Origin of the sequence: Sinomonas sp. ASV322 (assembly GCF_030908245.1) — a bacterium.
In the GTDB taxonomy this organism is placed as follows: Bacteria; Actinomycetota; Actinomycetes; order Actinomycetales; family Micrococcaceae; genus Sinomonas.
On sequence record NZ_JAVFJJ010000019.1, the window covers coordinates 1 to 57,671 of the forward strand.

Consider the following 57,671-nt stretch of genomic DNA (forward strand, 5'->3'; position numbering starts at 1 on the left):
GCAGAGTCCCCTGCCCGGCCTATCCGACATGCGTGGGAGGCCCCGGTGTTCATTGAGCGTACGAGTGTTGGGCTGGATGTGCACGCCCGTTCGGTTGCCGCGGCGGCGATCGACGGCGTGACCGGCGAGCTGGTGCAGGCCAGGCTTGCCCCGTCGGAGCAGGCGATCAGGTCATGGCTGGCCTGCTTGCCAGGCCCGGTCGCCGTGGTCTATGAGGCCGGCCCGACGGGGTTCGGGCTTTGGCGGGCCTTGACCTCACGGGGGGTCAGGTGCGTGGTTGCGGCCCCGTCCCGGCTCCAGCGCCCGTCGGGGGACCGGGTGAAGACCGATGCCCGGGACGCGGTGCACCTGGCGAGGCTGCTGCGCCTGGACGAGGTCACCCCGGTGGCGGTCCCGACCGTGGAGCAGGAGTCCGCGCGTGACCTGGTGCGGGCGCGGGAGGACTGCCGCGGGGACCTGATGCGGGCCCGGCACCGGCTCTCGAAGCTGCTGCTGCGGCACGGGATCGTCTACGACGGAGGCGATGCCTGGACCGGGGCCCATGACACGTGGCTGCGCAGGGACGCGGCCCCGGCGCTGGGCTCGAGGGCGACCCGGATGGCGTTCGACTCCGACTACGAGGCCGTGCTGACGGTCAAAGCCCGCCGCGACCGGCTCGACCGCGCGATCGAGGAGCTCGCTGCGGGCAGCGAGTTCGCCCCGGCCGTACACCGCCTGGGCTGCCTGCGCGGGGTCAGCACGCTGACCGGGTTCGCCCTCGCGGTAGAGATCGGAGACTGGCACCGGTTCACCGGGGCCACCATCGGCTCCTTCGTCGGGCTGACCCCGTCCGAGCATTCCTCGGGCGCGTCCCGGGCGCAGGGGCCGATCACCAAGACCGGCAACGCCCACGTCCGCCGCCTCCTGGTCGAGGCCGCCTGGCACCACCGTGCCCGCTACGCGGTCGGGAAGACCCTTCGGGACCGGTGGGAGCTCGCCCCGGCCGCGGCACGGGCCCGCGGCGACGAGGGCAACCAGCGCCTGCACGCCCGGTGGGTGCGGTTCCTCGAGCGGCGCAAGCGCCCGACCGTGGCCAACGTCGCCGTCGCCCGCGAGCTGGCCGGCTGGTGCTGGTCCCTGGCAGTCATGGACGACGACTGACTCCCGAAGGCCGCTTCGCCACGGCGCAAGGTGCCGGCGGCAGCGCGTGGAGCCACCCGCGGCGCAACTATGAACAGACCCCCTCCTGGGGCCAACGTTCGCTCCTAGACACGCGGACCGACTCCAGCCGAACCACCGCCCTGCGGTAGCCAACCCGCGCATATCAGCCTGACCGCGCGTCGCCCAACGACACGCTCGCCGGCGCCCGCCACGCGAAGCACAGAGGCGCCGCCAGGACTCCCTCCCGGCGGCGCCTCGCCATGCCCACTTGACAGCGGACTACTCCATATCAGCTGCCCGAGCTAGCTGCCAGCGCGTAGACCGTCGCGCCGCCGATCGTCTGGGACGGGAAGTTCGCCTCGACCCACGCCGCGATCTGCTGGGCGTCGTTCGAGCCCGAGCTTCCCTGCATGAGGCTCGCGGCGATGAAGTAGTGGACCTTCCCCTCCTTCACGAGCTGCTGGAACTGCGCGAGCGTTGGCGCCGGATCCGTGCCGTTGAAGCCGCCGATGGCCATGACCGGGAGCTGCGTGGCGAGCTGATACCCCGCGGCGTTGTTCGACCCGACGACGGCGGCCGCCCACGTGAACTTCGAGGCGTCCGTCTGCAGCGCGGTCACGAGGGCGGACGACGGCGTCGTGGCGCCCAAGAGGCCACCCGCACCTCCGCGCCCACCGCCGAAGCCGCCGGCCTGTCCGCCCGTGTCGCCCGCTGACGGGGCCGTCAGGCCGCCCTGGGTACCGGACTGGGTGCCGCCTGGGCCGAAGCCCTGAGCCGTGCCGCTCTGCGAGAAGCCGAGGAAGCCCTGGCCGTTGCGCTGGCCGCCCGGACCGCCGAAGCCGCCGCGTCCGCCGAAGCCGGAGGACGGGCCAGCCGCGACGATTGCGCCCGAGTGAGCGGTCGAGACCGTGTCGAGCGTGAACGCGAACGGGCCGGCGAGGGCTGCGACGAGGGCGAGCGCCGCCGTCGTCGGTCCCGCGAGCTTTGGGAGCCGGATCCCGAAGCCGCCCGCGACGATCGCCGCGGCCGCCACGAGCGCGGCGGTGGCCACGAGCCACGCGAGCCACGGGACGAACCCGGAGGCGCGGTTGAGCAGGACCACGCCCATGATTCCCGCGGCCGCGACCGCCGCGGCGAGCGCGGAGGCCTCGACCGGGTACTTCCGCCGGTGCCACAGGATCCCGCCGCCGAGGCCCGCGAGGGCCGCGATGCCGGGGGCGAGGGCCACCGAGTAGTACTCGTGGATGATGCCGTTCATGAGGCTGAACGTCAGCCCCGTGACGAGCACCCACCCGCCCCACGCCACCACGGAGGCCCGGACGGCGTCCGTGCGCGGCGCGCGTCGGCCGACCCAGAGCAGGGCGATGCCGAGGAGGAGCGCCGAGGGGAGGAGCCACGCGATCTGGCCCCCGAATGACGCGGAGAACAAGCGGAACAGGCCCGGCTGGCCCCAGCCGTTGCCGCCGCCCACGGAGCCCACCTCATCCCCGCTGAGCCGGCCGAAGCCGTTGTAGCCGAACGTGAGCTCGAGGATCGAGTTGGTCTGCGAGCCGCCGATGAACGGCCTCGCGCTCGCGGGCGTGAGCATGACGGCGACGATCCACCAGCCGGCGCCCGCGACCATGGCCCCGAGCGCGGCTAGGAGGTGCATGAGTCGCTTGCCGAGGCCGTGCGGCGCGGCCCACCCGTACGCGACGGCGAAGCCCGGGACGACGAGAAGGACTTGGAGCTGCTTCGTGAGGAAGCCGAAGCCGAGCAGGATTCCCGCGACGACGAGCCAGCGGGCCTTGCCGTCCTGGACAGAGCGGACGACGGCGTAGCCCGCCGCGGTCATGAGCAGCGTCAGGAGCGCGTCGGGGTTGTTGAACCGGAACATGAGCGCCGCGACCGGTGTGAGGGCGAGCGCCGCGGCCGCGACGAGGCCCGCGCCGTGGGCCGTGCGCTCGCTTCCGGTTGCCGGGCGCACCGCCCGGCGCACCGCGAGGTAGAGGATCCACGACGTCGCGACGCCCATGAGGGCTTCGGGGACGAGGATCGACCACGAGCTCAGCCCGAAGATCCGGACCGAGAGGTCCATGATCCAGAGCGCGGCCGGGGGTTTGTCGACCGTGATCGCGTTCGCGGCGTCCGAGGAGCCGAAGAAGAACGCCTCCCAGTTCTGGCTCCCGGCCTGGGCCGCGGCACTGTAGAACGCGTTGGCCCATCCGCTCGCCGCGAGGTTCCACAGGTAGAGGATTCCTATCCCAACCAACAGCAAGGCCAGCTCGAGTCCGTTGCGCAGACCCCTGGTCCCCGCGCTGCCGCGGCCCGCGAGGCGGCGGAGCAGGGGATAGCGGAGAGCCGCGTCAGAGGGAGACGAAGGAGCCCAGCGGCCGAAGCTGTCGCCTGTGGAGCCGCCGGAGGCGACTGAGGAAGCGGTAGGGGAGTCGGGGTCAGCGAGAGGCTCAGACTGCGTCGCCGTCATCACTTCACCAGCTTGTAGACGGTCGTGTTGCCGACGGTCGTAGCCTGGAAGGTCGACTCGACCCACTGGGTGATCGCCGAGCTGTCGCTCCCGCCGCGGCCTCCGAATCCACCGCCGCCCATGCCGCCGCCGGCGATGTAGTACGAGATTTCCCCGTTGGCCACGAGGGCCTTGAACTCGTCGAGGCTTGGGTAGGGGTCGCTGCCCGTGAAGCCGCCCATCGCGATGACGTTCGTGTTCGAGGCCAGTTCGAGGCTCGCCGCGGAGTTCGAGCCGTTGGTGGCTGCCGACCACTTCGTGGTGGTCTGCGTGAGCAGCGCCACGAGTTCGCTCGATGCGCTCACCTCGCCGCCGGGGCCGCCGAAGCCGCCCTGCTGGCCGTTCGCGCCGTCCTGCGTCGAACCTGCGGCGCCGTTCGCGGAGCTGCTTCCCGAGGAGCCGAGGCGCTCGCGGAGGCCGCCGAAGGATGCACGGTTGCCGAAGCCCCCACCGAACCCGTCCTGACCCGAGGGACCCGACGTCGGGATCGCGCCCGTGTGCCCCACGGACGCGGTGGCGATCGTGAACGCCGTCGAGCCGAGGCCGCCCGCGAGAAGCGCTGCAACCGCGACCGCGACGGCGCCCATCCGCAGCCGATCGAAGCGCACAAGGAGCCCGAGGGCCGCAAGGACGCCGAGCGTCACGATCACGAACTTGAGCCACGGGAGCCACGAGGCGTCGCGGCCCAGGAGCACTGCGGTCCAGATGCTCGCGGCCAGGACCGTCACGGCCAACACGATGCGCGAGGGCCAATACGCCCGCCCGCGCCACAGCTCGGCCCCTCCGATGCCGATCACCCCTGCGATGCCGGGAGCGAGCGCGATCGCGTAGTACGGGTGGACGGTGCCGGTCATGAAGCTGAACACGAGGGCCGTGGAGACCATCCAGCCGCCCCACACGATGAGCGAGGCGCGAACGCGGTCGGTCCGTACCGCGCGGCGCGTGAACCAGAAGCCGGCCACGAGGAGGATGAGTGCGGCCGGGAGCAGCCACGAGATCTCCGCGCCGAAGCTCGAGCCGAACATGCGCAGCAGGCCGGCGGAGCCGCCGAAGCTTCCCCCTCCCGGGCCGCCGTTGCCGGCTCCGCCCGGGAATCCGCCCGCAAGGTCGCCGCCCGGGAACCCGCTGATCGCGCCCGAGCCGGCGGCAGCACCGACGTCGGCCGCGCTGCCCGGGGCGCCACTCGAGAGGCGCGCGCCACCACCGCGGTTGCCTCCTAGGTTGCCGAAGATGCGGGCGAGGCCGTTGTACCCGAACGTGAGCTCGAGGAAGCTGTTGGTCTGCGAACCGGCCATGTATGGTCGGACGCTCGTCGGGGTGAGCGTGAACGCGAGGATGTATGCACCGGACACCGCGACGAGGCCTCCGAGTGCCCCGAGAACGTGCAGGATGCGTCGGCGCAGCGGCGTGGGCGCCGCCCACACGTAGGCGAGGGCGAGGGCCGGGACGATGATGAGGCCCGCGAGCATCTTGGTCAGGAACGCGAGGCCGAGGATGGCGCCCGCGGCGACGAGCCATTTCCACCCGGCCTTCTCGATCGCGCGCACGATCATGTAGGCGGCCAGGACGAGGCAGAACGTGAGCATCGCGTCCGGGTTGTTGAACCGGAACATGAGGGCTGCGACGGGCGTCGCAGCGAGCGCGCCGCCCGCGAGGAGGCCTGCGGCTGGGCCGCTCACGCGCTTGACCGCGGCGTACATGAGCGCGACGGACGCAACGCCCATGAGCGCCTCGGGGAGAAGCATCGTGAACGAGTTGAAGCCGAAGATCCGGCCCAGGAGCCCCGGGATCCACAGGGCGGCGGGGGGCTTGTCGACAGTGATGGCGTTGCCCGCGTCGAGCGAGCCGAAGAACCAGGCGACCCAGTTCTTGCTGCCGGCCTGGATAGCGGCAGCGTAGAACGAGTTCGCGTACCCCGAGTTCGTGAGGTTCCACAGGTAGAGGAACGCGCTCACGACCACGAGCCCGAATGCGGACGGGCGGACCCAGTGCGGCTGGTCCGCGCCGAAGGCGAGACGCTGCCAGCGGCCGGGCGAGGACGAGCCGGAGGAGAGCGGACGACGGCGCGTGGCCGGGGCGGGCGGCGGGGCGCCCGTCTCGGTGGCGTCGGGGGCGAGGGAGGTTGTCATGGGACTGGCCTTTCGGTCGGAAGGAATCGTCGGGGGCGCGCGCCGGTCAAGCTCGACGGCGGAACACCCACAGGCGGAAGAGCAGGAACTTGACGGCCGTCGCGGCGAGGTTCGCGAGGGTCAGGACGGTGAGCTCGATCCATTGCCCCGGGTTCGGTATCGACGTCATCCAGAAGAGCGCGCCGGCGGTCAGGGCCCAGCCGATCCCGAAGACGACGAGCCCCTCGAGGTGGTGCCGCGTGAGCCGCTCGGACCCGAGCACGCCGAACGTGAAGCGGCGGTTCGCGGCCGTGTTGGCGACCGCGGCGAGGAGGAGCGCCATGAAGTTCGCGGTCTGCGCGTCCATGAACACCCGGCCAAGGAGGAACAGTGCCGCGTAGGCGAGGGTCGACGCGACGCCGATGGCCCCGAAGCGGACGAGTTGGCCGAAGAGGCTCTGGCGGCGCCCCGCCTCGGCTCCGCGCTCGCCCGCGGGCAGCGGGCCGCGCGCGAGGGCCGCCTGGAGCTGCGTGAGCGGGATGCGGCCGCGGGCGATGTCGCCCGTGAGGCGGTACATGCCGCGCAGGTCTTCGAAGGCTGTGCGGACGATGTCGACCTTCGAGTTCGGGTCGTCGGTCCAATCGACCGGGACCTCGGCGCAGCGCAGCCCGCACCGCTCGGCGAGGACGAGGAGCTCGGTGTCGAAGAACCACGCCTTGTCGAGCGTGTGCGGGAGGAGCTGCCGGGCGACGTCCGCGCGGATCGCCTTGAACCCGCACTGGGCGTCGCTGAACCTCGCCCCCATGAGCGAGTGGAGAAGGAGGTTGTACGAACGGGAGACGAACTCTCGCTTGGGCCCGCGGACCACGCGCGACGAGCGTGAGAGCCGCGTGCCGATCGCAAGGTCAGAGTGGCCCGAGACGAGCGGTGCGACAAGCGGCGCGAGGGCGTTGAGATCCGTTGAGAGGTCCACGTCCATGTACGCGAGAACCGGGGCGTCTGAGGCGAGCCACACGCGCCGGAGTGCGTTCCCGCGGCCCTTTTCGTCGAGGTGGACAACCCGCACGTTCTTGAGTTCGCGGGCGAGGCGCTCCGCGACGCGGAGCGTCGAATCCGTCGATGCGTTGTCCGCGATCGTGATCCGGTACGTGTGCGGGAACTGGACCGCGAGGTAGGTGTCGAGGCGCCGCACGCACGTCTCGAGGTCCTTCTCCTCGTTGTAGACGGGAACCGTCACGTCGAGAACGGGGACTCCGGCGCGGTTGAGGGCGGCGAGATCGAGCGCGATGCCCGGGCGGTGCGCGGGCGCGTCGCGGGTCGGGTCCGGGTGGGGGCCGGTGCGTTCCGTGAGGGTCATGCTTCGACTTTCGCGGGACGCGATGTGATCGGATTAGCGCGAAGCTGTGCCGCCCCTGTGACCTCGCGCGGGTTCCCACGGACCAAGCACACGACAGAGCACGGACGCCCCGCGGCCTCCCTGAGGAGTCCGCGGGGCGCCCGGTTCATGGGGTGCGGAGAGCGATCAGCCGTCGCTGTCTTGTTCGAGGCTGTTCGAGAACGCATGCACGGGGGCAGGCATCTCGTCGTCCGCGCCGCGCAGGGCCTTCCAGATCTCGCGGTTGAGCTCGTCGGCATCGGCCCGGTCGGGGTTGCCCCAGGTGTCCGAGTCCTTCATGACGAGCGAGTGGCTCACCGCCGGCGTGAGCGTCGGGCTCGTCGCGGTCGCGGGGGCCGCGACGGCCGCGGGCTGGGCGGCGGCGCTCGGGGCAGCCGACGACGGCGAAGCGCTCGCCGTCGTCGTGGGCGCCGCGGCGTGGGGTGCCGTGCCCACGGGCAGGGCGAAGGCGACCGAGATCGGGTACTGGCCGACCTTGATCGGCGCGCCGGCCGCACCCGTCGCCGTGCTGAGCGGGATGAGCTGGCCGGTGCCGGCCGCGGTCGCGTAGACGGTCGCGTTGTCCGCGCCGAGGGCAACCGCGGTGATGTTCTGGGCCACCGTCCACGGAGCCTTCGCGGTCTCGGTCGCGACGTCGATCGGCGTCACGGAGTTGGCACCGGTGTCCGCGACGTAGAGCGTGGTTCCGTCCCGCGAGAGCAGGACGTTGAACGGCGTCTGTCCGGCCGGGATGGCCTTGCGGGCTGTGGCCGTCGCGATGTCGATCGGCGTGACGTCGTTCGAGCCCATGTCGGAGACGAACGCCGTCTTGCCGTCACCGGTCACTGCCACGCCGAACGGCTGCTGCCCGGTCTGGACCGTGGCCTTGGCCGTCTTCGAGGACGTGTCGACGAGCGTAACGGTGTTGCCGTTCTTGTTCGCGGCGACGAGGGTCGTGCCGTCCGGTGTGAGCGCGAGGTTCTCGGGACCCGCGCCGACGGTGACCTTGGCGCCGGCCGCGCCCGTTGCGGCGTCGAACGCCTGGACCGCGTTCTCGCCGTATTCGGCGACCCAGAGCGTCTTGCTGTCCGGGCTGACGGCGAGGCCCGCGGGGACCTTGCCCGTCGGGATCGTCGCGACGACGGCGTCGGCCGCGATGTCGATGACGCTCACGGAGCCGGAGTTCTGGTTCGCGACGAAGGCCTTCGTGTGGTCGGGGCTCGTCACGACCGTGCCCGGACCGGAGCCCACGGGGATCTCGGCGAGGGACTTGCCCGTGCTGAGGTCGACCGCCGAGACAGTGCCGCTCGAGAAGTTGGCGACGAAGGCCTGCGGGATCGTCGCGACGCGGGGGTCGGGGACGACGGCGGCGAGGGTCGCCTTCTGGGTGCCCGTGAGGCGCCCGTCGATCGGGTAGGTGGCCGAGACGGTGAACAGCTGCTGCCCGGGGGTGGCCGTTGCCGGCACCGAGACCTTCCAGGCGAGGTCGGCGCTCGCTCCCGGCGCAAGCGATCCGAGGGACTGCGTCGCGGACGGATCGACCGGCCAGCCGTTCGGGGACGTGAGCGTGACGGTCGAGCCGTCGAGGGCGGTGCTCCCCGAGTTCGTGACCTTTCCGTGGACGGTCGTCTGGGAGCCCGGGGCGAGGATCGTGCTGTCCATCGTCACGGAGACGCCGGGCGCCGCGACGGCGTTGTACGGGGTCGTGTTCGCCTTCTCGCCGAACGAGTAGATCATCGGGAGCGCCGCTGCGTCGTACTGGGACATCGGCTTGACGCCGAGGAACAGCTCCATCGTGCGGAGCATCGAGACCTGGCTGTAGAAGTGCGAGTCCACGGAGCCGGTCTGGGTGTACGGGCTGATGACGAGGCCCGTCGTGCGGTGCGCGTCCACGTGGTCGGCGCCGCCCTGCGAGTCGTCCTCGACGACGAAGATCGCGGTGTTCTTCCAGTACTGCGAGTGCGAAACCTCGTCGACGATCTTCCCGAGCGCGAGATCGTTGTCGGCCACGAGCTGCGCCGCGGTCCCGCCGCCGGCCGTGTGGTCGCGCGGGAGGTCGATGAACTGCATCGAGGGGAGGTTCCCGTTCGACTTGTACTGCTGGAACTCCTTGTCCCACAGGTCGAAGCGATGCTGATCGCTCACGCCCATGTCGAACCACGGGTACTCGTGGTCCGAGTTCGCGTCGAGCACGGGGTCATGGGCGCAGAACGCGCCGGCCGCGCACTTGACCGGTTCCTGCGCGCTCATCCACGACGACGGGACAACGAACTGGCCGTAGTTGCGGAACGAGATCTTGTTCTGGTCGAGCTTGTCCCACAGATACGCATGGGCGGGGTCCGGGCCGGCAGCGGCGACGCCCGGGTGGTAGCCCTCGGAGTCGTAGTCGGAGCCATTCCCGGCGTAGCCCTGGGCGGTCGCCTCCTCGTTGTATCCGTTGGAGCTCGCCTGGGTGGCCCACTGCCAGCCGTTCTGGCTGACCTCGCCGTCGGCGTACAGGTTGTCCAGGGTCACGAACTGGTCGGCGAGCTTGTGGTGGTTCGGCGTGACGTCCTTGCCGAAGATGGCAAGCGAGGGATCGCCGTTGCCCTTGCCGAGGTCGCCGAACACCTGGTCGTACGTCCGGTTCTCCTTGACGACGTAGATCACGTGTTGGATCGGCGAGTCCTCGCCGGGCTGGCGCGGGACGCTCGTCTTCTGGTCGGCACGCTCGGTGCGGCCGCCGGCGTCGCCCGCCTTGTCGAAGCCGTTGTTCGCGCGCACCTGCTTCGTGTACTTCGCGAGTTCGTCGCTCGTCGGGGTCTTGACGAGGGAGAGGTAGCCTTTGAGCTGCCGCTCGATGTACGGGTGGTCATTCGGGTTCGTCGGGTTCGAGCCCTTGTTCGGACCCGTGCCGAGCCCCTTCGCGCTCGTGATGAGGAGGGACGTGCCGTCCTTCGTGGGCTGCACGGCGGTCGGGTACCAGCCCGTCGGGATGAGGCCCTTGATCTTCCCGAAGCTGTCCCGCTCGGAGACGTCGACGACCGAGACGTCGTTGTTGCCGCCGCCCGTCACGTAGAGCGTGGCCGCGTCGGGGGAGAGCGAGAGGTTGGTCGGCTGCGTGCCGCCGGGGGCGTTCTCATACGGGGCGAGCGAGATGGTCGCGGTCACCGCGTTCGTGGCAGGGTCGACGACGGAGACCGTGTCGCTGTCGCCGTTCGAGACGAAAATTCGGTGCTTCGTCCGGTCCACGAGCAGCGAGTTGGGATGGTTGCCCACCGTGACGCTCTGTCCCGCGGTGATCGTGAGCCCGTCGACGGCGAAGGTCGAGAGCGTGTTGCCGCCCTGGTTGCTCACGTACGCCGTGCGGCCGTCTTCGGAGAGCGCCACGCCGTACGGGTAGTCGCCAGTGGCGGCCTGCGCCGTCGTGCCGGTCGCAACGTCGACGGCGAGGAGGCGGCGGGAGAGCTGCCCGGCGGTGTACACCGTCTTGCCGTCAGGGGCGACGGCGACTGTCTCGGGGTAGCTTCCCGACGGCAGCTTGATCGAGCGGTTGACGGAGAGCTTCTTCGTGGCGGCGTCCCAGTCGAGCACGAGGATCGAGTTCTTGCCCGCGGTCGCGAGGAACACCTGCTTGCCGTCGGGGCTGAACGCGATGCCAGGGGCCACGCCTTGGGGGACGTTGCGGTTCGACGTATCGAGTTCGAGCTCCTGCAGGACGTCGCCGTCCTTGGCCTCGAGCACCTGGACGGTCTGCTTGCCATTCGCATTGCGCACGATGTTCGGCACGAGGACGGCCTCGCCGTCGGGGGAGAGGACGGCGTTGGCCGGGAAGAAGCCGGCGGTCTTCTGGACGCCCGCCGGGGTGACGGCCCAGCCGGATGGGGTAATGCCGGTGCCGTCGCCCTGCGGGCCCGCGTGCTGGGTGAGGGCCAGGCCGGCGAAGGCGGCCGTTCCGCCCACCGCGAGGCACGCGGCCGTGGCGATGGCCACGGCCGGGCGTTTCCACAACGGTCTCTGTCTGGGGAAAGACATAGTTGGTCCTTACGCTCGGGCTGGCCGCGCGAGGGTTCTGCCCGGGCCAGCCGCTGGGGAGTGATGGAAAGTCGGAAGGCAGCCACGAGTCGGCGGCGCCCTTCGCACGACGACTCTGCGCCCCCGGCATACCAAATCTCAAGCCAGATCCGCCGTTGTATATACAAATTCACCCAACGTTCGCGCCGTTCATCGAGGATTCATCGAGGATTCGCCTGCGGCGCGAACTCGTTTCAATGGTCGCTCGATGACTTGTATAGGCATGTTAGTGAAAATGGTTCACCTGAAAGGATTCGGCTATGGCCGAATGGTTAAGACTGTCGGGGGCTGGTCTTAGAGTTGTCGGGTGATCGATCTCACTTCCTCCGTCCCCGGCCTCGGAGCGCGCTCATGACGCGGCGCACGTGGCTCCTCTTCATCGCGATGTGCCTCATCTGGGGCGTCCCGTATCTCCTCATCAGCGAGGCCGTCGCCCAGGTGAGTCCCGCGATGGTCGTGTTCTCGCGTACGGCCATCGGCGCCGTCGTCCTCATGCCGTTCGCGTGGCGACAGCTCCGCTCGGTGTGGGAGCACCGGTGGCCCGTCCTCGCATTCGCCCTCCTCGAGATGGTCGGGCCATGGTTCCTCTTGAGTGATGCCGAGCGGCACATCTCGAGCTCGCTCGCGGGGCTCCTCATCGCGTTCGCGCCGGTCCTCGCGCTCGTCGTCGCGCGCCTCATCGGCCTCGAGCGCCGCATTGGCGGCCTGCGGATCCTCGGGCTCGTGCTCGCCGTCGGCGGTGTCGCCGTGCTCGGGGGCGGAGGCATGGAGGCTTCCGGGGCGTGGCCCGTCGTCGAGATGCTCTTCGTGGCCGCGGGCTACGCGATCGCTCCGCAGGTCGCGGCGGTCAAGCTGGGCGGCGTCCCGGCCCTCCCGATGACGGCGGTGTGCCTCACGATCGCCGCGGTCATCTCCGCCCCGTTCGCGATCGTGACGTGGCCGGCCACCGCGCCGACGCCCACCGCGACGGGCTCGCTCGTGCTGCTCGGGCTCCTGTGCACGGCGCTCGCGTTCCTGCTCTTCTTCCGGCTCATCGCGGAGGCCGGCCCCGCCCGGGCGACCGCGATCGCGTACGTGAACCCCGTCGTCGCCCTCGCGCTCGGCGTGACTCTCCACGGCGACCCGCTCACGCCCCTCATCGGCGCCGGTGCCGTCCTCGTCCTCGCGGGCACGTTCCTCGCGACCCGCCGCACGCGCCACGACGCCGAGCCCGGGGGAGCAGGAACAGAGGCGAAGCCGACCCCGGAGGGCGCCTCGGCGGCCTGACCCTTTCGCCGCACGACCGTCCCTTTCTCCGCACCACCGTCCCTGAGCGTCACGACCGTCCCTGAGCGTCACGACCGTCCCTGAGATCGCGCTCCAAGGGACGGTTATGCCGCCGAGGGACGGTTATGTGGGCGCGATGCGCACTAACGCCGCGACGAGGTGCTCCTCACGCCGGGAGGTACACCGCGAACTCGGTCCGCCCGGGCCGCGAGCTGAGCTCGACCGAGCCGCCGTGCGCCTCGACGATCGCCTGGACAATCGAGAGGCCGAGGCCGGTCGAGCCCTCCGTCCCCGTGCGCGCCTTGTCCGCCCGCGTGAAGCGCGAGAAGACCTTCTTCTGCAGCTCGGCAGGCACGCCGGGGCCGTTGTCCGTGACGGTGATGACGGCGTCGCCCGCCGCGGACCGTGCGACCCCCGCCGTCACGACAGTTCCGGCCTCAGTATGTTTGCGCGCATTCGAGAGCAGGTTGACCATGACCTGGTGCAGGCGCGCGCCGTCGGCCCTGACCTCGACGGGCTCGGCGGGCAGCGCAAGGCGCCACTGGTGATCCGGCGCGATGACCTTCTGGTCGGTCACGGTCTCCACGACGAGCTGCGTGAGGTCCACCGGACCGAGCTTGAGCGGCTGGCCCTCGTCGAGCCGGGCGAGCGTGAGGAGATCCTCGACGAGACGGCTCATGCGGAGCGACTGCGTCTCGACCCGCCCGAGCGATTCGCTGCCCTGCGGCGAGAGCGACTCGGTCATCTTGAGCATGTCCGTGTAGCCCCGGATGGCGGTGAGCGGCGTCCGCAGCTCGTGCGACGCGTCAGCCACAAACTGCCGCACCCTCTTCTCCGACTCCTGCCGCGCCTGGAGCGCGCCGGCCACGTTGTCGAGCATGCGATTGAGCGCGTGCCCCACGTTGCCCACCTCGGTGCCAGGATGAGCGGCCGACGGCGGAACCCGCATCGCGAGCGCGACCTCACCGGCGTCGAGCGGGAGTTGGGCGACCTTCGCCGCGACCGACGAGACCTGGGCGAGCGGCTTGAGCGTCCTGCGGATGACGTAGGTGCCGACGAGGCCGATGAGTACGAGTCCGCCGCCCGAGACGATGATCGTCGTGAGCACGAGCTGGGCCAGCGCACTGTCCTTTGCCGCGAGCGGGAGGCCTGTGACGATGACGTCCCCGGTCGGAGACTTGGCGGCCACGAGCCGGTAATGGCCCACGCTGAGATCCCGGTCGATCGGAGAAGGGTCGGGCCGTTCGGATTGGGTGGCCTGCGAGCGCGCGATCGAGAAGATCACGGCAAGATCGGACGATGGAAGGCCGACGCGCTGCCCTTCGGCGTTGATGAGGCCCTGGAAGTCGAGGACATCGCCGTGCAGGCGCGCGTTGAGCGTGCCCGCGCCCTGCCCGCGTGCTCCGAGCGGGTCCGGATGGCTTGTGGGCGTGCTTTGATCGGTTCCGGCTGAAGCCTGCTGCGGGCTCAGGCTTCCGAACTGAACCGCCCGGCGGCTCGCCTGGAGAAGCTGGGTGTCGAGCTGCTGCGTGAGGAAGTTGTCCATCGACGCGTACAGGAGCGAGCCGACCACGGAGCAGATCGCGACGAGCAGGAGCATCGTGGCGAGGACGAGTTTCGTGCGGAGGCGCCACGAGTTGGGGTCGGTCCAGCGGCGGCCCGGCTCGCCGCCGTCGACCGTCGAACGCCGCTCGGCACCTGAAAGCTGGTTCATCCGTCAGCGGGCTTGATGACGTAGCCCGCGCCGCGGACGGTGTGGATCATCGGCGCGCGATTGGCGTCGATCTTCTTGCGCAGATAGGAGATGTAGAGCTCGACGATGTTGGCCTGCCCGCCGAAGTCGTACTGCCACACGCGGTCGAGGATCTGCGACTTGCTGATGACGCGCTTCGGGTTCTCCATGAGATAGCGGAGCAGCTCGAACTGCGTCGCCGTGAGCTGGACGTCCTCGCCGCCGCGCGTGACCTCGCGCGTGTCGGTGTTGAGCACGAGGTCGCCGACGACGAGCTCGGCGTCGTCCTGCGCCGCAACGCCGGAGCGCTGTACGAGGCGGTGGAGGCGCAGCATGACCTCCTCCATGCTGAACGGCTTCGTCACGTAGTCGTCGCCGCCCGCGGCGAGGCCCGTGATGCGGTCCTCGAGGGCGTCCTTCGCGGTGAGGAACAGGGCGGGCACCTCGGGGATGAACTGGCGCACGCGCTTGAGGACTTCGACGCCGTCGAATCCGGGAATCATGACATCGAGCACGAGGACGTCGGGCCGGAAGTCGCGCGCGGCCTTGACCGCGGCGGGCCCGTCGGCGGCGACCTGCACGCTCCAGCCCGTCATCCGCAGGCCCATGCTCATGAGCTCGGAGAGGCTCGGCTCGTCGTCGACCACGAGGGCGCGAATCGGGGAGCCGTCCGGGTGGGTGAGGGACGGCAGGTTGTTGGTCGTGTAGGGGCTTGCCATGATTCCAGCCTCCTGTGGATGGATAGTCCGAGCCTGAGTTCTTCCTGTGTGCACCCTGTGGAGCCCAGCGTAGACCCGGGGCCGAATATCGGTGCTCGTGCGCGGCCCCGAAGCACAGCCAGTCCAGCCGAACGGCACAGCGGCGGCACAGGATGCGCGGTGACTCTGATTGCAGCCGACAGACGACTCACGGAGGAACACCATGTCGCCCGAACCGCAGAACCCCACCCAGCACGACCCGACTTCGCAGGACCCAACCCCGCCGGTCCCAACCCCGCCGGTCGCAACCCCGCAGGACCCGCACGCCGGCGGGGCGCAGGCCACGCCGCAGCAGCCCGTTCCCCAGCAGCCTGCCCCCCAGCAGTCGGCGCGGCCCATCGACCCTGCCGCGCAGCCGACCGAGATGCTCTACCCGAGTCAGCCGCCCACCGCAGCTCAGCCCGGCATCCCGCCCGCGCAGGGCTGGGGCGGGCCCCAGTCCACTCCGGCACCGTCCACCCCTGCGCCCGGGTGGGGTGCGCCGTCGTCGTCTGCTCAGCCCCAGAGCCCCGGCTTCGGGCCGGGCTATGGGTCGCCGACGCCGGGCCAGAGTTGGGGGGCTCCGGGCGCGCCCGCTTCGGGCCAAGGCTGGGGACAGGGCGCGCCGAGCACGCCGCGCAAGAACCTGATCGCGCGGCTCACGCCCGTCCAGAAGGGGCTCGCCGCGGCGGGGGTCGCCGTCGTCGTCGTGGGCGGTGCCGGGGCCGCGGTGTATGCCGCGACGACCGCGAGCAACAACACCGGGAACGACAACGCGGGAGCCCCAGGCCTGGGCGGGCCGGGAGCCGGACCCGGCCAGAACGGCTCGGGTCAGAACGGGCAGAACGGCCCGGGCCAGAACGGCCTGCGCCAGAACGGCTTTGGTCCGGGGAACCTCGGCCTCGGCGCGGCGGGGCAGGCGGTGCACGGCGAGTATGTTGTGCTGCGCAACGGCCAGTACGTGACCGAGCTCGAGCAGACCGGCACGATCACGGCCGTGTCCGATACGCAGGTCACCGTCAAGAGCGCCGACGGCTACGTCCAGACATACGCCATCTCGTCACAGACCACGATCGCGAGCTTCGGGGCGCGCGGCTCGCGCCAGCAGTCGCCGTCGCCGTCGCAGGGCCAGGGCTCGGTGACGGCCTCGAGCCTGAAGAACGGCGAGACCGTGCGCGTGACCGCGCTCAAGGACGGCAACGCCGCACTCACGATCGTCGCGATGTCGGCCTCGACGAACTGACCGTTCGAAGCGTGAGCTCTTGGCGGAATAACTCGTCCGCCGCGACAAGAGCTCACCTTTCGGCGCGCGCAGGCAACGGACGACGACGGCGCCGCTCCCCACCGTGGCTTGAATCCACGTGGGGAGCGGCGCCGTCGTTCGCCGTGCCGTCCTGTACACGTACGCGAAGGGACGCGCCCTTCTCACGGCGTGTTGCGCGGAATGCACCGGCGCGTCGGCCGTTACGGCCCCGAATCCGTCGTGTACGCGTACACGACGGGACACGCGGGACGCTGCCGATCAGTACCAGGTGGGCGATCGGCGGCGTGCCGATCAGTACCAGTTGTGCGTGTAATGAAAGGCGAGGGCGTTCGCGGGGGAGCCGTAGCGGTCCTTGATGTAGCCGAGGCCCCAGTCGATCTGCGTGCGGTAGTTGGTCTGCCAGTCGCTGCCCGCGGAGGCCATCTTGCCGCCCGGGAGCGACTGTGCGATGCCGTAGGCGCCGCTGCTGGCGTTGGTGGCCGTGGTCGTCCAGTTGGACTCACGGTTCCACAGCGTGATGAGGGCCTGCATCTGGTCCTGCCCCCAGCCGAACTTGGCGAGCTGGCTCGAGGCGTAGGCCTGCGCACCGGCCGGGTCGTTGACCGGCTGGGTCTTGAGGAGCTCGGCCTTCGCCGCGTCGGCCGCAGCCTGGGCCTGCTGGTCGGACTGGGCCTTCGAGACGGAGCCGACGCTCGGGCGGATGAAGTCGAGCTTTGCGTCGGAAGCGGCGCTGATTTGGGGCGAGGTGGAGGCCGCCGGGGCGATGGAGCCGGCGGCAGCGATGTCCCCGCCATTGGCTGCGGCGCCACCGCTCACGGCGGCGGCAAGGCCGACAGAGGCGGCGACGACGGCGTTGCGGTAGCGCCCGCCGGTTGCCGTGTTGAGTCCAGCGGTGATGCGGGCGAGGCCGCGCGGCGGGGTCTCCGCCCGGTGGCGGCCCCGATGGCGCACAGGCGTACCCAGGGACTTGGTGTTGCTCACGCGAGGAACCTCTCGTTAGCGCCTGCGAAGTTAGCTGCCGGGTTCGGATGCGAGTCATCCGGCCCCGCCGTGTGGCGTGGGCTTCACCCCTGGCCGCGGCCCCGCACTTGGCGGGTCCTTCGGCGACCGATTGGGTCCTCCGTCTCTGCCTTGGTGTCACCCTGAGCTGTCGGCAGAGTTCGGCGAACGGGGCTCAGGGTTGCGCGGGGTCTCCCGTGCACTTGTTCCACCGTACGGGACGACGCGAGTCTTTGTCACATTTGGATAACAGCGGATAGGTGGAGGTGCGCGAGGGGCCGGTATTCTGCAGAGAGGGGAGTGTGCTGTCCAGTTCGCAAGCACATCGGCAGGAGTGATTTCTACAACTGTCCGCATGGTGAGACGGCCGCAAAGTCGCGGAGCGGCTCCGCGACGCGCCGATGGCGTCGAACAATATTCGATCGGAGCCGGATTTCGTGCCGTAGATGTGAAAAAACAAGTTCACATATGGCCCTCGCCGAATTGTGAGATATGTCACAATCTATTCATTCGTCTCACGATGTGAGACGCTGCACCCATTGTTACTTGCTTGTAGCTATTGTTACGGGGCACACTCGAAGTGTGAACAAGAACTCAACGGCACCTGCACTGGCAGACATCCGCAACGGCTCACCTGCCGCTCGGACGATGTGCCGCTGTCGAATGCATAGCTGACTGCGCCACCCCAGCATTTAGCTCTTCGCTCCCCTGTTCAGCATTCGAAGCCGTACAAGGCTAGTCACATTAGAGGTCAGCACTTCATGTCGGTTGCATCCGGATACGTCCACATCTCTGTCCGCAATGCGCAGCGCGCGCAGGCCGCTGCCACCCGTCAGCCCTTCGGGGCCCGCACGACGGGTCAGCCCGAGCCCTACGGGGCATCCCGACCCCTCCGTCCCGTCGAGGACTACTCGCCTATGACGGCGCCGACGCCCGTGATCGCGCCGGGCGTCGAGCCTGTCCGCTCCGTCTCGTCGGACACCGTGGCCCACGGCTTCGTCCTGTATGTCGGCATCTCCGAGGAGCAGGCCGCGGCGGCTGGATCCTCGATCGCCCGCATCGCCCAGGAGATCCGCGCCTACGCCCAGAACCTCGTTCCCGGCGTCGAGAGCTACGCTGCCGTCGCCGTCGCCCCCGCCGCCGCGCAGGGGAGCCCGCTCGACGTCGTCCGTTCGACGTTCGGCGACCCGACCATCGGGAACCGCCCCCGGCCGGAGCCGCGCGCGGCCCAGTCGAACGACAACCGCCCGAGCGGCGTCCTCATTGACCTCGCCCGCCGCGAGGTCCACCTCGACGGGCTAACGCTCAACCTCACGTTCAAGGAGTTCGAACTCCTCAACTATCTCGTCGAGAACGGCACGCGCACCGTGAGCCGCGACGAGCTCCTGGAGAATCTCTGGAAGAACGCCGAAGAGGTGCCGAACGAGCGCACGATCGACGTCCACATCCGCCGCCTCCGCTCGAAGCTCGGCCGCCTCGCGAACACCGTCCGCACGGTGCGCGGGCAGGGCTACCGCTTCTACGAGCACCCCGAGGTCGTCGTGTGGGCTGCGCCGGAGTACTCAATCTAGCGAGTCCGGCACCTAGGCTTGCTCCATGAGCAAGCACCACGTCAAGAGGCTCGTCGTCGTGCGCCATGCGAAGGCTGCGTGGCCGGATGGTGTGCCCGACCTCGAGCGCCCGCTCGCCGAGCGAGGCCACGCCGACGCTCCCGAGGTCGGCAAGTGGCTCCTCGAACACCAGGTGGTGCCCGACTTCATCCTGTGCTCGGTCGCGCTGCGCACGCGTCAGACGTGCACGTGGGTCTGCCGCGAACTGGGCGATCTCGCGCCCACGCCCAAGCTCGAGACCGGGCTGTATGCGGCGGGCGCGGCGCGCATGCTCGCCGTCGTCAATCACGTGCCGGAAACGGTGCGCACGCTGCTCCTCATCGCGCACATGCCGGGCGTCCAGGACCTCGTCCTCCGCCTCGCCTCGCGCGATTCGGATCAGGACGCCTATCTCGACGCCGCGAACCACTTCCCGACCTCGGGCCTCGCCGTGCTTGAGATCGACAAGCCGTGGGCCGAGCTCGACGGGCAGGATGCGCGGCTCACCGATTTCGCGGTGCCGCGGGCCGAGGGACGGAAGCACGGGCACCGGCAGTAGGCTTCGTGGCCACGGGGCGGGGCGGGGTCCGGCGCGTGCTCGGTGACGTCGGGCGCGAGGGCCTCGAGGGGTTCGGTCGGCGCGGGGCCTGCCGCTGTCGTGGCCACACCGCGCCCGCGAACAGGGTGGCGAGCGTCGCGACGAGGGCGACGGCGGCTCCCGCGAAATAGGGGTCCGCGTCGCGGCTCGACACGCTCGTGACGGCGGTGGGGTCGTCGTCCCACGCGACGCCGAGCACCCTGAGGAACGCCAGCGTGCATCCGATCGTGAGAGCCGCGCTGAGCGCCGCCGCGGCGGCCACCCAGTACCGGTTCATGGCGAGGATCGCGTAGAGCGCGCAGAGGACGAAGGCCGTCAGGGCGACGAGGGCGAGGGCCCCGAGCCATTCCTCGAGGGTCCACGCCGTGAGGGCGAGGAGAATCGCGGTCGCGAGCGTGCACCAGAGCGTCGCGCGGGCGCTGCGGCGCAACGGAACGAATCGCGAGGGTGCCACGGGGCTAGTCTGTCATCCGCGGGCCGGCCCGGGGCGCTACGCCTCTCCGGTCGGCTCGAGGGCTCCGCGGACAATGCAGAGCACCGCCTCGCCCGCTTCGTCGAGGCTGCGTTCGGGGTGGAACGCGGCCCTGTCCATGCCGGTCACAAACGCGGCCCCGAATAGCGCGACCGCGACCCCTCCCGGCGTGAGACCCTCCCGCAGCGGACGCACCTCCGCGACGTGGCGCACGGACGCCTCGATGACCTCGAGCACGTCGCCCCGCATGTCCGTGAGCAGGCCCTGCCAGGCGCCGTCGGCCCTCCACTGCTCGCCGAGCCACAGCCGCACGAACGCGGGGTAATCGGCGATGAACCCGAGCGCGCGCCGAATCTTCCGGCCCACCTCGTCGAGGGGGTCGAACGACGACGGCGCCGCGGACGAATCGGGCGCGTGGCCAGATCGAGCCCGTCGCGTGGCCGAATCCTCAGGCGCTTCCTCCGGGCCATCCCCGAGCCGGTCCATGAGGAGGCCCATCCCGTGCCGCAGGAGCTGCTCGACGAGCTCGTTCTTGCTGCCGAAGTTGTAGTAGACCGTGCCCTTCGCGACGCCGGCCGCGAGTGCGATCTCCTCGACCGTCACGCCGTCGGTGCCCCGCTGCCCGATGAGTTCCATCGCAGCCTCGAAGAGCCGCTGCTTGGTCACCGCTGTCCTTGCTGCGCCGCGTGACGCCGGGCTGCGGCCCGCACCGCCCGCGCCGCGGGCTGCACTCTGGCCTCCTGCCGGGCTCATATCGAGATCTCCGGCTGGAGGGTCTTGAGCCGCCAGGTCATGTTCCTCCGCGTCCCGAGGATGTTGAGTGCGGCCCCGACGAGCGTGTATCCCACAAGGCCCGCGACGAGCGGGAGGATCCCGGACAGGTCCCCGCCGTAGATGAGGTGCCGCATGCCCGTGACGACGTACCCCATCGGCAGAATCGCGTGCGCGACCTGGAACGGCGCGGGCGCCATCTCCCATGGGAACGTTCCGCCGGAGGAGACGAGCTGCAGGATGAGCAGGATGAGCACCACGAACTTCCCGACCGAGCCGAGCAGCGAGACGATGCCCTGGATGAGCGCGCTGAACGCGATGCCGCCGAGCATGATGAACAGCCACATGAGCCACGGGTGCACGGGTTCGAGCCCGAGCCCGAAGTCGACGACGGCGGTGAGCACCGTCGCCTGGGCCGCGGCGACGGCGGCGAAGGGGAGCCATCCGCCGATCGCGATCTTCCACGCGGGGGCGTTCGACGCGAGTGCGCGCTTCGTCACGGGGCGCATGGCCTGCGTCAGCATGAAGATGCCGACCCACATCGCGAGCGAGAGGAAGAAGGGTGCGAGGCCGGCCCCGTAGGTCGCCGCCTTCGCCTGCGAGACGCTGTTCACCGCGACGGGGTCCGCGATGACCTGGGAGAGGTTCGATTTCTGGGCGTCGTTGGGGTTCGGGACCTTGCCCGAGCCCGCGGTGAGGGCGTCCGCGAGCTGGGTGGCGCCGTCGTGCGCCTTCGCGGCGCCCGCCTTGAGGGCCTGCGCGCCGTCGTTCGCTTGCGCCGCGCCGTCGGCGAGCTGCCGTGAGCCGGCGACGGCGGTCTGCTCGCCGTCCGCGAGCTGGGAGGCGCCGGCCGAGACCTGGTGGGCGCCGGCGTCGGCCTGGGCAATGCCCTGCGCGAGGGCCGGCATGCCGTTCGCGAGCTGCCGCGCGCCGTCGGCCACTTGCTGCGAGCCCGCGGCGAGCTGCGGGACCTGCCCCGCGGCTGCGTGGAGCTGGGCGGCGGTGCTCTGCGCCGTCGGGTTCTGCGTCGCGGCGCTCAGGCGCGCTCCGATCTGCTGCGCCTGGGCCGGGGTGATCGTGCCGTCAGCGACGAGCGCCGCGAGCGAGTCGCTCACCTGCTGCTGGAGCTGCTTTTGGGCCGAATCGGCGGCGGCAGCCGCACCCTGCATCTTCTCGTTGAGGAGCGCGTTCCCCGCCGCGACCCGCGCCGCGCCGTCGGCGAGCTTCTGCGTGTCCGCGGGGAGCGACGCCGTCTTCCCCTGGAGCGTGTCGAGGCCGCCGGCGAGCTGGCCCGCGCCGTCGCGCAGCGCGAGCGAGCCGTTGAGGAGCTGCTGCTGCCCGTCGGCGAGTTGCGCCGCGCCCGTGCGGAGCTGGGACGTCCCGTCCGCGAGGCGGGTCGCGCCGTCGGCGAGCTGGCCGACGCCGTCGCGGAGCTGCCCCGCGGCGTCCGCGGCCTGGACCATCTGCGTGTGGATCGTTCCGTAGCCCGTGAGGAGCTTGTTCGCGGTCTCGGTTCCGACCTCCTTCGCGACGGAGTCGTGGACGGCCCTCGTGACCTTGTCCACGATGGTCGAGAGGAGGTAGTTGTTCGCGTCGTTCGTCGTGACGTCGAGCATGGCCTGCTTCGCGGCGTCGAAGCTCGCGGGCGAGGCGAGGTTGGCGGAGAAGTCCGCGGGGATGCGCAGCGCGAACGAATAGGTGCCGTTCCGCACGCCCGCCTCGGCGGTCTGAGCGTCGGGGACGCGCTGCCAGTCGAACACGTGCCCATCGACGAGGCTGTCCGCAACCTTGGGGCCCGCGTCGAGGCGCGAGCCGTCGGCGACGGTCGCGCCCTTGTCCTCGACGACGAGCGCGGCCTTGATGTGCCCCATGTTCGAGTACGGATCCCAGTTGGCATAGAGGTACACGGCGCCGTAGAGGAGCGGGACCATCGTGAGCGCGAGGATCGCGAGTTTGGGGAGGAGGCCCGAGGTCATGCGCTGGAGCTCGGAGCGGGCGAGTCGGATGACGGTCACGCGAGGACCTCCTCTTCTTCCGCGGCTTCCGCTTCGGGAGCCTCGAGCGCATTGCCGACGACGGCGACGCGCCCCTCCCAGCCGAACGGCGCCTCGCCGACGATCGCGACGACGGCGAGCTCGCGCCCGGGGTTCGTCGCGAGGGCGTCGAGGCGGGGGAGCCAGTCCTCGGTGCGGTCCGAGTGGCGGTCGGGGGAGTCGACCACGAGCAGGCGGACCTCGGGATCGGCGAGCGCGAGCTCGGTCAAGAGCTCGACGCGACGGTGCGGGGCGAGCTCGTGTGCCCAGTCTTTCGCGATGTCCTCGAAGGCGTGGACCGTGAGCCAGGCATCCGCGTCGTGTTCGCGGCGGCGACGAGGGAGGAGGGCGAGGTCTTCGGCGACGAGGCCGCGCACGCTCAGGTGGCGCTCGGCCTCGTTGATGCTCGGCGAGTCCACGAGGGCGGTCGCGCGGCGGAGGGCCTTGAGGTTCTTCTTCGGCGTGCTCGTCTCTCCCCACACGGCGCTGCCGGCGTCGGGGGCGTACCGACCGCTCGCGGCGAGGGCCAGCGCGGTGCGGGTCTCTTCGCCGTTGGCCTGGACGAGGGTGAGCGCGCCGGCTGGAGCGTCGAACGAGGTGGGGGCGACGAGGTCGCCGCGGCGCCCGGCGATGCGGAGCTCACGAACTGAAAGCATGCTCTCAGTTTAGTCAAACTGACTGGTCAGTACAAATTAGGTCGGGCGAGCCACCACGGGTCGGGGTGTGCGGATGCCTAGGTCCGGTCGTCGACCGCGGGAGGGGCCGTCTCCCGACTTCCTCGAGGGGAAGGGGACTCCGCGCCGTAGCTGCCCAGGAGCGCGAGCGAATCCGCGGACGCCGAGCCCGGCTTGGCCGTGAAGACGCGCAGCGTTTGGTCGGGATCGTGCCTGAGGGCGAGGTCTTCGAAGTCGAGCTCGAGATTCCCGACGATCGGGTGGCGCATCCGCAGGATCCCCGCGTACTCGGTCACGACCCGGTGGCCGGCCCACCAGAGCCGGAACTGCTCGCTGTGCACGGCGAGCTCGCCGACGAGCTGATTGGCCTGCGGGTCGTTCGGGTGGCGCCCGACGTCGACGCGCAGCGCGCCGGCCGCCTCGGCCGCGACGACCTGCCAGTCGGAGAACAGTTCGCGCGCTCGCGGATCGAGGATGATCCACCGCGTGAGGTTGCGTTCTTGCGGGGGCATGGCCGGGAAGTCCGCGAAGAGAAGGTACGCGAGGCGGTTTCCCGCGAGGACGTCGGTCCGACGGCCCAGCAGGAGGGCGGGCACGCTGCCGACGGCGTCGAGGAGCTGCGCGAGTGCGGGCCGCACGTGCTGCGCGGGCGCGGGACGGCGCTGGGATTTCGCGCAGTTCTCGAGGAGATCGATCATGTGCGCGTGCTCGCTCTCGTCCAGGCGCAGCGCCCTCGCGACCGAGTCGAGCACCGACCGGGACGGGTGGATGTTCCGCCCCTGCTCGAGCCGCGTGTAGTAGTCCGTGCTCACGCCCGCCAGCCGGGCGATCTCCTCGCGCCGCAGGCCGGGGACGCGCCGTCCACGGTCGACGGCGGAGATCCCCAGCTGCTCGGGCGAGAGCCGCGAGCGCATGGCTTTGAGGAAGCGGCCGAATTCTGCGCTTTGACCCATGGCTCCCATTCTCGTCTCGACCCCGCCGCCGTTCTACGGCGAGGGTAGGACTTCGCGTCCTAGGCGGCAGGCTGCGACGATTCCTCGGCCGCCGTCTCGGCCCGTTCGCCGCTGCGGGTACGGTCCGCGGGCATGGCGAGGACGGCGACGACGGTCAGCGCGGTGCCGATGAACACGGCGAGGAAGACCGCGGCCGAGGCGGGAACAATCGGCAGCGGGTGCGAGCCGCCGGTCGGTGCCGCGCTGGACGCTCCTGTGTAAATAGCGTTCGCGACGGCGCCGAAGACGGCGACGCCGAGCGCACTGCCGATCGAACGCGCGAACAGATTCGTCCCCGTGACGACGCCCCGCTCGTTCCATTCGACGCTCGACTGGGCCACGATGAGCGTCGGGGTCGCGACGAGGCCCATCCCGAGGCCGACGACGAAGCAGCTCGCCGCGACGAGCACGATGTTGGGCGTGTAGGCCGTGAACGCGAGCGCGGCGGCGCCGACCACCGCAACGAGGATGCCGATCGTGGCCGTGCTGCGGAAGCCGATCCGCAGGTACAGACGGCCGGACTGCGACGCGCTGATGGGCCAGCCGATGGTCAGGGCGGCGAGGGCGAGCCCCGCGAGGATCGGGGAGACCGACTGAGCGCTCTCGAGGAACGTCGGGACGTAGGACGTGAGGCCGAGGATGACGGCGCCGACGCCGAACGAGACGAGCGTCGTCGTGAGGAGCAGCCGGCGCGAGACTGCCCACAGCGGAAGGACCGGTTCGGCGGCGCGTCGCTCGGCGACGAGGAACGCGGCGAACAGGGCGGCGCCGACTCCGAAGGTGCCGAAGCTCAGCGGGGAATCCCACGCCCATGCCTGCCCGCCCTCGAGGGCGCCGAGGATGAGCAGAGTCATCGAACCGGTCAGGAGGCTCGCACCGAGGTAGTCCACGCGGTGACGCAGGCGCTCGATGTTCTCGTGGAACGTGCGCCACAGCATCCAGCCCGCAAGGAGGCACAGCGGAATATTGATGAGGAAGATCCCGCGCCACAGGTCGAGCGAGGCGAAGATCCCGCCGAGCGTCGGGCCGATGACGGACGAGACAGCCCACACGCTCGCGATGTACCCCTGGACTTTGGCGCGCTCGGCGAGCGAGTAGATATCGCCCGCGATCGTGATCGACATGGGCTGGACAGCACCCGCACCGAGGCCCTGGAGGACGCGGAACGCGATGAGCGCGGGCATGGTCACGGCCACCCCGCACAGGATCGAGCCGAGGAGGAAGAGCCCGATGCCCGCGAGGATGATCGGCTTGCGGCCGAGCATGTCGGAGAGCTTCGCGTACACCGGGACCGAGACGGCCTGTGCGAGCATGTATCCGGAGAACAGCCACGGGAACGACGAGAACCCGCCAACGTCCTTGACGATGGACGGCACCGCCGTCGCGACGATCGTCGAGTCGATCGCCACGAGGCCCGTGGCGAGCATGAGGGCGATGAGGATGGGTCCTCGTTCGGAGCGGAAGCCTACGTCCGTGCGTGTCGTCGTCATCGATCCGGTTCTCTTCGGCGGTCGAGGGAATGCGTGCTCGGCGGGCGGAGCCCACACAGACCTGAACCGCGACCCGGGGCAGATTAGTCCCGGCGTGGATAGGTCTCCGATTCCTAGGAACGAGGGGGTGTTCCTGCCCTGCTGACACGGCCGGGCCGCGTTCCCTAGCGTTGAAGCCATGGAACATATGGCCCTCATGGCTCTCGTCCTCCTGCGCCCCGAGTTGTATGGGGAAAGCCGAAGCGCGCTTCCCGATGCGCCGGTCGTGGACGACGGCCGCGCACCGCGGCCTCCGAGGCTCGCATCGGCGCGGACGTGGCTCGCGACGGCCTTGCATCGGGCCGCCTGGACGCTCGAACCCGAATCACGCACCATCTGACCACTCACGAAGGAAGCACTGTGCAGACCAACCCCGGAACCCCCGTCCCCACCGTGACGCTCAACGACGGCACCGAGATCCCGCAGCTCGGCTTCGGCGTCTTCCAAGTGCCCGCGGACGAGACGCAGCGCGTCGTCGAGGCCGCCCTCGAGGCGGGCTACCGCCACATCGACACGGCGGCCGCGTACCGCAACGAAGCAGGGGTCGGCGCCGCCATCGCGGCGTCCGGCATTCCCCGCGAGGACCTCTTCATCACGACCAAGCTGCGCAACGGCGAGCAGGCGAAGCCGCTCGAGGCCTTCGAGACCAGCAGGACCGCGCTCGGTCTCGACTACATCGACCTCTACCTCATCCACTGGCCCGTGCCGTCTCAGGGGCTGTTCGTGGACGCCTGGCACGCCATGGAGGAGCTGCGAGCGAATCAGCTCGTCCGATCGATCGGAGTCTCGAACTTCCTTCCAGAGCATCTCGAAACCCTGCTCGCCTCAGCCCGGGTCGTTCCCGCCGTCAACCAGATCGAGCTTCATCCGACATTCCAGCAGCGCGAACTCGCGGCCCTGAGCCGTTCGCGGGGCATCGCCGTCGAGGCCTACAGCCCGCTCGGCCAAGGCGCGGACCTTGGCGCCGAGGCCGTCCGGGCGGTGGCCGAGGCCCACGGTGCGACTTCTGCGCAGGTCGTGCTCGCGTGGCACCTCGCCCAGGGCACGATCGCCATCCCGAAGACGACGAGCGCGCAGCGGATGCGCGAGAATCTCGCCGCGATCGCGGTCGGGCTCAGCGCCGACGAGCTCGAACGGATCAGCGCACTCGATTCCGGCGCGCGAATCGGGAGCGATCCGGCGACCGCGGCACACACCCAGCTCTGAAGTTGCGCCGTCACCTCTGGCGGGTGCGCACGCGTTGCGCCGTCACGTCTGCAGGGTGCGCACCCTGCAGAAATGACGGCGCAACGAAAAGCTCACAACCCGTACGCCTCGAGGAAGCGCAGCCACACTTCGCTCACGGTCGGGAACGCGGGGATCGCGTGCCAGAGCCGTTCGAGGGTGACCTCGCCGACGATGGCGATCGTTGCGGATTGCAGGAGTTCGGCTACGTCCGGCCCCACGAAGCACGCTCCGACGATGGTGCGGCGGTCCTCGTCCACGAGGAACCTAGCCCAGCCTTCGTAGTCGACGGCGTGCTGCCACGCGCCCGCGACGGAGATCGGCAGGTCCACGGCGCGCACCCGGATGCCGTGTTCCCACGCCTCTTCTTCGGTGAGCCCCACCATGGCGGCCTCGGGATCGGTGAAGACGACGCGCGGGACCGCGAGCTCGTCGGCCGTGCGGGCGTGCCGGCTCCACGCCGAGGGGCGGCCGTCGAGGTCGCCGCGGGCGCGCGCCACGATCGTGTCTCCGGTGATGCGCGCCTGGTACTTGCCCTGGTGCGTGAGCATTGCGCGGCCCGAGCAGTCGCCGACGGCGTAGAGCCACGCGTTGCCGATCACGAGGCCGGTCTCGTCGACTCGCAGCGAGGCCGGCTCGATCCCGAACGCGGGCAGTCCGAGTCCGTCGAGCGCTGGGCGCCGTCCCGTCGAGACGAGCAGCTTGGCCGCCTCGAGCGTTCGGCCGTCCGGAAGCGCGAGGAGGGCCCCGCCGTCGTCCGTCGGTTCGACAAGCTCAGGCGTGACGCCCTCGAGGATCTCGACTCCGTCCGCGCGAAGCCCCGCCGCGACGAGCGAGCGCGCGTCCTCGGGGAAGCCGCTCAGGAGGGTGCCGCGGGCGAGGACTGTGACCCGCGAGCCGAGCCGCGCGAACGCCTGAGCGAGCTCGCAGCCCGCGACGCCGCCGCCGAGGATCGCGAGGCTCTCGGGAACCTCGCGTGCGCTCGTCGCATCCGGCGTCGTCCAGTAGCTGACGTGCTGGAGGCCGGGCACTTTGGGGACCGACGGCGTCGACCCGGTGGCGAGGACGACGGCGTGGCGCGCCACAAGCGGGAAGTGGTTTCCGGCAGCGTCGGCCACGGTGAGTCGCTTCGCTCCCGTGAGGCGCGCGCGGCCACGGATGAGGGTGATGCCCGCGCCCGTGGCCCATTCGGCCTGCGAGCTGTCGTCCCACGAGTTGACGGCGTCGTCGCGGTGCGCGAGGACGGCGCCGACGTCGAGCTGGCCCAGCACGGCTTCGCGGGCGCCAGGGACGCGCCGGGCCGCGTGGAGCGCGGTGCCGGGCCGCAGGAGCGCCTTCGACGGCTCGCACGCCCAGTACGAGCACGCGCCGCCCACGAGATCGCTCTCCACGAGGGCAGCGCTCAGGCCGCCTTTCACCACGCGGTCCGCAGCGTTCTCTCCGGCTGCCCCGGCACCGATCACGATGACGTCGTACTCGCTCTCCACCCCACGATCGTACGGGAGCGTGGGGAGAGGACTGATCCGTCCTCAGCCGAGGGAGGCGATGGCTTCGCGCAGTCTCCGCGCCTCTGTCCGGCGTGCCTCCAACGCGGTGTCCATGGTGACCTCCGTGAATCGAGTCTTTGTTCCCGGGGCCGAGCGGGCGAGCAGGTCCATGTCGGCGCTGATCACCGTTCCCACCATGGCGTAGCCGCCCCCCGAGACGGCATCGCGGTGGAGCACGATGGGCTGGGTTCCCCCGGGGATCTGAATGGACCCGACGGCGTAGCCCGCGTCAACGATGTTCGACGGATCGGAGCCCGCTCCGAACGGCTGCTTCCGCTCGACCCATTCGACTCCGGGTCCGTCGTAGCGGAGTCCCATGCGGTCCGCGACGGGCGTAAGCGTCCATTCGCTCTCAAGGAACAGGGCCCGCCCACGCTCCGTGAGGCGGTGGGCGTAGAGCCCCATGATGACCCGGAGCTCACGGGGACCCGTGAAGCGGGGAATGTGGTTTTCCGGGAGCTGAGCCGCGTGCGGGAGGGGCCCGTTCGCGACGCCGATGGGAAGGACATCCCCCGCAGCGAGTTTGCGGCCCTGAAATCCGCCGAATGCCCCAAGCACGTATGTCGACCGGCTCCCGAGCACCATGGGGACGTCAATTCCGCCCCGCACGGCGACGCAGAACTTGGTCCCGCCCTTGATGACCCCAAAGCTGACTTCGTCCCCTGGTTTGAGCTCGAGCCGGGCCCACTGCGGACGGGGCTCGCCGTTGACCTTGACCTCGACGGGCGCGCCCGCCACCGCGATGCTCGTCACGGCGTCGACGCGGAACGTGGGGCCCACGTAGCTGCACTCGAGGACGGCGGCTCCGGTCCCCGGACCCGAATCGTTCCCGACGAGAGCGTTGGCGATCTCGGACGAGTAGCGATCCATCGACCCGCATTGCGGAATGCCCACGTTGTAGTAGCCGCTTCGGCCGCGGTCCTGGACAGTCGTCGACAGCCCCGGTGTGATGATTTCAAGCGCCATGGAGGGCCTCCAGGATCCGGTGGTTGTACGCGCGGGGGCTGCTCAGCGCCTCGTCCACATTGAAGGTGAAGGGGACCTGACGGTAGCGGAACGTCCCCGCCGCCACTTCGGCCTGGATCGCGCGGTACTCGCCCTCATCCACAGGACGGAACTTGACGATGTCGCCGGGCTTGAACAGCACCATGAACTCTTCGAAGTCCGGGAGTGCCTGAGCAGGCTCGAAAATCGGGGCCGCGGCGACACCGAACATTTGGTACCCGCCGGCGCCCCGGACGGAGTAGATGCACGAGAAGCACCCCCCGTGGCCGACCGTGAGGGCCGGTGTGTCCGTGCGGGGGCTGAGGTATTTCGGGACCTCCAGCTGGCGATCCCGCTCGACGAGCTGGAAGAGGAACGGAAGGCCCGCGACGAAGCCAACCATGGAGACGAGCCAGGGCTCTTCGTGATGGCGGCTTATGAATTCCTCCGCCGTCTCAAGCCCATTGACCTCGGCAGCGTAGTCGAGGTCCGAGCCTTCGGGACGCTGGTGATAGCCGCTGCGGAAACGAGCCTGCACCTCGGCGGTGAACGGATCTTGGTACCAGACCGGGATCTCGATGATGCGGGTGTCGACGTGAGGCGAGACCTCGGACGCCGCCGCGGCTTCGTGCTCGCGCACAGCCGACGCGAGCTCGTCGGGTGCGAGGAGATCCGGGTTGAAGCGGACGAGCAGCGAGGCGTTGGAGGGGCAGATGTCCACGATTCCTGGGATCTGCGCGCTCGCGAGCCTCGTCGCGAGGCTCATGGCCCTGAAGTTCGCCGCGAGGCTCATTTCCTCGGCGATTTCGACGAAGAGGAATTCGTCGCCGCCCCAGGTCAAGCGCGCGGTCTCGGGCAAGACTGCGGCTGGCACTATGACGTCGTCGACTGACTGTTCAGCCATGGATGTCTTCCTTCAGGGTTGCTTCCGTCAGTGTGGGGGTGCGCTCGATGAATCTTGTGTCGTGGCGGATCGCGGCGAACTCGGGGCTCGCCAGGAGCGCGAGGTGAACAGGAATGGTTGTCTTGACGCCCTCGACGCGGGTCGCACGGAGGGCCTTCTCCATGAGGGCGATCGCGTCGTCCCGGTCGGTGCCGTGGACAGTGAGCTTGGCGATCATCGAGTCGTAGAAGGGCGCGATGACGTCGCCCTGTTCGACGCCGGCGTCGACGCGGACGCTGTGGTCGGGCCAATCGAGCCGGCTGATGGTTCCGGGGCTCGGGAAGAAGCTGCGCTGCGGATCTTCGGCGTTGATTCGGCACTCGATCGCGTGGCCGGCGAAGTCGATGTCGTCCTGCGCGAGTGTTAGGGGCTCTCCGCCAGCTATCTGGAGCTGTTGGCGCACGAGGTCGATTCCCGTGATGGCTTCCGTGACCGGGTGCTCAACCTGAAGCCTCGTGTTCATCTCGATGAATGAGGCCTCCTCGCGCTCCGAGTCGTAGAGGAACTCGACGGTTCCGGCACCGCTGTAGTGGCACTGGTGGGCGAGCTCGACCGAGGATTCTCGCATCCGCGCCCGGACGTGGTCCGGGATGTCGGGAGCCGGAGCCTCCTCGACGACCTTCTGGGAGCGTCGCTGCAGGGAGCAGTCGCGATCGCCCAGATGGATGACGTTCTCGCCGTCGCCCAGGATCTGGACCTCGACATGGCGCGCACGGACGACGAAGCGCTCGAGGTACACCTCGGGGTTTCCGAAATTGACGGCGGCCTCGCCGCGGGCAAGGTCGAGAGATTCGAGGAACTGCTCCTCGTCGGCGACGTGGCGGATTCCTCGCCCGCCGCCACCGCCGGCGGCCTTGATGAGCAGGGGGAACCCGATCGAACGGGCGACGGCGAGAGAGTCGCCGTCGTGCGCGAGCTGGCCCCGCGAGCCTGGAAGCACGGGGACGCCGGCCGCTTGGGCAGCCTCTCGTGCGCGCGCTTTGTCGCCCATGAGTTCGATGGCCTCGGGGGACGGGCCGACCCACACGAGCCCGGCGTCTTGGACGCGGCGGGCAAAGCCGGCGTTCTCCGAGAGGAAGCCGTACCCGGGGTGCACTGCGTCGCAGTGATGCTCGAGGGCCGCGGACAGCACCGCATCCTGGTTCAGGTAACTCGCCGTGGCCGGGGCAGGCCCCGTGATCGCGACCGCGTCCGCGAGGCGCGCGGCCAGAGACTTCGCGTCGGCCTCGCTCACCGCGACCACGGTGGAGATGCCCATTTCCTGTGCGGTCCGGATGATCCGGACCGCGATCTCTCCGCGGTTCGCGATGAGGAGTCGGCGGATCGGGCTCACTGGACGCCCTCGGTGGCGATGACGGCGAGCACGTCGCCGGGGTTGACCATGGCTCCCTCTTCGACGGCGAACGATTCGACCACGCCGGACACGTCCGCCTGGACCTCGGTGAACTGTTTCATGATCTCGACGATTCCGAGGGTCTGGCCCACTTCGATCCGCTGGCCCGGTTCGACGAACGGGTCTTTGCCGGGCCCCGGACGGCGGTAGAAGATGCCGGGGAGCGGGGAGATGATTTCAGGCATGTGAGGTCCTTTTCGGGAGTGGGCGGGCCGAGTGAACGGTAGGGGTCAGCGGTCGAGGTCGATGGCCATGCGCACGGCTGCCGCGACCCTTGCGGCGCCTGGCGCATCCGAGTGGACGCACACGCTCCCGAACCGGATCTGGAGCGGGGTCCCGTCGACGGCTTCGACCGGCTGGCCCCGCAGGGCGCGCGCGACGCGGGCTGCGGCGGCGTCCGGATCGGTCGGTTCGGGCCGACGCAGGATGACCAGGCGCCCGTCTCGGGAGTAATTGAGGTCCACGTAAAGTTCGCCCACGAAGTCGACGCCGAGCTGCTGGCAGACGCTCTCATGCGCAGTTCCCGCGATGCCGAAGATGGGAACCCCGAACTGTTTGGCGACGCCGGCCGCGGCCGCCATAAGTTCTTCGTCCTCCGCAAGCATGCCGTACAGGGCCCCGTGTGGCTTGATGTGGTTCAGAGGAAGGCCATGCTTCGCCAGGAATGCCGAGAGAGCCCCCGTCTGGTACAGGAGGATCGACTCGACTTCCTCAGGACGCAACGCCATTCGACGACGGCCGAATCCGACCGGGTCGGGCAGGCCGGGGTGGGCGCCGACGGCCACCCCGTGCTCGGCGGCGAGGGCCACCGTGCGGTTCATGACGTCCGGATCGCCTGCGTGGTAGCCGCAGGCGACGTTCGCGACGTCAATGATCTTCATGAGCGCTTCATCGTTTCCGAAGCTGTGCAGGCCGAAGCCTTCGCCCATGTCCGAGTTGAGGGTCGGACGAGATCCTGCAGGCCGTCCGTCGGCCGCCGCTGTTGTGTTCTGGGTCACGGTGTGAGGCATGCTCGAAACGATAACCGTCCCGACGGTCCCCCCAATATTGTGCGAACTGCTGAAAGCGGTGGCACGTATAGTGTGAATTGCCCTGATTGGCCTCGAGCGCGGAGGTTCACGTGATCGTTTCTGAGATTCTCGAGGCCGAAGACCTCAAGCTCGTCCTCCGTGCCGGGGGCGACGAAGGCCGACTCCGGAGGGCGATCACGTGGTGTGCCCCCACCGAGCACATTGATCCGGCCCCCTTCCTGAGTGTCAACGCGCTCCTACTCACCACCGGAATGGGGATGAACATCCGGGACCAGCGCACGTGGGACGCCTACGTCGAGCGACTCAACGCCGTCCCGATCTCCGCCCTGGCCTTCGGTGTGGGATCGGCCCATCGCGAGCTGCCCGCCGGGCTCCTGCAAGCCTGCGAATCCTACGGAGTGCCGCTCCTCGAGGTGCCTGCTGAGGTCCCGTTCATCCGTGTCATGAGGTACGTCGAGCAGACTCTCGCGGCCGAGCGGTACAGCGTCCTGCGCCGCGGCTGGGAGATGGCCGATGCATGCGCTCGGCTCGCGGCGGTCGGCGGAACTCTGGGGGAGATGGTCGAACACATTGCGCACGAGGCGTCGGCACGAGTGGCCGTGGTGGACCGCGACGGCTTCGAGCTTCTGTCCTCGGGCCCCCTGTTGCGGGGAAAGGGGAAGAGGTCGCGGACGCTTCTGCGGATGCCTGGCGGCGAGGACGACACCTTCCGGCTCTTGGTAGAGGTCCCCGGCGCCGAGGAACTGCTCCAGCCGCTGCTCGGCCCCGTCGCGGCCGTGCTCGCGATGCAGCTCGCCCATACCCTCGGGGGCAAGGCTCCGCTCCATTCCGTCGAGGCCGCGCGCCTCGTCGACGCGCTCTACGCGCCGGCTGCCCCGAGCGAGGCCGAGCTTGCGGAGCTGGCCAGGGAGGCCGGCTTTGACAGCACAGCACCGTGGTGCATCGTCATCGTGCGCGCTCTTGACCACACGACGAAGGAGCGTCTGCGTGCTGTCGCGTGGCGCATCCGCGTGGGCCTTGCGCGGACCCTCAGCGCGGTCCGGTTCGTCGAGTCCCCGGGGGTCACCACGATCCTCGCCCAGGGTCAGGCCGACGAGCGGGGGCTCCTGGAGGCGGCCACCGAGCTGCTCGGCCAAGCTGCTGGCATCGCCGTCGCCGTCAAGATTGCCGACGAGGCGGCGGATCTGCCTCTCCTGCTCCGCATCGCGGCCCGAAGCGCTCGCACCCCAGGTGTGCACCGCGCCCCGGCCATCGACCTGTCCGGGATCTTGGAGTCTCTCCCGGACATGGCCCTCGCGTCGCTGTCCCGACGGCTCCTCGAGCCACTGGGAGACGAGGCAGGCTCCGCCCTGCGCAAGACCCTCGAAAGCTACCTGCGTCACGCGGGCAGCACCGCTGCCGTGTGCGAAGAGCTGTTCATCCACCGCAACACCCTCGCCTACAGGATCCGCCGCCTCGAGGAACTCCTTGGTGCGGATCTTTCCGATGGCGAAGTGCGCGCAAGCCTGCTTCTGGCGTTGAAGTTCCTGGCCGCCTAGAACCAGGGGCAGGGAATTGGGCAATCTGCATAATCCGGCCGCTATTCCTTGGGCTCGGAGCCGATAGGTCGCCCGTGGCGGGGATCACTACTGTCATCGTCCAAGACAGTCGTCCCCCGAGCGGTCTGTCTTGAGGCACCTTTCGTGCCGCTTCCGTTGACTGTCCCCATTCCCCCGGCCAGGAGCGACCATGTCGATTTCCCCGTCCCAGGAGGCTGCGTACTCCTCCTATGTCTTGCACCCCAAGCAGCGCGTGAGGCGCTGGTCGCTCACCATGGCCTGGTGGGCGCTCTTCTCGGCGATGTTCTGGGTCTATGTCGCCGTCGCCTCGGCGACGGCCTTCGGCACCGGCGCGACGATCGTCGGAATGATCCTCACGGTCGCAACGTATGGGGCCGCGAACTATGTCCTCTCGCGCTACGCGGCCCGGACCGGACTCACGGTCGAACAGCTGTCCCGTTCGCTGTTCGGCATCATCGGATCAGGACTTGCGACCCTCATCTTCGCCGCGACGGCCATCTACTACGCCGTGTTCGAGGGCTCCATCATCGCCGTCGCCCTCAAGCAGTTCTTCGGTGGTGAGATCACGCTGTGGTACGCCCTCGTGGTCCTGTATGCCCTTCCACTCGTGGCCGGCGGCGTGCAGAACTGGCTGGACCGCCTCAACGGCTGGCTCCTTCCGCTCTACATCGCCGGGCTCGCGGCAGCTGTGATCGCGACAGCCGTCCTCAAGGGTGCTCCTCCTGCCCTGCCGGCGGCGGCCGTGAGCGGGCCCGTTCCCGGCTGGCTTGGCGCCTATCTCGTCTACATGGGCGTGTGGATCATGATGATGTACACCTTCGACTACGCTCGCCTCGGCAAGAAGCAAGACGAGAAGTTCCACGGAACGATCACGTTCGGCTGGGTCTTCTACCTCTTCACGTTCGGTCTCAACGGCGCAGTCGGCATCTACTTGGTCAGCGCGTGGGGAGCCAAGAGCACGGAGACGGGTGTTGTCGAAGCCTTCATTTCAGCCCTGGGGATCTTCGGCGTCCTCGTGATCCTCATCTCCCAAACCCGCATCAACACGGCGAACTACTTCCTCGCCTCGACGAATCTCGACGCCTTCGCGCGCCGGGTGTTCAAGCTTTCCCTTCCCCGATGGGTCTGGGTTATCGTCAGCGGCGCGATCGCCTTCCTGCTCATGCTCACCAATGTGCTTTCCTACCTGCTCAAGGCCCTCGCGTGGCAGGGTGTCTTCGTCACAGCCTGGGTTGCCATCGCGCTCGTCTATATCGCGCTGTCCCGCCGCGACGGGCTCGGCCTGCCGGAGGTTCGCAAGTCCCATCTCCCCGAAGTCAATGCCGGGGCCCTTTCGTGGGTGGCCGCCTCGGTGATCGGCATCGTCCTCACGGAGCAGACCGCCGTCCCCGTCCTTGCGGAGATCGCGCCGTTGATCACCGTCGCGGTAGCCGGTGGCGGGTACTGGATTGCCTATAGCGTTCAGCGTCCGAGGACTCTCTCGCACGAGGACAGCGCGAATCCGGAACTCTCGGTGGAACATTCCTAGCCCGTCGCCTTGCCGAAGAAAGAGGAGTGGCCGCGATGCCCGCTGTCCTGATCGAGGTTCGGCGTCACGCCACCGTGGACGAGGAGGAAGCGATCATCGACGCCGTACGCGGCTCCCTGATCGCCGAGTTCAGGGCTTCCGCCGATGATCTGGACATTCGCCTCGCCGTGCATGAGCCACATCGCTTTGCCTGTCCGCCGAACCGAACCAGGCCGGAGTTCGCCACGCTCGTGACGATCGACTGCTTCGCCGGGCGCTCCGCGGACGTCAAGCGGAATGCCTACCGCGAAATCGTCAAAAGGCTCGAATCGATCGGGATCCCGAGGGATCACGTCTCTGTCATAGTCCACGACGTCCCGACCGAAAGCTGGGGCCTTCCGGGCGGCATCGCGGCCCGCGATGTCGTTTCCTGAGGCCGGCGGTGGTCCGTGCGGCCGGTCAGGATGCCTTTCGTGCATGGGCTCGGGGGCCCTGACGCCGACGTCGACCCCGAGGCGCAGCCCGCGGTCGGCGAGCTCCGTCAGGACGCCGAGGGCGGGGGTCGCGTTCGCGATGAAGAAGGAGTCGGGCGGCGCGTCGGAATCGAGAAGGGGCGCCGCGGCCGCCCGTCCTTCCTCGGCCTTGAACGGCTGGTGGAGGATCTTCTCGGTCCCGGACAGGCTCTACACGAATCTGCTGCTCACAATCGGCGTCCGACCTGCCGCATAGAACCGCTCACGCACGGCGCCCCCGGCCCTTTTAGGGCCGGGGGCGCCGTGCGTCGGTCGTCAGCCGTCTTCAGGTGGTTTTCGGCGACCGAACCAATATTGTTCGGGTGCAAAGAAGACGCCCAAGAACATCGCGCACGTGAAGAGGAATCCGAACAGGCTCGGTTCGGGGATCGCTCGATTGCTGAGGAGCCACACGAGGCAGTACCCAGCCCAGAGTGACCCTACGACGGCTGCGTAGAGCGCAGCGCGTCCGGCGAGCGTTCTTGGCGGCTTGGCGTCGCGAAGGCGCATAGCGTCGACCTCTTCACTTAGCTGCATGCGTCGTTCCAGTTAATTCCCATGCCGCCGGCCCATGCAAGCGCAGCACACACGGGGCGCCGGCTATCCCGCCACTCATGATTCCAAGGCTCCACAGATAGCCTTCCCTTTGAGTGACTTTACGAAGACCTGAGCCTGTTGAAGGGTCAGTGTCGCGGCGAGACCCTCCACACCGCCTGCTTCTGGGGATCCGGCCTGTGCTGTGAGGAATGAAGAGAATTCTTTGCTTTCCTTCAGGACGCGGAGTCGTTCTGCAAATCCCATCGGATCATTTGACTTGCTCTCGGCGATGACCTGTTTGTTCTCACCGGCTTGATGTCGAGGTGCTGCATGATATGTCTCTCCCGTTCTCCGAGGTCCCCCGCTGGGACGGTCCAGATGGGAATGAGAATAAACGACTCGCGCCGGATATGCCTGCGAAATGGACAAATTCGCCCATTCGTTGGAGCATTTGTCTGCCACAATTGCGGTGTCGATTCGCCGCAATTGTCATTGTTGCCCTGCCGCGTCCCGCGGGATCGCACCTCCGGGACGCGGCCTCGAGCCGTAGCGCTCAGCCCTGGCGGGCCTTGAGGCGCGGGTTCTTCTTGTTGATGACGAACACCCTGCCGCGGCGCTTCACGACCTGCGAGCCCGGCTGGTTCTTGAGGGACCTGATGGATGCGCGGACCTTCACGGGTCCTCCTTTCGTTAATAGGAACGATTGTCAATAGCGTACACTGGGTCGCGGATATTCCCGTGAATCGAAGGAGGCCTGGGCCGTGGTGAGCATCGTCGCCGTCGTCGGAGTGTGCGCGCAAGAGCGCCGCGGGTATGCCCGGCGGCTCGCCGCGGCCAACCGATGGCCCGTTGTCGAGGCGCTCCGCTCAGTCCCGGCCGAAAGGCTCGCGGAGACCCTCTCGACGGCCGTCCGAGGCGGGCCGCCGTGCGAGGCGGCGGTCTTCGATGCCGCGGGCCGGTGGGACGTCGTCGAGCTCATCGGCGCCTTGGGGTCGCGGGGCAAGGACGACGGCGGCGCGCACCTCGCGCAGGTCGTCGCCGTCGTCGACGTCGCCCACTTCTTCGACGACCTCGGGGACGACTCGGGTGCTCTGGAAGGCGCGACCACAGTGGCCGAGCGGCTCGTCCACGGGGTCGAGTTCGCCTCGACCGTGGTGCTCGTCAACTGGGAGCCGCTCTCGACCGCCGATCTCTCGATGCTCATGGCGCTCGTCAACCACCTCGCCCCGCGCGCGCGGCTCCGCCTCGACCAGCCTGCGGCGAACCTCGAACTCGAGCTCGGGAGCATCGGCCGCGAGCAGGACGGCGCGGGCTGGATGCGGCTCATCAACCGCGATTTCGTGCCGTACATGACGGATCCCCGCGTGGGCGGTTTCGTCTATGAGCAGGTGCGGCCGTTCCACGCGGGGCGGCTCGCGGAAGCGCTCGACGGCGAGATTGGCCGCGGGGGCTACGGCCGCCTCGTCCGGTCGGCGGGCTTCTGCTCCCTCGCGTCGCGCCCTGGCATCCTCGCGCAGTGGGAGCAGGTGGGCGGCGTGATCGGGCTTGAGCCCCTCCCTGGCGCGCACGACGGCGGGATGCTCGCCATCGGCCAGGAGTTCGCCGTCGTCGGCCTCGACCTCGACTTCGACGGGCTCGCCCGGGCGCTCGACGCGTGCGCCCTGACCGACCGCGAGCTTGCCGAGGGGCCGCTCGCGTGGATGGCGTACCCCGACCCGCTGCCAAGCTGGGGGAGCGGGGCGCGGGCCGAACGGGGCTAAGCTCGGATGCCTCGCGACGGGAGCCGGCTCGCGTTCAGGCGAGCGCCGCGTCGAGCGCGGCCTGGCAGTGGAGCGCCGTCGTCGGGAAGACAGGGACCGGGACGTCTCCGTCCTGCATGCTGAGTTCGAGCTCGGTGCAGCCGAGAACGATGCCTTGAGCGCCGCGCTCTATCAGGCGCAGCGCGATTCTGACGAGCCGCTCACGCGACTCCGGGCTCACGATGCCAACGCAGAGCTCGTCGTAGATGATCCGCTGCACGTCGGCGCGATCCGTCTCGTCAGGGATAAGGGACTCGACGCCGCCGGCCGCGAGCCGCTGACGATAGAAGTCCTGCTCCATGGTGTATCGCGTGGCGAGCAGGCCGACTCGATCCAGCCCGGTGTCGCGGACCGCTCGCGACGTGACGTCGCCGAGATGCAGCACGGGGCAGCTGACTGCGCCGGCAACCTGGTCATAGACCTTGTGCATCGTGTTCGTGCCAATCAGGATCAGCTCGGCGCCGGCTGCCTCGAGCGCCCGAGCCTCTGACGCGAGATGGCCCCCGGCGGCGCCCCAGTCGCCAGCTGCCTGCATCTTTTCGATCGGTGCGAAGTCCACCGATGAAACGATCACGCGCGCCGAATGCAGGCCGCCCAGGCGCTCCCGGACGCCCTCATTGAGCCGCCGGTAGTACTCGGCCGTCGACTCCCAGCTCATCCCGCCGATGAGCCCGATCTTCTTCACCTGGCCTCCGGGCTTCCGGTCCCGGGGTTCGGCGCGGCTTCGCGGAGCCCCTCGATGAGGCGCTCGAACGCGTGGAGGCTCGCGAGGCCGAGCTTCGGCGACTCGGCGGCGCGGACGCCGATGATGCGCACCGCTCCCGTGAGCAGGTGGGCCGTCTCCTCGATGTCGACGTCGGCGAGCTCGCCGCGGTCTGCCGCTGCGGCGAGCTCGACGACGAAGTCGTCGTGCGAGGCCCGCGAGCCGATGCCGCTCACGGCCGCGACGCTCGTGTAGTGGGCGGCGGAGATGTTGTAGAAGCGCCCGAGCGGCCCCTTTTCGGCGATGTCCACCATCGCGCGACCGTGCGCGACGATGCGTTCGCGCCACGAGCCGGCCTCGGCCTGGCGCTCGTGCACGCGCTCGATGAACCGAAGGGCCGCGCGCTCGTACGCCTTCGTGACGAGCTCGTCCATGCCCCCGGGGAAGTGCGCGTAGAGCGTGGCTCGCGAGACTCCGGCTTCGCCGGCGATCTGCTCGATGACGGGGCCGTCGGACGCGGACGAGGCGATGACCTCGATCACCGCCTCGAGGATGTCGTTCTGCGTCCGAGCGCGCTGCCGCTCGCGCAGCGACGTGGTTTCTCTGGCCATCCTGATCAGCCTACGCGGCACAGCCTCCGGCGGGGGGCGCCGACGTCCCGAAAGTTAAATTTCGGTGACAAAAGTCATATCGCGTGTCTATTAGCTGTACTCTCAGTTCAACAAAGCTTCTTGTGAGGAGAGTCACTATGGCTGACAGTGATCGCGATCGCTCCGTGCTCGCGCGCAATTCCCTCGGCGTCGCCGGGGTCGTCTTCCTTGTCCTGGCTGCGGTCGCGCCCCTGACGGGCATCGTCGTCATCGCAGCCCTCGGCGTCGCCCTCGGCAACGGTGCCGGGATGGTCGGCGCCTTCGTAATGGTGACGGTCGCGCTCCTGCTGTTCGCGGTGGGCTATGCGCGCATGTCGAAGGAGGTTGTGAGCGCTGGCGGCTTCTACGCCTACACCGTCAAGGGCCTCGGGCGCCCCGCGGGCGTCGCGGCAGGCTATGTGGCACTGCTGGGCTACAACTTCTTCGTCGCGGGGGCCGTCGGCACGAGCGGCTTCTTCATGCAGACGATCATCGCCTCGCTCACTGGCTGGGACGTGCACTGGTTCGTGTGGAGCCTCGTCTCGGTCGTCGCGGCATTCCTCCTGAGCCGCCAGGGCATCGACTTCAGCGCCAAGGTCCTCGGCGTCTCGCTCATCCTCGAGGTCTCGATCCTGCTCGTGTTCGACTTCGCGGTCCTCTTCACGAGCGGGTTCAGCTTCGACGTGTTCTCGCCGTCCGTCGTGTTCTCCGGCGCGGTCGGCGTCGCCCTCCTGTTCGCTGCCAACACGTTCGTGGGCTTCGAGGCGACAGGCCTCTTCAGCGAGGAGGCCCGCAACCCGCTCAAGACCATCCCGCGCGCCACCTACACGGCCATCATCTTCATTGGCGTCTTCGCGGCGTTCACGACGTGGGCGATCGTCAGCGCGACCGGAACCGAGCAGGCACAGAGCGCCGCGGCGGACCATCTTGCGACGGGCGACCTCGTCTTCTCGCTCTCGCAGCACTATCTTGGGCCCGTGCTGACCGACATCATGATGGTGCTGCTGCTCATCAGCCTCTTCGCGGCCCTCATGGCCCTGCACAACTCCGCGACGAGGTACCTCTTCTCGCTCGGACGCGCGCAGATCCTCCCGAAGCGCCTGAGCCAGACGCGCGCCAACGGCGTCCCTGAGTTCGCCTCGATCGTGCAGTTCGTGTTCGCGACGCTTGTCGCGGGGGCCTTCGCGGTCGCGGGGCTCGACCCGATCGCGTCCCTCGTGCCGAGCATGACCGGCTTCGGAACCCTCGCGATCCTCGCTCTGCAGCTCCTCGCGGCCCTCGCGATCGTCGTCTTCTTCCGGCGACGCAAGGATCCCCGGATCCTCTCGACCCTCGTCGCGCCGGGCCTCGGCCTCGTCGGCCTCGTGGTGATCGTCGTGCTCGCGATCATCAACTTCCCGATCCTCGCGGGCTCGGACGCCCCGATCATCGCGCTTCTTCCCGCGCTCCTGCCGCTCGCCGTCGTCGGCGGCCTCGTCGCCGCCGCGGCGCTGCGCAAGCGCAACCCTGTTGCGTACGAGGGACTGTCCGCGGACATCGAGCGCGCGGAGGCCAACGACGAGCCCGTCGCCGAGCCGGAGGCAGCGGGGGTGCTCTCGTGACGATGGCCGGCACGGAGCTCGTGCTCGCCCAGCAGGCGGTCGCCGCGTTCGGCTGCGCGCCCGGCTCGCGCGTCACTTTCGTCACGCGCCGGGAGAACCATGTGTTCCGGGTCGCGAACGACGACGGCGACTGGGCACTCAAGCTCCACCGCCCCGGCTACCGCACGGACCGGGAGATCGAATCCGAGGCGGCCATGTGCGAGCTCATGGCGTCCGCGGGCGTGCGGGTCCCCGTGCCGGTCCGCTCGCTCGCGGGTCCGTACGTCGCGCACGTCGGGGCCGAGGGCGAGGCATGGCAGGCGACGATGCAGGCGTGGGTCCGCGAGGCCAGCCCCATCGGCGATTCGGCCGACGTGTTCCTGGGCGAGTCACGACCGTCGGACGGGACCCTCCGCGACTTCGGCCGCACCATGGCTCTCATGCACCGCTGCGCCGAAACGGCCGGCACGCCCGAGGGCTACGAGCGCCCGGCGTGGGACGCCGAGGGGCTCGTGGGCGAGGCCCCGGTCTGGGGGCGCGCGAGCGAGCTTCCCGCGCTCGACGACGGGACGCGCTCGCTCATTCGCGCGGCCGAGGAACGCCTGGCTCACGATCTGCGCGGCCTCGAGCGCTCAGCCAGGTCGTACGGCCCGATCCACGCCGACCTCACGATGGAGAACGTGCTGCGGGACGAGGCCGGCCTCGTCGTCATCGACTTCGACGACATGGGGGAGGGCTGGTACGTCTTCGACATCGCGACGGCCTGCTTCTTCTTCACCAACCATCCCGAAGCGGAAGCCATGATCCGGGAGCTTATGGCTGGCTACGCCGTCGAACGCTCCCTCGCGCCGCAGGACGCCCTCGCATGGCACCCGCTCCTGCTCGCGCGGGCCCTCACGTATCTCGCCTGGTCGGTCGAGCGGCCGGACGAGGAGGCGACCGCGTTCCACATCGCCGAGCTCGTGCCGCGTATCGCCGTGGCCGCGCGGAACTACCTCGAGACCGGGCACACGGGCTGGGCCGACCTCCCCGTCAGCGCTTAGAAAGTAAGGAAGAACCATGGCAGACCTCCTCGAACGCCGCTACAAGACCCTGGGCCCGTACAGCCCTCTGTTCTACGCCCAGCCGCTCGAATTCGTCCGCGCGGAACGCGTGTGGCTCACGGCGGCGGACGGCCAGCGCTACCTCGACGGCTACAACAACGTCCCGCACGTCGGGCACACGCATCCGCGCGTCGTCGAGGCGATTGCGCAGCAGGCCGCGACGCTCAACATCCACACGCGCTATCTCAACAACCGCGTCGTGGACTACGCCGAGAGCCTCCTCGCGACGCTCGACGATCCGATCGACCGGATTATCTTCACGAACAGCGGCTCCGAGTCGAACGACCTCGCGCTCCGCATCGCGAACCAGCACTCGGGCGGCCGCGGCCTCCTCATCTCCGACTTCAGCTACCACGGCCACACGCACGCCCTCGCCCTCGCGACGACCGGACTCGTGGCCCACGAAGGCCTCGGCGCCCACGTCCGGCCGATCCGGATCCCGGACCTCGACGCAGCCGACGCGGGCCGCCCCGCGGCCGACGTGCTCGCGCAGAGCCTCGCCGAGGTCGACGCCGCCATCGCGTCGCTGCAGGAAGCCGGGCACGGCGTCGCCGCGGTGCTGTTCGACTCGCTCTTCTCGACCGAGGGTCTCAACCGCGTGCCCGAGGGGTACGTCGCGGGGCTCTCGTCCCGCGTCCGGGCGGCCGGCGGGCTCGTGATCGGGGACGAGGTCCAGTCGGGCTTCGGGCGTACGGGCCGCTCGTTCTGGGGCCATCAGAACCACGGGATCGTTCCGGACCTCGTCACGATGGGCAAGCCCATGGGCAACGGGCATCCGATCGGCGCCGTCGCGCTCTCGGCCGATCTCCTCGACGAATTCGGGCCGCGCAATATGTACTTCAACACGTTCGGCGGCAACCCCGTCTCGGCCGCGGCGGGCCAGGCCGTGCTCGACGTGCTCGCCGACGAGCGCCTCGTCGAACGGGCCGCCTCCGGGGCTGCGGGGATCCGTGCGGCGCTCGAAGGGTTCCGCGGAGACTACCCGTGGATCGGACCGGCGAAGGGCGAGGGCCTCTTCTTCGGCTTCGACGTCTACGACCGGCCGGTCGGCGAGGCCGGGGCCGTTCCGGATCCTGCGCGCACCAAGGCCATCGTCGAGTCGATGCGTGCGCGGAACGTCCTCATCAGCCGCATCGGCCGCACCGACAGCGTGCTCAAGATGCGCCCGCCGCTCGCGATCGAGCCCGGCGAGGTCAGCCTCCTCCTGGACACGCTCGCGGACTCGCTTGCCGCGGTCGGGGCAGTCGCGCGGGCGTAGCCGGCCGCCGTCGCCCTGCGTGTTCCGCGCGGGGCGGCGCGGCGGGGCGTGGCGTCCGCGCTTCTGCCCATTTCTTCGGCCAAGAACCGGTGCCGCGCCGCGACGCGCCGCGGTTCTGACTGATTGGGAAACCACAACCGGGCTGGAGCGCGGATTGGGCGACGGGGCGCGGGGCGGCGCCGAGGATGGCACAAAAAGGAACCCCGCTCCATCGGAGCGGGGTTCCATTTCGTGCGCCCAAAGGGATTCGAACCCCCGACCTTCTGTTCCGTAGACAGACGCTCTATCCAGCTGAGCTATAGGCGCATTCCAAGTCTCGCAAGCGGTTCTCCCACCGCGCCTTGGCCTCGAATAACTTTACGCGAAGACGAACGGACTTCCAAATCTGGGTGATGAGACCTGCGTGACTATACCGGTCTATGTGACCTTCATCACATAAAACAGGCCTTCCGGAGGCCAAATCCCCGAGAATCTGCAGTTTCGAGTGTTTAACTCTCATTTCCGGCATGTAACACGGTCGGGTGGTACAGACCACCTTCCCTACCATTGAGGGACACGCCGACCCAGCGAAGGAGGAAGACATGGGCGCAACGAGCGTTCGGCTTCTTGAAGGAGCCCCCACCACCTACGAGCCCTTGCTGGCCTGGGTTGAGGAAGTTGCGGAACTGACTCAGCCTGAACGGATCCACTGGGTGGACGGTTCCGAGGCGGAGTACCGCCAGCTGACCGATGAGCTCGTTGCTGCGGGCACGCTCACGCGGCTCAACTCGGAGCTCTTCCCGAACTCCTTCGCGGCCTTCTCGGATCCCGCGGACGTCGCCCGGGTCGAGGAGCAGACGTTCATCTGCTCGCAGAGCAAGCGCGACGCCGGGTTCACCAACAACTGGATGGACCCGAGCGAGATGAAGGCCAAGCTCAAGGGCCTCTTCGACGGCGCGATGCGCGGCCGCACGATGTACGTCATCCCGTTCGTCATGGGCCACCTCGACGCCGAGGACCCCAAGTTCGGCGTCGAGATCACGGACTCCGCCTACGTCGTCGCGTCGATGCGCATCATGGCGCGCATCGGCACGGACGTCCTCAAGAAGATCGAGGAGACGGGCGCGTTCTTCGTCCCTGCCCTCCACTCGGTGGGCGCCCCGCTCGCGCCCGGCCAGAAGGACGTCGCGTGGCCGTGCAACCCGGACAAGTGGATCGTGCACTTCCCCGAGGAGCGCTCCATCTGGTCGTACGGCTCGGGCTACGGCGGCAACGCCCTGCTCGGCAAGAAGTGCTACGCCCTGCGCATCGCGTCGGTCATGGCGCGCGACGAGGGCTGGCTCGCCGAGCACATGCTCATCCTCAAGCTCACGAGCCCCGAGAAGAAGGTCTACCACGTCGCCGCGGCGTTCCCGTCGGCCTGCGGCAAGACCAACCTCGCGCTCCTCGACCCGACGATCGAGGGCTGGAAGGTCGAGACCCTCGGCGACGACATCACGTGGATGCGCTTCGGCAAGGAAGGCGAGCTGCGCGCCGTCAACCCCGAGGCGGGCCTGTTCGGCGTCGCCCCCGGCACGGGTTGGGGCACCAACCCGAACGCGATGCGCGCCATCGCGAAGGGCAACAGCATCTTCACGAATGTCGCGCTCACGGACGACGGCGGCGTGTGGTGGGAGGGCATGACCGAGGAGGTCCCCGCGCACCTGACCGACTGGCAGGGCAACGACTGGACCCCTGAGGCCGGACGCCCTGCCGCCCACCCGAACTCGCGCTTCTGCACGCCGATCGACCAGATCGACATGCTCGCGCCCGAGTACTTCGCGCCCGACGGCGTCGAGCTCAACGCGATCCTGTTCGGCGGCCGCCGCAAGACGACCATCCCGCTCGTCACGCAGTCCCGCGACTGGGCCAACGGCATCTTCATGGGCGCCACGCTCTCCTCGGAGACGACGGCGGCCGCTGCCGGCGCCGTCGGCGTCGTGCGTCGCGACCCCATGGCGATGCTTCCGTTCATCGGCTACGACGCGGGCGACTACCTCAACCACTGGGTCGCGCTCTCGGCGAAGGCCAACCCGGCCAAGCTCCCGAAGATCTTCCTCGTGAACTGGTTCCGCCGCACGAAGGACGGCGGCTTCGCATGGCCGGGCTTCGGCGACAACTCGCGCGTGCTCAAGTGGGCCATCGAGCGGATCGAGGGGACGGCGGACGCCGTCGAGACCCCGATCGGCTTCGTCCCCACGTCCGAGAGCCTCGACGTCACGGGCCTCGACATGACTCCGGCCGAGGTGCAGGAAGCGGTTCGCTTCGACGCCGAGGAGTGGCACGCGGAGGTTCCCGGGCTCGAGGAATGGTTCGCGCGCTTCGGCGGCTCGCTCCCGGACAGCATCACGGCCGAGCTCGAGGGCCTCAAGGAACGCCTGGGCTGACCGCGCTGAGGCCGCAGGCCGATAAGACTCCGGCGAGCTGAACGGCGCCGGACCCCTAGGAGGGCCGCCCCGCTGCACACGGGGCGGCCCTTCTGCCGTTTGGGGGTCACCTCCCGTGGGTGGGAGGTGGTTCGGGGGTCACCTCCCGTTGGCGGGACCCGCGGGACGTGACCCTTGGATGGCGGCGCACCCGCGGGACGTGACCTCTGGATGGTGGGGGACCCGCCCGCGCGCGTACCGTGGGGCCATGGACGACGGCGCGCCATCACCTTTCCCCGCAGAGTCACCCGGGCTTAACCCAGCGCCCATCCTCCCGCTGGCATCCCTGCGGGCCACCGACCTCCCCGTCGCGGGAGGCAAGGGCGCGAACCTGGGCGAACTCATCGCGGCCGGGCTCCCGGTGCCGCCCGGCTTCGTCGTGACGACGGAGGCCTACCGGGCCCACGCGGTCGCCGCGGGCCTCGACCCCGCCGCGGCCGCCGAAGAACCCGCCGCCGCGCGCGCGACGCTCGAGGCCGCCCCCCTTGCCCCGGCGCTCACGCACGAGATCAGGGCGGCCCTCGCCGAACTCGGGCCCGTGGGCACGCGCGTCGCCGTCCGCTCGAGCGCGACCGCCGAGGACCTCCCCGGCGCCGCATTCGCCGGCCAGCAGGACACGTTCCTCGACGTCGAGGGTCCGGACGCCCTCGCCGACGCGGTCCGCCGCTGCTGGGCCTCGCTCTGGACAGACCGCGCCGTCCAGTATCGCGAGCGGCAGGGGATCTCGCCCGCGGACGTGGCGATCGCCGTCGTCGTCCAACGCATGGCCGAAGCCGACGCCGCGGGGGTCCTCTTCACCGCGAACCCGCTCACGGGCAGGCGCGCGGAGCTCGTCGTGGATGCGGCGCCGGGGCTCGGAGAGGCGGTCGTCTCGGGCCAAGTCACGCCCGAGCACCTCGTCCTGGACCGCGAGGGCGCCGTCGGCGAGTGGACCCCCGCGCACGACGGCGGGGCCAGGGTCCTGCCCGACCGCGCGGCCCGCGAGCTCGCCGAGCTTGCCGTCCGCGCCGAGAAGCATTTCGGCGTGCCGCAGGACATCGAGTGGGCGCTCGCGGACGGGCGGATCGTCCTGCTGCAGGCCCGCCCCATGACGGCGCTGCCGCTCGAGCCTCCGGTGCTCAACCGCTTTCAGCAGATGATGACGCCGTTCTTCCTCGAGATGTTCGTATCGCGCCCCTACCCGATCGACGTGACGGCGTGGCTGCGCCCCGGCGTCGAACGGATGCTCGGAATCATGATGGGCAGCGTCGGCGTCCGCTTCCCGCCGCTCGGCCAGCTCGTGCGCGAGCGCGACGGCGTGGCCCTCCAGCTTGTCCCCGCGCAGCCCCGGCCCAGTCCCCTCGTGCTCGGCGCGCCGCTCGCGATCCTTCGCCGCGCGCGGCGGTATCCGGTCCGCGATTGGACCACCGACCCGCAGTTCGCCGAATTCGAGGCGATCGTCGACGCCCTCGACGCTCAGGACCCGGCCACGCTCGGGTGGGCAGACCTCTTGGCGCGCGTCGATCGCTGCACCGACGCCATGGAGCCGCTCGCGAGGATTCGCGCCGCATACCTTCCCGGCGCGTTCCTTCCGTTCGCGCCGCTTCGCCTCGGGCTTGCGCTGCTCGGCCTCACCCGGCTCGCGCCCCCGCTCGTCGCGGGCGCCCGCACGCGCACGCGCGCCGGCAACGACGCGCTCGACGCGCTCGCCGACGCCGTCCGCGCCGACCCGGAGCTGTCGTTGGCGGCCCGCGAGCTGGACGCTCCCGCGTTCCTTGATGCCGTGCGTTCGCGGCCCGAGTTCGAGGAGTTCGACCATCGGCTTGACGCCTACCTCGCCGAGTACGGGCACCGCGAGTCCTTGAGCATCGTCCTCGCGACGGCGCCGACGTGGCGCGACGACCCGACACCCGTCGCAGCGATCATCCAGGCGGCCGCCTCCGAACCGCCCCGCGAGCGCGGACCCAATCCGGGCGACGCGGCGATGCGCGAGCTCCTGGCGCATCCCTTCCTGCGCTCGCCGCGGGCGGCGCGCATGGCCCGGGCAGTCGTCGACGCCGCGCGGCGGGGCCTCGCGTTCAGGGAGGACACGCATTTCTTCATCACCCGCGTCCTCCCGCCGCTGCGGGCCACGTTCCTCGAGCTGGGCCGGCGGCTCACCGCCGTCGGCGCGCTCCCCGCGGCGGAGGATGTCTTCCACCTCCGCCTCGAGGAGCTGCGCGAGGTGCGCCCGCCCGAGGCGATCGACGATGTCGACCGCGCCCGAGTGCGCGCCCTCGCCGCGCGCCGGGCCGCCCTGAGGCGCGAGTACGCCGGTGTGCCGATGCTGGACCTCGCGACGGTCCTTCCGGGCCGTGCCGGGGCGGACGACGGCGGGAGCGCGCTCATCAGGGGCACGCCCGCGAGCGGCGGGGTTGCCGAGGGGCCGGTCCGGATCGTGCGGGGGCCGGATGAGTTCGGGGCGCTGCGCGCGGGCGACGTGCTCGTGTGCCCGAACACCAACCCGTCGTGGACGCCGCTGTTCGCGCGGGCGGCCGCCGTCGTCGTCGACACCGGCGGGCTCGGCTCGCACGCTGCCATCGTCGCGCGCGAGTATGGCGTGCCCGCGGTCATGGGGACGCGGCGCGGCACATCGGTGCTTCGGGAGGGGCAGCGCGTGCGCGTCGACGGAAGCAGGGGACGGGTGGACGCAGCGTGACGGGACGGATGGGGACGGAGCGCGTCGGGATCGTCGGCGGCGGAATCGTGGGGATGGCGATCGCGCGGGCCCTCGCCCTCACGGGCGGCTTCGACGTCGTCGTGCTCGAGAAGGAGCGTCGCGTCGCGGCGCACCAGACGGGGCACAACTCGGGCGTCGTGCACGCGGGGCTGTACTACCAGCCGGGCTCGCTCAAGGCCTTGCTGTGTGCGCGGGGCCGGGAGCTCACGCGCGACTACTGCCTCGATCGCGGGCTGCCGTACCGCGAACTCGGCAAGCTCGTCGTCGCGGTGACGCCGGACGAGGTGCCTCGGCTCGACGAGATCGAGCGGCGGGCGCGGGCGAACGGTGTGCCCGACCTCGCGCGCATCGGCCCTGCGCGCATGCGAGAGCTCGAGCCCCACGTCGCCGGGGTGGGGGCCGTGCATTCGCCGCACACCGCCGTCGTCGATTTCTCGGCGATCACCGAGGCGATGGCCGACGACGTGCGGCGCGCGGGCGGGCGCGTGCTGCTGGGCACCGAGGTCGTGGGGATCCGAGCGGGGGAGGGCACGACGACGGTCGCGACCTCGGGTGCGACCCACACCTTTGATCGGCTCGTCGTGTGCGCGGGGCTGCAGTCCGACCTCGTGGCGCGCATGGTCGGGGCGTCGCCGTCGCCTCGGATCCTGCCGTTCCGCGGGGAGTACTGGGCGCTCGCGCCCGCGCGGGCCTCGCTCGTGCAGGGCATGATCTACCCCGTGCCGGATCCGCGTTTCCCGTTCCTCGGGGTGCACTTCACGCGCGGCGTGTACGACGACGTGCACGTCGGCCCGAACGCCGTGCCCGCCCTCGCGCGCGAGGGGTACCGCTGGGGGAGCGTGTCGGTGCGGGACACCCTCGGTTCGTTGATGTGGCCCGGCGCGGCGGCGCTGTTCCGACGGCACTGGCGGATGGGCGTGCGCGAGATCTCCGCCTCGCTGCTCAAGCCTCTGTATTACCGTCAGGCGCGGGCCTTCGTGCCGGACCTGCGGCCCACGGATCTCGCGTCGAAGGCGGGCGCCGGCGTGCGGGCACAGGCGTGGTCCGCGGACGGGTCGCTGCTCGACGACTTCGCCGTGGATCAGGTTGGGTCCGTGACGCTCCTCCGGAACGCGCCCTCGCCCGCCGCGACCTCCTCGATGGCGATCGCGGAGTACGTGCTCCGCGAACACCTCGGGGTGCCCGTCCGCGAGAGGTAGGCACCGGAGGGCTCCGTTCGGGGTCACGTCCCGTGGGTGTGCGCGCGTTCGGGGGTCACGTCCCGTGGGTTGAACCAGCGGGAGGTGACCCCTGGATGGCGGCTAACCAGCGGGACGTGACCCCTGGACGGTTAGGCGGCGGCGGCCGGCTCTTCCGCCCGATAACCCGCGCGCACGGCGAGCTCGCCGCCGTCGACGGTCACGCTCACGCGCCCGCCCTCGGCGACGGAACCCGTGACGAGCAGGTCCGCCACACGGTCCTCGAGCTCGCGCTGGATCACGCGGCGCAGCGGCCGCGCACCGAATTCGGGCTCGTAGCCGCGCTCGGCGATCCAGGCGACGGCGGCGTCGTCGACGGCGAGCGCGATGCCCTGTGCCGCGAGCCGCGCCTCGGTGCCGCGGAGCTGGAGCCGAACGATCTCGAGCAGCTCCCCGCGTGTGAGCTTCTGGAACAGCACGATCTCGTCGATCCGGTTGAGGAACTCGGGCCGCATCGTCTCGCGCAGCCGTCCCATGATCCTGGCCCGCAGCTCCGCGTCCGACGGCCCGCCATCCACCCCGCCCGACGCGAAGCCGAGCGCGGCGCCGCGGGTCGCGAGGAACTCAGACCCGAGGTTCGAGGTCATGATGACCACGGTGTTGCGGAAGTCCACGGTGTGGCCCTGCCCGTCGGTGAGCCGCCCGTCGTCGAGCACCTGGAGGAGCAGGTTGAACACGTCCGGGTGGGCCTTCTCGACCTCGTCGAGCAGCACGACGGAGTACGGGCGCCGCCGGACGCGCTCGGTGAGCTGCCCCGCCTCCGAGTAGCCGACGTACCCCGGAGGGGCACCGACCAGCCGGCTCACCGTGTGGCGCTCGCCGAATTCGCTCATGTCGAAGCGGACCATCGCGGACTCGTCGCCGAAGAGCGACGCCGCGAGGGCCTTCGCGAGCTCGGTCTTGCCCACGCCGGTCGGGCCGAGGAAGAGGAAGCTGCCCACGGGACGCCCTGCGTCTCCGAGGCCGGTACGGTTGCGCCGCACGGCCTTCGCGATCGCAGCGACCGGGTCCTCCTGCCCCACAACGCGTCCGTGGAGCTCGTCCTCAAGGCGCGCGAGCCGCTCGCGCTCGCCCTCCGTCACGCGCGAGGCCGGGATGCCCGTCGCGCGGGAGACGACTGCGGCAATGTCTGTGTCCTGGACGACGGCGTCCGGCCGGCTTGCGCCGTGGGCGCCGACCGCGTCCGGCCGGCTTGCGCCGCGGGCGCCGACGGCGTCCGGCCGGCTTGCGCCGCGGACGACGGCGTCGCTCGCCTCGAGCGCGGAGACCTCTTCGCGCTCGGGCTGCTCGCCCGTCGCGGCCGCCTCGATCCTCGCGGCAAGACCTTCGACCTGGTCGCGCAGCCGGGACGCGAGCTCGTAGTCCTCGGCCGCCACGGCGGCGTCCTTCCGCTCCTCGAGCTCAGCCGCCTCGGCGCGCAGTGCCTCGAGATCCACGCGCGGACCCCGGGCCAGGCTCAGCCGAGCCCCGGCCTGGTCGATGAGGTCGATCGCCTTGTCCGGGAGGTACCGGTCCGTGATGTACCGGTGCGAGAGCTCGACCGCGGCGCGGATGGCCTCGTCCGAGTAGGTGACCCCGTGGTGTTCCTCGTACCGCGACTTGAGCCCGTCGAGGATCGCGATCGCGTCCTCGATGTTCGGCTCGCCGACCGTCACCGGCTGGAACCTCCGCTCAAGCGCGGGGTCCTTTTCGATCTTGCGGTACTCGTCGAGCGTGGTCGCGCCGATGAGGTGCAGCTCTCCGCGGGCCAGCCTCGGCTTGAGGATGTTGCCCGCATCCATGCCGCCCTCGCCCGCACCGCCCGCGCCGACTACCGTGTGGAGCTCGTCGACGAATGCGATGACGTTCCCGTCCGCCGCGATCTCATCCATGGTCTTCGTGAGGCGCTCCTCGAAGTCGCCCCGGTACCGGGTGCCCGCGAGCATTGCTGGAAGGTCGAGCAGGACGACCGACTTCCCGTGGAGCTGCGCTGGAACCTCGCCGGACGCGATCGCTTGAGCCAAGCCCTCGACGATCGCGGTCTTCCCGACGCCGGCCTCGCCGATCAGCACGGGGTTGTTCTTGGTGCGGCGGGCCAGGATCTCGATGGCCTGCTCGATTTCCTCGCCGCGTCCGATCACGGGGTCGAGCTTGCCGTTGCGGGCGAGGGCCGTGAGATCGGTGCCGAATTTGTCGAGCATTGCGTTCTTGGCCGCATCGCCCCGAGTCTCAGCACCCCGACGGCGGGCGCGCTGGCCCGCGGCAGGGGCGGCAGCGCCGTCGTCGTTCGCGCCCGCGTCAGATGCGCCTGAGGCGCCGCCGCCCGCCTGGAGCGACTGCGGCGTGATGCCGTGCGAGACGAGGATCTGCCCGGCGGGGGCGTCGGTCGCGAGGACGAGCGCGAGGAACACGTGCTCGGGGTCGATGTAGGTGGAGCCGAGAGCGCGCGCGACCTTGTAGGCATCGAGGAGCACATGCTGGGCGGACGGCGTGAGCGACGGCGTGGCGCCGCCGAGTCCCGACTCGTCGGCGGCCGCGGCCGGAAGTCGCTGCTCGACGGCGTCGGCGATGTCTTCGACATGAACCCCGGCAGCCGCGCCCGCGTGCTCGATCATGGCGGCCACCGACTCCGTCTCGACCAGGGCGCGCAGCAGGTGCAGCGCGTCGACCTCGCGGTGGCCGTGGTCGACGGCGTAGCGCCCCGCCGCGTTCACAAGCTCCTGGGTTCCGCGGCTCACAAGGCGGCTGATGTCGAGCGGGCGGCCGGTGGGCCGAGCGCCCTGGCCCTGCAGGTAGCGGGCGAGGAAGTCATCGAAGGAGCCGTTGCCGGCGCCCGGACCGAAAAAGGTAGGCACACCATCCTCCAGAAAGTTGAGTGACATTCGCTCATGTTCAACGGTGTGGCGGAGCAGATATTCCCAAGGGGTACCAACTGCTCTCGAGGCGGGGCTAGCGTGGGCAGCATGACGACCATCGCGCAGAATATCGTCGCAACCCTCGCGGCCAACGGGGTCCGCCGCGTCTACGGCATCCCGGGAGACTCGCTCAACGGCTTCACCGACGCGCTCCGGGAGACGCCCGCTATCGACTGGGTTCACGTCCGCCACGAGGAGGCCGCGGCCTTCGCTGCGGCGGCCGAGGCCGCGCTCACGGGCGAGGTCGCCGTGTGCGCCGGCTCGTGCGGGCCCGGCAACCTCCACCTCATCAACGGCCTCTACGACGCGAACCGCTCGCGCGTCCCCGTGCTCGCGATCGCGGCCCACATCCCGAGCTCCGAGATCGGCTCGAACTACTTCCAGGAGACCCATCCGCAAGAGGTCTTCCGCGAGTGCAGCGTGTACGCCGAGCAGGTCACGGACCCCGCGCAGATGCCGCGCATTCTCGAGATCGCGCTCCGGACCGCCGTCGAGAAGCGGGGCGTCGCCGTCGTCGTCCTCTCGGGCGACGTCGCGCTCGCGACCGCGAAGTCAGATCGGGTCGCGATCGTGCGCCGCGCGCGCCCGCGCGTCGTGCCGGGCGACGCCGAGCTGCGCGAGGCTGCCGGCCTCCTCAACGCGGCGGGCAAGGTCACGATCCTCGCAGGAGCGGGAGTCGACGGCGCGCACAACGAGGTCGTCGCGCTCGCGGACGCCCTCGGCGCGCCCATCGTGCACGCGCTGCGGGGCAAGGAATTCATCGAATACGACAATCCGTTCGACGTCGGCATGACCGGCCTGCTCGGCTTCAGCTCGGGCTACCGGGCGATGGAGGACTGCGACGCCCTCCTCATGCTCGGCACGGACTTCCCGTATCAGCAGTTCTATCCGGCCGAGGCGAAGATCATCCAGGTCGACATCCGCGGCGAGCAGCTCGGGCGCCGCGCGCGGCTCGACCTCGGGCTCGTGGGCGACGTCAAGGACACCGCCGCCGCGCTCCTGGCGCTCGTCGAGCACAAGCGGCGCCGCACCCACCTCGACGCCTCGCTCAAGCACTACGCGAAGACCCGCGCCAAGCTCGACGATCTCGCGACGCCCACCCGGCGCGGCCAGCCGCTCCACCCGCAGTACGTCACACGCGTCCTCGACGGGCTCGCCGCCGACGATGCCGTGTTCACGGCCGACGTCGGGTCCCCGGTCGTGTGGGCCGCGCGCTACCTCACCATGAACGGACGACGGCGGCTGCTCGGCTCATTCAGCCACGGCTCCATGGCGAACGCTCTCTCCCACGGCATCGGCGCGCAGGCCGCGTACCCCGGCCGGCAGGTCGTCGCGCTCGCGGGCGACGGCGGGCTCGCGATGCTGCTCGGCGAGCTCATCACGCTCGTGCAGAACAAGCTCCCGCTCAAGCTCGTCGTCTACAACAACTCTTCGCTCAACTTCGTCGAGCTCGAGATGAAGGCCGCCGGGTTCGTGAACTTCGGAACGGAGCTTGTGAATCCCGATTTCGCGGCCGTAGCCGAGGCGCTCGGAATCAAGGGCATTCGGGTCGCGGACTCGTCCGAGCTCGAGCAGGGTCTCAAGGAGGCGCTCGCCCACGACGGGCCCGCCCTCGTGGACGTCGTGACGGCCCGGCAGGAGCTCGCGATCCCGCCCGCGATCACGCTCCAGCAGGCGGGCGGGTTCACGCTTTACGCGCTCCGGACCGTGCTCTCGGGCCGCGGTGACGAGGTGCTCGACCTCGCGAAGACCAACTGGCGGCGAGTTTTTTAGGCCGTCCTCCGTTTGGGGGTCACCTCCCGTGGGTGCGCGACCATCGAGGGGTCACCTCCCGTGGGTGCTCGGCCATCGAGGGGTCACCTCCCGCGGGTGCTCGGCCGTCCAAGGGTCACTTCCCGGTGGGTCTGACCCACCGGAGGTGACCCCTGAACGCGGATGGACCCACCGGAGGTGACCTCTGGACGCTAGGTGGCCGCGGCGTCGAACGCGTCGCGGGCGTCGAGGATCTTCCGCGCGTGGCTCTCGGCCCACTCGCGGATCGAGTCGAGCGGCCCGAGGAGGCTCGCGCCGAGCGGAGTGAGCCGATACTCGACGCGCACGGGGACCTCGGCGAAAACGGCGCGGGACACCAGGCCGTCGCGCTCGAGCGTGCGGAGCGTCTGGGTCAGCACCTTGGGCGTGATGCCGCCGACGGCCGCGCGCAGCGCGCTGAACCGGAGCGGCCCGACCTTGAGGGCCTGGACGATGAGCGGGGTCCACTTGTCGCCGATGCGCTGCAAGACGACGCGAGAGGGGCACTCAGGGTCCATAACGTCGAAGGCGAGACTATCCACGAGGTAACCATAGCACTTTGAAGTACTTAGTATCTCGTGGATACTGTTGCGTCGTTCGTCGGAATCGATGCAGAGGAGCACTCATGAAGATCGCCGTCTACGGAGCCACCGGCATGGTGGGAAGCCAGATCGTCGCCGAGGCCGCGCGCCGCGGGCACGAGGTGACCGCCCTCAGTCGCAAGGGCGCCGCGGTGGAGGGCGCCGCCGTCGTCCGCGCTGCGGACCTCGCCGACCTCGAAACGTACCGTTCCGCCGCTTCGGCGAACGACGTCGTCGTGCTGGCGACGGCGCCCGACCGCACCGGCGGATCGCGCGAGCCTTACCTCGCCGCGCACCGCGCGATCGCGGCCGTCCCGACTGACGCACGCCTGTATCTTGTGGGCGGCTTCGGCGGGCTGCAGTCGCCGGACGGGACGCGCATCAAGGATCTGCCGGACTTCCCGGCCGAGTACAAGGGCGAATCGGACACGGTGTTCGAGGCGTACGAGGCGCTACGCGATTCCTCGGCCGGACTCGATGTGACGGTCCAGGCCCCTGCTGCCGTCATCGCTCCCGGCGAGCGGACCGGCGAGTACCGCACGGCCGTCGGCGTCCCCGCGGGCGACTTCATCTCCGCGCAGGACTACGCGGTCGCAGCGCTCGACGAGCTCGAGACCCCGCAGTTCCGCGGAGAAATCTTCACGGCCGCCAACTGATCTCGTTCAGGGGTCACGTCCCGTTGGTTGGTGACCGTTCAGGGGTCACGTCCTGCCGGTTGATGCGCGTTCAGGGGTCACGTCCCGTCGGTTTAGCCAACAGGAGGTGACCCCCGGATGGTGGGGGACCCGCGTGAGGTGACCCCTGAACGGTTCGGGACCCGCGGAAGGTGACCCCTGGACGCTAGTAGGTCGCGGCGTTCGGGAGCAGAACCGGGCGCGACGGCGTCTGGCAGAAGTCGAAGTCGTTCGCGAGGTCGCCCAAGAGCGGGCTGGCCTCGCGAACGTCCGGGCGCGGATCGGGCCGGCCGTCAGTCGCGGGGTCGAGGCGCTGGCCGTGCAGGAAGACGTCCTCGATGAACTTCACGTACGCGTCGTGGCTCAGCGTCTGGTGGTCGATGTAGCCCTTCTTCGCGTACGGGCTGATCACGATCCCGGGCACGCGCAGCCCGTAGCCGTTCTGGTCCACGGCGGGCGGCGTGACGTGGTCGTAGAACCCGCCCCAGTCGTCCCAGGAAAGAAAGATCGCCGTGCTGTCCCAGTCCGGCCCGGACATGATGGCGTTCACGAGCCCGGTGACGTAGGCCTGGCCCGTGCTCACGAGCGCGGGCGGGTGCTCGCTCACGGCGCTCGTGGGGTCGATCCAGCTCACGGCCGGGAGCGTGCCGTCCTTGGCCGCCGAGTAGAAGTTCGTGAGGGCCTGGATATTGCCGAGCTGCCCGTTCTGTTTGACGGTGTCGAAGTAGGGGAGCGGATTCCAGATGCCGGGCGTCTTCGCGTTCTGCGCGACGGGCGCGCATGAGGCGGCGGAATCGTTGCGACAGTCCGGCTCGGTGCCGTTGAACACGTAGTAGCCCCACGAGACGCCCTGCCGGTGGAGGAGATACGTGAGGTCCGTCCACGCGTAGTCCGGCGGTGCGGCGGGCTTACCGGTCCGGCGCCCGAAGTCGGGCGGGAGCGCTGGCCCCTGGAGGGCGTTGACGCACGACTGCGGATCGCCCGCAGCACTGCACTTCGCCGACCATTCCGACACCATGTACAGGTGCTCGGGCAGGCTCCACGACGCGTTCGGCTCGAACATGTGGTCCTGAAGCGTGAAGTCCCTCGCGTAGGCCCAGTAGTTCGGGATGTCCCGCGCGTCGTGATAGCCCATGACGTCGGTGGTCCTGGCGCCGGCGCACGCCGGATCGTTAGGCGCGCAGTTCGACGACGCGCGCTCGGCCTG

The 57,671-nt window shown here is 69.8% G+C and carries 44 protein-coding genes, 1 tRNA gene and 1 riboswitch (1 of these 46 running past the window's edge); of the genes, 19 read left to right on the forward strand and 26 right to left on the reverse strand.

The genetic code is table 11. From position 1 onward, the window contains the following. Positions 1 to 45: 45 nt before the first annotated feature. The gene (locus RBS12_RS18000) at positions 46 to 1,140 is read left to right on the forward strand and encodes an IS110 family transposase (RefSeq protein WP_307964926.1); all 1,095 of its coding nucleotides are present in this window, start codon (positions 46 to 48) and stop codon (positions 1,138 to 1,140) included. A gap of 289 nt (positions 1,141 to 1,429) precedes the next feature. Here RBS12_RS18000 and RBS12_RS18005 read toward each other — a convergent pair whose 3' ends face one another. The 4 genes from RBS12_RS18005 to RBS12_RS18020 all read right to left on the reverse strand — a co-directional run bounded on the left by RBS12_RS18005 (position 1,430) and on the right by RBS12_RS18020 (position 11,098). After that, complete coding sequence (locus RBS12_RS18005) at positions 1,430 to 3,604, reverse strand: glycosyltransferase family 39 protein (protein WP_307967533.1); 2,175 nt, start codon at positions 3,602 to 3,604, stop codon at positions 1,430 to 1,432. Beyond that, positions 3,604 to 5,772 (reverse strand): glycosyltransferase family 39 protein, encoded by a 2,169-nt coding sequence (locus tag RBS12_RS18010; protein ID WP_307967534.1) that lies wholly within the window; start codon positions 5,770 to 5,772, stop codon positions 3,604 to 3,606. Before RBS12_RS18010 ends, RBS12_RS18005 begins: the two co-directional genes overlap by 1 nt. A 46-nt stretch (positions 5,773 to 5,818) precedes the next feature. Beyond that, on the reverse strand, positions 5,819 to 7,108 hold the full coding sequence (locus RBS12_RS18015; RefSeq protein WP_307967535.1) for a bifunctional glycosyltransferase family 2/GtrA family protein: 1,290 nt from the start codon (positions 7,106 to 7,108) through the stop codon (positions 5,819 to 5,821). Positions 7,109 to 7,273: 165 nt separating this feature from the next. Next, the gene (locus RBS12_RS18020; protein WP_307967536.1) at positions 7,274 to 11,098 is read right to left on the reverse strand and encodes a beta-propeller fold lactonase family protein; all 3,825 of its coding nucleotides are present in this window, start codon (positions 11,096 to 11,098) and stop codon (positions 7,274 to 7,276) included. Between the two features lie 432 nt (positions 11,099 to 11,530). Between RBS12_RS18020 and RBS12_RS18025 the strand changes: the two genes are divergently transcribed. Then, positions 11,531 to 12,445, forward strand: a complete 915-nt coding sequence (locus tag RBS12_RS18025; RefSeq protein ID WP_307967537.1) for a DMT family transporter — start codon at positions 11,531 to 11,533, stop codon at positions 12,443 to 12,445. Positions 12,446 to 12,611: 166 nt separating this feature from the next. On the opposite strand, the gene RBS12_RS18030 is transcribed toward RBS12_RS18025, so the two are convergent. Both RBS12_RS18030 and RBS12_RS18035 read right to left on the reverse strand, forming a co-directional pair. After that, positions 12,612 to 14,159: a HAMP domain-containing sensor histidine kinase gene (locus RBS12_RS18030; protein ID WP_307967538.1), complete on the reverse strand. Its 1,548-nt coding sequence runs from the start codon at positions 14,157 to 14,159 to the stop codon at positions 12,612 to 12,614. Then, positions 14,156 to 14,896 carry a response regulator transcription factor gene (locus RBS12_RS18035; protein ID WP_307967539.1) on the reverse strand — a complete coding sequence of 247 codons (741 nt, stop codon included), beginning with the start codon at positions 14,894 to 14,896 and terminating at the stop codon, positions 14,156 to 14,158. Before RBS12_RS18035 ends, RBS12_RS18030 begins: the two co-directional genes overlap by 4 nt. Positions 14,897 to 15,098: 202 nt before the next feature. On the opposite strand from RBS12_RS18035, the gene RBS12_RS18040 reads away from it, so the two are divergent. Continuing rightward, positions 15,099 to 16,157 carry a hypothetical protein gene (locus tag RBS12_RS18040; RefSeq protein WP_307967540.1) on the forward strand — a complete coding sequence of 353 codons (1,059 nt, stop codon included), beginning with the start codon at positions 15,099 to 15,101 and terminating at the stop codon, positions 16,155 to 16,157. 312 nt (positions 16,158 to 16,469) lie between these two features. On the opposite strand, the gene RBS12_RS18045 is transcribed toward RBS12_RS18040, so the two are convergent. Further along, positions 16,470 to 17,159, reverse strand: a complete 690-nt coding sequence (locus RBS12_RS18045; protein WP_307967541.1) for a hypothetical protein — start codon at positions 17,157 to 17,159, stop codon at positions 16,470 to 16,472. Between the two features lie 4 nt (positions 17,160 to 17,163). Further along, a riboswitch (cyclic di-AMP (ydaO/yuaA leader) is annotated at positions 17,164 to 17,354 on the reverse strand. A gap of 584 nt (positions 17,355 to 17,938) precedes the next feature. Between RBS12_RS18045 and RBS12_RS18050 the strand changes: the two genes are divergently transcribed. Both RBS12_RS18050 and RBS12_RS18055 read left to right on the forward strand, forming a co-directional pair. Then, a complete protein-coding gene (locus tag RBS12_RS18050; protein ID WP_307967542.1) occupies positions 17,939 to 18,748 on the forward strand; it encodes a winged helix-turn-helix domain-containing protein in 810 nt (269 codons plus the stop codon). Between the two features lie 25 nt (positions 18,749 to 18,773). Then, positions 18,774 to 19,325: a histidine phosphatase family protein gene (locus tag RBS12_RS18055; RefSeq protein ID WP_307967543.1), complete on the forward strand. Its 552-nt coding sequence runs from the start codon at positions 18,774 to 18,776 to the stop codon at positions 19,323 to 19,325. Here the strand turns inward: RBS12_RS18055 and RBS12_RS18060 are convergent. The 6 genes from RBS12_RS18060 to RBS12_RS18085 all read right to left on the reverse strand — a co-directional run bounded on the left by RBS12_RS18060 (position 19,270) and on the right by RBS12_RS18085 (position 25,796). Next, on the reverse strand, positions 19,270 to 19,818 hold the full coding sequence (locus RBS12_RS18060) for a hypothetical protein (protein WP_307967544.1): 549 nt from the start codon (positions 19,816 to 19,818) through the stop codon (positions 19,270 to 19,272). The genes RBS12_RS18055 and RBS12_RS18060 overlap by 56 nt on opposite strands. Positions 19,819 to 19,854: 36 nt before the next feature. Then, entirely contained in the window at positions 19,855 to 20,502 is a 648-nt protein-coding gene (locus RBS12_RS18065; RefSeq protein WP_307967545.1) for a helix-turn-helix domain-containing protein, read from the reverse strand. A gap of 83 nt (positions 20,503 to 20,585) precedes the next feature. Continuing rightward, complete coding sequence (locus RBS12_RS18070) at positions 20,586 to 22,622, reverse strand: YhgE/Pip domain-containing protein (RefSeq protein ID WP_307967546.1); 2,037 nt, start codon at positions 22,620 to 22,622, stop codon at positions 20,586 to 20,588. After that, a complete protein-coding gene (locus RBS12_RS18075) occupies positions 22,619 to 23,296 on the reverse strand; it encodes an ABC transporter ATP-binding protein (protein ID WP_307967547.1) in 678 nt (225 codons plus the stop codon). Before RBS12_RS18075 ends, RBS12_RS18070 begins: the two co-directional genes overlap by 4 nt. 77 nt (positions 23,297 to 23,373) lie before the next feature. After that, positions 23,374 to 24,267: a helix-turn-helix transcriptional regulator gene (locus RBS12_RS18080; protein ID WP_307967548.1), complete on the reverse strand. Its 894-nt coding sequence runs from the start codon at positions 24,265 to 24,267 to the stop codon at positions 23,374 to 23,376. Positions 24,268 to 24,326: 59 nt separating this feature from the next. Beyond that, positions 24,327 to 25,796, reverse strand: a complete 1,470-nt coding sequence (locus tag RBS12_RS18085; protein WP_307967549.1) for an MFS transporter — start codon at positions 25,794 to 25,796, stop codon at positions 24,327 to 24,329. A 178-nt stretch (positions 25,797 to 25,974) separates the two neighbouring features. On the opposite strand from RBS12_RS18085, the gene RBS12_RS18090 reads away from it, so the two are divergent. After that, complete coding sequence (locus RBS12_RS18090) at positions 25,975 to 26,175, forward strand: hypothetical protein (RefSeq protein WP_307967550.1); 201 nt, start codon at positions 25,975 to 25,977, stop codon at positions 26,173 to 26,175. 20 nt (positions 26,176 to 26,195) lie between these two features. Continuing rightward, positions 26,196 to 27,041, forward strand: coding sequence for an aldo/keto reductase (locus tag RBS12_RS18095; protein WP_307967551.1), 846 nt, complete (start codon positions 26,196 to 26,198; stop codon positions 27,039 to 27,041). A 92-nt stretch (positions 27,042 to 27,133) separates the two neighbouring features. Here RBS12_RS18095 and RBS12_RS18100 read toward each other — a convergent pair whose 3' ends face one another. Genes RBS12_RS18100 through pxpA form a run of 6 tightly spaced genes read right to left on the reverse strand, consistent with a single transcriptional unit; the run spans position 27,134 to position 32,936 of the window. Further along, complete coding sequence (locus RBS12_RS18100) at positions 27,134 to 28,546, reverse strand: NAD(P)/FAD-dependent oxidoreductase (protein WP_307967552.1); 1,413 nt, start codon at positions 28,544 to 28,546, stop codon at positions 27,134 to 27,136. Positions 28,547 to 28,588: 42 nt separating this feature from the next. After that, positions 28,589 to 29,572, reverse strand: coding sequence for a biotin-dependent carboxyltransferase family protein (locus RBS12_RS18105; protein ID WP_307967553.1), 984 nt, complete (start codon positions 29,570 to 29,572; stop codon positions 28,589 to 28,591). Next, positions 29,562 to 30,494, reverse strand: coding sequence for an allophanate hydrolase subunit 1 (locus RBS12_RS18110; protein ID WP_307967554.1), 933 nt, complete (start codon positions 30,492 to 30,494; stop codon positions 29,562 to 29,564). Before RBS12_RS18110 ends, RBS12_RS18105 begins: the two co-directional genes overlap by 11 nt. Further along, positions 30,487 to 31,866, reverse strand: coding sequence for an acetyl-CoA carboxylase biotin carboxylase subunit (locus tag RBS12_RS18115; protein WP_307967555.1), 1,380 nt, complete (start codon positions 31,864 to 31,866; stop codon positions 30,487 to 30,489). Before RBS12_RS18115 ends, RBS12_RS18110 begins: the two co-directional genes overlap by 8 nt. After that, on the reverse strand, positions 31,863 to 32,111 hold the full coding sequence (locus tag RBS12_RS18120; RefSeq protein ID WP_307967556.1) for an acetyl-CoA carboxylase: 249 nt from the start codon (positions 32,109 to 32,111) through the stop codon (positions 31,863 to 31,865). The genes RBS12_RS18115 and RBS12_RS18120 overlap by 4 nt, the downstream gene beginning before the upstream one ends. 45 nt (positions 32,112 to 32,156) lie before the next feature. After that, positions 32,157 to 32,936, reverse strand: coding sequence for a 5-oxoprolinase subunit PxpA (gene pxpA, locus RBS12_RS18125; RefSeq protein WP_307967557.1), 780 nt, complete (start codon positions 32,934 to 32,936; stop codon positions 32,157 to 32,159). Between the two features lie 110 nt (positions 32,937 to 33,046). Here pxpA and RBS12_RS18130 point away from each other — a divergent pair, with 110 nt between their 5' ends. The 3 genes from RBS12_RS18130 (at position 33,047) to RBS12_RS18140 (ending at position 36,457) form a co-directional block, all read left to right on the forward strand. Next, positions 33,047 to 34,495: a PucR family transcriptional regulator gene (locus RBS12_RS18130; protein WP_307967558.1), complete on the forward strand. Its 1,449-nt coding sequence runs from the start codon at positions 33,047 to 33,049 to the stop codon at positions 34,493 to 34,495. 190 nt (positions 34,496 to 34,685) lie between these two features. Beyond that, complete coding sequence (locus RBS12_RS18135; RefSeq protein ID WP_307967559.1) at positions 34,686 to 36,044, forward strand: permease; 1,359 nt, start codon at positions 34,686 to 34,688, stop codon at positions 36,042 to 36,044. Between the two features lie 35 nt (positions 36,045 to 36,079). Further along, the gene (locus RBS12_RS18140; RefSeq protein ID WP_307967560.1) at positions 36,080 to 36,457 is read left to right on the forward strand and encodes a tautomerase family protein; all 378 of its coding nucleotides are present in this window, start codon (positions 36,080 to 36,082) and stop codon (positions 36,455 to 36,457) included. A 1,168-nt stretch (positions 36,458 to 37,625) separates the two neighbouring features. Here the strand turns inward: RBS12_RS18140 and ykgO are convergent. Beyond that, positions 37,626 to 37,748 carry a type B 50S ribosomal protein L36 gene (gene ykgO / locus RBS12_RS18145; RefSeq protein ID WP_307967561.1) on the reverse strand — a complete coding sequence of 41 codons (123 nt, stop codon included), beginning with the start codon at positions 37,746 to 37,748 and terminating at the stop codon, positions 37,626 to 37,628. Positions 37,749 to 37,833: 85 nt separating this feature from the next. Between ykgO and RBS12_RS18150 the strand changes: the two genes are divergently transcribed. After that, positions 37,834 to 38,832, forward strand: a complete 999-nt coding sequence (locus RBS12_RS18150; protein ID WP_307967562.1) for a GTP-binding protein — start codon at positions 37,834 to 37,836, stop codon at positions 38,830 to 38,832. Positions 38,833 to 38,866: 34 nt separating this feature from the next. Here the strand turns inward: RBS12_RS18150 and RBS12_RS18155 are convergent, their stop codons facing one another. Together RBS12_RS18155 and RBS12_RS18160 are read right to left on the reverse strand one after the other, a co-directional pair. Next, positions 38,867 to 39,556 (reverse strand): aspartate/glutamate racemase family protein, encoded by a 690-nt coding sequence (locus tag RBS12_RS18155; protein ID WP_307967563.1) that lies wholly within the window; start codon positions 39,554 to 39,556, stop codon positions 38,867 to 38,869. Further along, positions 39,553 to 40,185, reverse strand: coding sequence for a TetR/AcrR family transcriptional regulator (locus tag RBS12_RS18160; protein WP_307967564.1), 633 nt, complete (start codon positions 40,183 to 40,185; stop codon positions 39,553 to 39,555). The genes RBS12_RS18155 and RBS12_RS18160 overlap by 4 nt, the downstream gene beginning before the upstream one ends. Positions 40,186 to 40,322: 137 nt before the next feature. Between RBS12_RS18160 and RBS12_RS18165 the strand changes: the two genes are divergently transcribed. The 3 genes from RBS12_RS18165 to RBS12_RS18175 are packed head-to-tail and all read left to right on the forward strand — an operon-like array spanning position 40,323 to position 44,144. Continuing rightward, positions 40,323 to 41,804 (forward strand): APC family permease, encoded by a 1,482-nt coding sequence (locus tag RBS12_RS18165; protein ID WP_307967565.1) that lies wholly within the window; start codon positions 40,323 to 40,325, stop codon positions 41,802 to 41,804. 2 nt (positions 41,805 to 41,806) lie between these two features. After that, positions 41,807 to 42,826, forward strand: coding sequence for a phosphotransferase (locus tag RBS12_RS18170; RefSeq protein WP_307967582.1), 1,020 nt, complete (start codon positions 41,807 to 41,809; stop codon positions 42,824 to 42,826). A gap of 16 nt (positions 42,827 to 42,842) precedes the next feature. Continuing rightward, the gene (locus RBS12_RS18175; RefSeq protein ID WP_307967566.1) at positions 42,843 to 44,144 is read left to right on the forward strand and encodes an aminotransferase class III-fold pyridoxal phosphate-dependent enzyme; all 1,302 of its coding nucleotides are present in this window, start codon (positions 42,843 to 42,845) and stop codon (positions 44,142 to 44,144) included. A gap of 232 nt (positions 44,145 to 44,376) precedes the next feature. Here the strand turns inward: RBS12_RS18175 and RBS12_RS18180 are convergent. Beyond that, positions 44,377 to 44,450 (reverse strand) — tRNA-Arg (locus tag RBS12_RS18180). Positions 44,451 to 44,725: 275 nt separating this feature from the next. Here RBS12_RS18180 and RBS12_RS18185 point away from each other — a divergent pair. From RBS12_RS18185 to lhgO, 3 genes are all read left to right on the forward strand, one after another. Beyond that, the gene (locus RBS12_RS18185) at positions 44,726 to 46,549 is read left to right on the forward strand and encodes a phosphoenolpyruvate carboxykinase (GTP) (protein ID WP_307967567.1); all 1,824 of its coding nucleotides are present in this window, start codon (positions 44,726 to 44,728) and stop codon (positions 46,547 to 46,549) included. A 247-nt stretch (positions 46,550 to 46,796) separates the two neighbouring features. Then, positions 46,797 to 49,265, forward strand: a complete 2,469-nt coding sequence (locus tag RBS12_RS18190) for a PEP/pyruvate-binding domain-containing protein (RefSeq protein ID WP_307967568.1) — start codon at positions 46,797 to 46,799, stop codon at positions 49,263 to 49,265. Then, positions 49,262 to 50,485: an L-2-hydroxyglutarate oxidase gene (gene lhgO / locus RBS12_RS18195; protein ID WP_307967569.1), complete on the forward strand. Its 1,224-nt coding sequence runs from the start codon at positions 49,262 to 49,264 to the stop codon at positions 50,483 to 50,485. The genes RBS12_RS18190 and lhgO overlap by 4 nt, the downstream gene beginning before the upstream one ends. Before the next feature lie 131 nt (positions 50,486 to 50,616). Here lhgO and RBS12_RS18200 read toward each other — a convergent pair whose 3' ends face one another. Then, positions 50,617 to 53,358 (reverse strand): ATP-dependent Clp protease ATP-binding subunit, encoded by a 2,742-nt coding sequence (locus tag RBS12_RS18200; RefSeq protein ID WP_307967570.1) that lies wholly within the window; start codon positions 53,356 to 53,358, stop codon positions 50,617 to 50,619. A gap of 108 nt (positions 53,359 to 53,466) precedes the next feature. Between RBS12_RS18200 and poxB the strand changes: the two genes are divergently transcribed. Then, entirely contained in the window at positions 53,467 to 55,191 is a 1,725-nt protein-coding gene (gene poxB / locus RBS12_RS18205; RefSeq protein WP_307967571.1) for a ubiquinone-dependent pyruvate dehydrogenase, read from the forward strand. A 191-nt stretch (positions 55,192 to 55,382) separates the two neighbouring features. On the opposite strand, the gene RBS12_RS18210 is transcribed toward poxB, so the two are convergent. Next, the gene (locus RBS12_RS18210) at positions 55,383 to 55,727 is read right to left on the reverse strand and encodes a winged helix-turn-helix transcriptional regulator (RefSeq protein WP_373886551.1); all 345 of its coding nucleotides are present in this window, start codon (positions 55,725 to 55,727) and stop codon (positions 55,383 to 55,385) included. Between the two features lie 107 nt (positions 55,728 to 55,834). Here RBS12_RS18210 and RBS12_RS18215 point away from each other — a divergent pair, with 107 nt between their 5' ends. After that, positions 55,835 to 56,446 (forward strand): NAD(P)H-binding protein, encoded by a 612-nt coding sequence (locus RBS12_RS18215; protein WP_307967573.1) that lies wholly within the window; start codon positions 55,835 to 55,837, stop codon positions 56,444 to 56,446. A gap of 184 nt (positions 56,447 to 56,630) precedes the next feature. On the opposite strand, the gene RBS12_RS18220 is transcribed toward RBS12_RS18215, so the two are convergent. After that, positions 56,631 to 57,671: the 3' portion of an alkaline phosphatase family protein gene (locus RBS12_RS18220; protein ID WP_307967574.1), read on the reverse strand. Its footprint extends 462 nt past the window's final position; only the last 1,041 of its 1,503 coding nucleotides appear in the window; its start codon lies beyond the right edge, outside the window; the stop codon is at positions 56,631 to 56,633.

What these genes read in the sequence shown, in the direction of transcription:
- RBS12_RS18090 (WP_307967550.1), top strand. Translation starts at nt 25,975, where the DNA reads ATGGAACATATGGCCCTCATGGCTCTCGTCCTCCTGCGCCCCGAGTTG.
- RBS12_RS18160 (WP_307967564.1), bottom strand. Translation starts at nt 40,185, where the DNA reads ATGGCCAGAGAAACCACGTCGCTGCGCGAGCGGCAGCGCGCTCGGACG.
- RBS12_RS18055 (WP_307967543.1), top strand. Translation starts at nt 18,774, where the DNA reads ATGAGCAAGCACCACGTCAAGAGGCTCGTCGTCGTGCGCCATGCGAAG.
- RBS12_RS18010 (WP_307967534.1), bottom strand. Translation starts at nt 5,772, where the DNA reads ATGACAACCTCCCTCGCCCCCGACGCCACCGAGACGGGCGCCCCGCCG.
- RBS12_RS18040 (WP_307967540.1), top strand. Translation starts at nt 15,099, where the DNA reads ATGTCGCCCGAACCGCAGAACCCCACCCAGCACGACCCGACTTCGCAG.
- RBS12_RS18105 (WP_307967553.1), bottom strand. Translation starts at nt 29,572, where the DNA reads ATGGCGCTTGAAATCATCACACCGGGGCTGTCGACGACTGTCCAGGAC.
- RBS12_RS18210 (WP_373886551.1), bottom strand. Translation starts at nt 55,727, where the DNA reads ATGGACCCTGAGTGCCCCTCTCGCGTCGTCTTGCAGCGCATCGGCGAC.
- poxB (WP_307967571.1), top strand. Translation starts at nt 53,467, where the DNA reads ATGACGACCATCGCGCAGAATATCGTCGCAACCCTCGCGGCCAACGGG.
- RBS12_RS18190 (WP_307967568.1), top strand. Translation starts at nt 46,797, where the DNA reads ATGGACGACGGCGCGCCATCACCTTTCCCCGCAGAGTCACCCGGGCTT.
- RBS12_RS18170 (WP_307967582.1), top strand. Translation starts at nt 41,807, where the DNA reads ATGGCCGGCACGGAGCTCGTGCTCGCCCAGCAGGCGGTCGCCGCGTTC.
- RBS12_RS18120 (WP_307967556.1), bottom strand. Translation starts at nt 32,111, where the DNA reads ATGCCTGAAATCATCTCCCCGCTCCCCGGCATCTTCTACCGCCGTCCG.
- RBS12_RS18025 (WP_307967537.1), top strand. Translation starts at nt 11,531, where the DNA reads ATGACGCGGCGCACGTGGCTCCTCTTCATCGCGATGTGCCTCATCTGG.
- pxpA (WP_307967557.1), bottom strand. Translation starts at nt 32,936, where the DNA reads ATGCCTCACACCGTGACCCAGAACACAACAGCGGCGGCCGACGGACGG.
- RBS12_RS18035 (WP_307967539.1), bottom strand. Translation starts at nt 14,896, where the DNA reads ATGGCAAGCCCCTACACGACCAACAACCTGCCGTCCCTCACCCACCCG.
- RBS12_RS18030 (WP_307967538.1), bottom strand. Translation starts at nt 14,159, where the DNA reads ATGAACCAGCTTTCAGGTGCCGAGCGGCGTTCGACGGTCGACGGCGGC.
- RBS12_RS18015 (WP_307967535.1), bottom strand. Translation starts at nt 7,108, where the DNA reads ATGACCCTCACGGAACGCACCGGCCCCCACCCGGACCCGACCCGCGAC.
- RBS12_RS18075 (WP_307967547.1), bottom strand. Translation starts at nt 23,296, where the DNA reads ATGCTTTCAGTTCGTGAGCTCCGCATCGCCGGGCGCCGCGGCGACCTC.
- RBS12_RS18080 (WP_307967548.1), bottom strand. Translation starts at nt 24,267, where the DNA reads ATGGGTCAAAGCGCAGAATTCGGCCGCTTCCTCAAAGCCATGCGCTCG.
- RBS12_RS18175 (WP_307967566.1), top strand. Translation starts at nt 42,843, where the DNA reads ATGGCAGACCTCCTCGAACGCCGCTACAAGACCCTGGGCCCGTACAGC.
- RBS12_RS18215 (WP_307967573.1), top strand. Translation starts at nt 55,835, where the DNA reads ATGAAGATCGCCGTCTACGGAGCCACCGGCATGGTGGGAAGCCAGATC.
- RBS12_RS18110 (WP_307967554.1), bottom strand. Translation starts at nt 30,494, where the DNA reads ATGGCTGAACAGTCAGTCGACGACGTCATAGTGCCAGCCGCAGTCTTG.
- RBS12_RS18165 (WP_307967565.1), top strand. Translation starts at nt 40,323, where the DNA reads ATGGCTGACAGTGATCGCGATCGCTCCGTGCTCGCGCGCAATTCCCTC.
- RBS12_RS18135 (WP_307967559.1), top strand. Translation starts at nt 34,686, where the DNA reads ATGTCGATTTCCCCGTCCCAGGAGGCTGCGTACTCCTCCTATGTCTTG.
- RBS12_RS18085 (WP_307967549.1), bottom strand. Translation starts at nt 25,796, where the DNA reads ATGACGACGACACGCACGGACGTAGGCTTCCGCTCCGAACGAGGACCC.
- RBS12_RS18050 (WP_307967542.1), top strand. Translation starts at nt 17,939, where the DNA reads ATGTCGGTTGCATCCGGATACGTCCACATCTCTGTCCGCAATGCGCAG.
- RBS12_RS18140 (WP_307967560.1), top strand. Translation starts at nt 36,080, where the DNA reads ATGCCCGCTGTCCTGATCGAGGTTCGGCGTCACGCCACCGTGGACGAG.
- RBS12_RS18185 (WP_307967567.1), top strand. Translation starts at nt 44,726, where the DNA reads ATGGGCGCAACGAGCGTTCGGCTTCTTGAAGGAGCCCCCACCACCTAC.
- RBS12_RS18005 (WP_307967533.1), bottom strand. Translation starts at nt 3,604, where the DNA reads ATGACGGCGACGCAGTCTGAGCCTCTCGCTGACCCCGACTCCCCTACC.